The sequence below is a fragment of the Carboxylicivirga sp. M1479 genome, assembly GCF_007097485.1.
Classification (GTDB): Bacteria; Bacteroidota; Bacteroidia; order Bacteroidales; family Marinilabiliaceae; genus Carboxylicivirga.
This window is the reverse complement of sequence record NZ_VKDE01000004.1, coordinates 57,672-115,342: the sequence shown is the minus strand read 5'-3', so window position 1 is coordinate 115,342 and position 57,671 is coordinate 57,672. Positions and strand designations below refer to the sequence as shown.

The following is a 57,671-nucleotide window of genomic DNA, read 5'->3' as shown; positions in this document are numbered from 1 at the left end:
CCATCCCGCAGGGTTAAATATTTCAAAATGAATGGCTGATGAATTAGGTATGTCTTTGTTTGATTCTCCAATAGCCGTCAGTGTTTCTGTTAAAAGCGATGCATCAAAATAATGCATATACCTGTCCTCAGGTTTCTGAGCATATGGAGATATTAAATTACTATTGCTGACCTTAAAATCTGTCACTTCAGCTTGGGTAATTGAAGATGGATTTACAGCATACAACTTACGCGGTTCAAGCGTTGAATAAGTGTCAATGTTTTTAACATGATGCGCTTTCACATCCCACTTTAACAGCCCCTCGCCTGTATTGGTAATATTAAACTGCTGTTGAGAAAGTGTATCAACACTCACATCGACATCAAAGTCCAAAAGCTCTTTGTCTAATTCAATAACAGGGCCTTTGTTCGTTTCTATTTCAAGTATTGATGATAACGGCGATTCATTTCCCCAACGGTCGATTGCAGTAACTGCTGCATAATACCGTGTATTTGCTTGTAAACCTTTTAACTCATAATTGATTAATTCGCCAGCCGACAAATTCGTATTAAATCGTTTGTTGTCAACGCCATCAAGGCTTGTGTTATCGAAAGATTCTTCGGAGTAATATAATTTGAAATAACGCGGTGCATCATCGTCCTCATCAACAGGTACTGTCCATAAAAAAAAGGCAAAGGTACTAGATACTCCTTCGCTTTTGAAATCGTCAATTGGCTCTGGTGCAATACCATTATCCTGTTGTAAAGCCAAATAGGCATCAATACCGCCAAGACCAACTTTACCAACATAACGCTCATTAATCGGCATGGTATCTAGTACATTAACGCCACCCAACAAACGTGTTGCTAACATTTCATTATCGAAATTAGCTCCTTTATACTCTGAAACTATGAGAGCTGCAACACCAGACACATGCGGACAAGCCATTGATGTACCATCGTAAAACCCATAGCTATCGCCTGGCATAGTACTTAATACACCATTATTTTGGCCATTGTCAACATTACCACCTGGCGCGGTAATATCAACCCACTCACCGTAGTTTGAATAGGGTGCTACCTCATTGTCTTTTCCGGTTGATGAAACAGCTATTACTTTATCGTAACAACCTGGCCAGTATTCACCTTCATCGCCATTATTACCCGATGCGAAAAGCACAAGACCACCCTTCATTGGGCTATTCTCATATTGACCAGCCTCCTCAATAAAATAATCAATGGCATCTAAAATCGATTGCTCATAAATACCAGGCTCGTTCCATCCCCAGCTATTCTGCGCTATTACAGCACCGTTATCGGCCGCATATACAAAAGCCGCCTCAGCGCTACCAGCTCCACTATCCGACATTATCATGCACGACATAATGCGCACGCCATCGCCATTACCTGAACCTCCGGCTACACCGGCAACACCAATACCGTTATTGTTTACAGCAGCTACCGTTCCTGCCACATGCGTTCCATGATTTAATGGTTTCACATCGCCATCCATATTCACAAAGTCGAAACCATAAATATCATCGATATAGCCATTTCCATCACTATCTTCGCCCGGCGTTCCGTTTAATTCAGCTTCATTCACCCACATGTTGGCCGCCAAATCTTCGTGTGAATAATCAACACCTTGGTCAATTACTGCCACAATCACATCAGGATGACCTACTTGTTTCTCCCAAGCTTTAAGCAAGTTGATATCAGCACCTGGCGTACCCACATTATCACTAGTGTTATGGTAATGCCACTGCTCATCAAAACGTGGGTCGCTATATGGCGATGTACTTTTTAAGCCTTTGGTATTTGACATATTAGCAGGTGCTTCTACGATGGTATGCGGTACCAAGCTTTTCTCATAAAAGGGTTCTGCCTGTTCAACTTCAATCAAATTACCATAAGCCTTAATTACTTGCTCCAATTCGGCCTCTGACTCAACATTAACTTTATACCATAAGTGAAGCCCATGCTTTTGGTGTTTTAAATAGTGCTTTGGAGAATATGGAAACAGGCGTTCCATTTTCACTGCCTGATATTGAATATTTAATTGATCAAGCTTTTCAATACCAACAGTAGAGTATCCGCTGACATTGCTTGATTCTAAACCTGAGGGAGAAACAACTAATTCGGGCTTCAGCTTAATTTTAAAAGCTCCCTTGAGTTGTCCGTTTTCATACTTTTGAATGCTTTGTGCGTTTACGGTACTTATTAGTAACACGCCAAACAGCATAAAAAACCATTTTATTAACTGAGTAGATCTATTCATTTTGTTGCTTTTAACTAACGTACTTTCTTCTTATGTGTCTTTTTTGATTTTGTCTTGTCTAATTCCTGAAGGAGTTTTTTGAAGACCTTATTCTCTTCTTCTCGTTTTTTTATCAGTCGGTAGATGTCTTTATCACTTATCTCGCTTTTCATCCCTCAGATTGTTATTTTGGGTTATACATTTTAAGGATCAATGCAAATCAGCTAATTTTTGATGCGTACTTCAAAAAATGTGGCATCTCACAACATCTCATACCTGTCACAAAACCTCAGCATAACGTTTTTGAGTTAAGTATTTCATAAAAAATCACCTCTCACAAAAAACTACATCCTGCTGAATAACTGCCCATTAACACCTCTCAAGCTACAATTCAACGATTGAGAGCACAAAAACTCAGATCCTGTTTATTGAAATTAATTGAGTATTTTAGAGCTTTATTACTCGGGATTCAAAGCAGGTGTATGGTGAATAAAAAACGAAATAGGACATCTTTATTAGTAGTATTATGGAGCTTAATCCTGTTAAGTAACACCATATGCGCACAAGCCAATGATGTTGTTCAGGAGGATAGTTTATCTTATCGACTGAAAAACGAACAGGATATAGGTAAGAAGTATACCCTATTAATGCAACTTGTTAAACTAACGCGCAGGTATGATCTTAAAAAATCTATTTTATTTGGAAATCAGGGACAAACATTAGCCAGCGATAATAAGGATAAACGATGGCTGGCGGAATTTCAATTGGAAAATGGGGCTACCCACTATTACTTGGGTGATTATGACGATGCCTTAGAAGATTACCTAAGTGCTATTAATGGCTTTAAGGAACTAAACAACAGTGTTGGACTCGTACGTACCTACAATAATACGGGTATGATCTACGATCGCCTGGAAAATTTCACCAATGCAATTGAATTTTACAAACAGGCAATCGATTACTTTTATCAACTTAACGAAGAGGAAAACGAAAAATTCAAACGCTTTCTGCCGCAAATATATAATAACATAGCCAGTGCTTACGAAAGCATTGGTAAAAGTGAAGATGCCATTATTTATTACCAACGGGCATTACAGGTAGCAAAAGAAATAAATTTCAGACACATAATTGGTTCAATCAACAATAACCTGGGGAAAATTGAAATATCAAATGGTAATTTCGATATAGCTAGGGAGCATCTTATGAAAGCCATTACGATTAGGCAGGAAGATGAAGAATTGGAGGGCTTGGCCAAATCGTACTATTTTTTATCAAATTACTACTCCACAACTAATAAAGTAGACAGCGCTGAGTGGGCCGCAAAAAAATCCTTAGCAATTGCTCAGAGTGTTAATATATTAGAACCACAGAAAATATCGCATATGTTCTTGTATGAGATATACGAATCAAAAGGGTTATATAAGGAAGCACTTGAACAGCACAAGCTATACAAATCACTTAGTGACAGCCTGATTAACGAGCAAAAGGTTAATCAGCTTTCGCAATTACAAATTTCATTTGAGGTTGATAAAATCGAAGAGAGCAACAAGCTAGAAAAAGCCAAAATAAAGTCGTTCTATACTATTTTAATAATTGTATTATTAGCCATACTCTTAATAGCAATTTTGGTACTTTTTCTGCTTCGAATGCAAAAGAAAAAAGTGCAACTTGAAAACTCGAAGCTTGAAGTTGAGGTAGAAACCAAAAATAGAGAATTAACAACCAATGTGATGTATTTAGTTCAGAAGAATGAACTTTTAAATAATGTGGCTAAAAACCTTATAAGTCTAAAAGAAAAACTCAAAGAGGAAAACAAGAAACCATTACAGCGAATTATTTATAACCTGCAGTCGCAATCGGATAATGAAGTATGGCAAGAATTTGAGCTGCGTTTCAATCAGGTACATAAAGACTTTTACGAACAAATAAGGGCTAAGCATTCAGAAATAACCCCTTCGGAAGAAAGGCTGTGCGCACTTTTAAGATTGAATATGACCTCGAAAGAAATTGCAGCTATAACACACCAAACAGTAAGAGGAGTTGAGGTTGCACGCGGACGTCTTCGTAAACGTCTCGAATTGACAGGAAAGGACACGAATTTGATCACCTATCTTGAAGGGTTTTAGCATTTCTTAAACCAAATATTCCATATTGCAAAACACCATTAATATTTACGGGGGGCACGTTCATAAATTTGCTTCCGAATATTAAAAGACGTTAAAGGGTAAGTTAACATCTCGCTTTGGCATAAGCATTGCATAATTGCTTGTACTAACAATCACTTTAAAACTGAAAATTATGCTAATATTTAAGATCTTTTTAATCGCCGTTATAACAACCGTAAGTACAGCCATTATTTTAGCTATTGCTGATACAATTACTCAATTTAAAAAATAAAGAATGCCATTAGGTTGTTTTCCCTATCTATACTCTCTACTAAAGAATGTCATACGCTATGCAGTGCATTTATAATGGAGTGTGGGGATAGTTCAAAATGGCAATGAGCACTTTTAACCTATCCCATTCAGGTTCTATATTACTGCTATTTAGTCGTAGAAAAAATTATTTGCGACTGTATGATAGCATCTGCTATTTCGGGAAATAGCCATTCGTTATTTTTGCGATCAATAATAGCAAACTCGTGAGGATAACCATTGTCCCACCAAATAGGACAGATTCCTCTTTTCAAGCATGCTGCCGAGTAATATTCGGCATGCCTGATACGATCCTGGGTATTTTCATTATTCATGGTCCCCCATTCTCCCATAACAACCGGTATACCCTTGGATAAATATTTTGCTACTAAGCGGTCAAACTCTTTGTCTAGTTCCATCTTATCCTTTTCAGTCCCCCAGTTTTTGCGTGTCTTTTCAAGGCACAACTTCCAAGGGTAATAATTATGGATCGATACAATAAGGTTTTTATCGTCGGGCAAATAAAAATCATTTAGAGCATTTGGTATCGATGATGCAGCATAAGGTGATATCATCAGATAACGTTGCTTATTTCGATTCCCAGTGGCTCTGATAGCATCGACACACACTTGGTGAAACTGATTGAGGCAGTCACGACTTTCAGCACTACCCCCATTCCATTCCTCAGGTGTATCTTTTAATCGCACTTCATTTAAGGTTTCAAATATTAGTTTATCGGGGTAGTTTTTAAAATGTTCAGCAATTTGAGTCCACACCTTGCTCAGTTGTTGCTTCACTCTCTCACACTCCTTATAGGTTGCGATTACCCATTCTTCATCATGATGAATATTAATAATCACGTACATTTTATTGTCCAAACCATAATTTACAACCTCTTCCACTCGATTTAACCAAGCCGACTCTATTTGATAGTGAGGACCAGCTCCAATATGGTATTGCCAGGTCACCGGCACTCTTAGCGTATTAAAACCCTTTTCTTTTATAACATTAACAAGCTCCTTGGTGGCTTTAGGATTGGCCCATGCTGTTTCATCCTTCCCTTTAGAATCAAGTGTATTTCCAAGATTCCAGCCTACGCCCATATCTCGTACAAACCGCAATTGTTTGTTATTCTGAATTTCAAATCCTGCTAAGGTATTTTCCTGAGCATTGGACAATAAAAAACTAAGAACTAAAATTAATGATAAGCTTAATGTTTTCATGGGAAATAGATTCTAAGAATATCGTTAGTAGGTATTTGGTTTAATAAACTCACCTGTTGATGCTTTCCATCGCTCAAGATAGTCCTTCATCTCATTCACTACTTCAGGGTGTTGTTCTGCCACATTATTCATTTCATATGGATCAATATCATGATCGTACAAAAACTCATGGCCTAATTCCGTTGCGATTAAGCGAAAGCGCGATCCACTCACTGCCTGTGCCTGCCATATTTCTGAAATAGCATACTTACGAACCGATTCGATTTTACCTGATAATACAGGCACAATACTTTTGCCATTCTGCGCCGTTTTCTCAGGCTTTTTAATCCCCGCTAATTCAAAGGCTGTCGGCACTAAATCCATCAACTCAACTGGCATGTCCGATACCACATCTTTTTGAAAATATTTTGGATAACTTACAATTAATGATGCCAGCAGAGACTCTTCAAACAAAGAACCTTTACCGTCGATGCCATGGTTGCCAAGAAAAATGGAATGATCAGAAAAGAAAACGATCACGGTATTGTCATACAAGCCACTTTCTTTTAGCTGTTCTACCAGGTTTCCAATCATCTTATCCATAAACATCACATTAGCAACTTCCCCTTCTCGTCTGCGAGCCAGGTTTTCAGCATTCGGTAATTTACCATGCGAGTCCTTGGTTAACAATTCGGGCACTTCATGACCAAAGTTAGCGGTTTTAGCAGCAGGAATATCAATGGCTTTGGCGGCTTGTTGATATTGACTAGGTGCATCATACGGATCGTGTGGCAAACAGAAGTTAAACCACAAAAAGAATGGTTTTTCAGCATCTCTTTGCGTCTCTAGCCAGTTTTTACCTACCATGGTGGTGTAACCATCCAGATAATGCACATCATCATCCATGGTGCTATGACTGTACCACGACCAGGCACCATGTTTATTATCCTCCAGAAACTGCTCATATTTCCCTTCGTCCTTTAGAAACTTAATAAACACATCTTGTTTTCCATATGGTTTTTTGACGTTTAGCTTTTTCCACAGCTGGTAACGTTCACCTGTAGCCTTGGCATAATCAAAACCATAACTCAACAAGGCCTCTTCTTTTGACTGCTTAAAGGATTTTGGGCGCATATGAGTTTTTCCGATATACGCTGTTGTGTAGCCATGTTTTTGCAGTTCTTGTGGAAATGTCCATACATCATTAGGTAGTAACTTGCGATGTCCGTTACGGTAAAAGCCCAATTCGTGCGGATACAGGTTGGTTAATAACCCATTTCGCGACGGTGCACACATGGGTGCCTGACACACCGAGTTTTTAAAATAAACCCCATCTGTGGCCAACTGATCCAGGTTGGGTGTGATGCCAAAACCATCGCCCACTTTATTCATAAATCGCGGCATTAAATCGTCGCATTCGATAAACAATATATTCGGACGTTTCTTGCCCGATGCTTCCCCGACATTTAGCAGTAATACGGTAATTAGCAGGGTCAATAAATAACTATTTCTCATCATTAATCATTTTTTATTTCTTTTCAAGACCTCTATTTCCTATTCAAAACGAAAGGAGTTAGAGAGTACATGCTGAGAGTTACCTCCAACAAAAACATTAAAAACACCAGGTTCCAACACCATTTTATTATCATTATTATAAAATGTGAGCTGCGAAGCGTTAATAATAAATTCAATTTCGCGAGACTCACCGGCTAACAAAGTTACCTTTTGATAATCCTTCAACTCTTTTACCGGACGAGTAATACTGGCTGTTTGATCTTGCAAATACAGTTGCACTATTTCTGTTCCTTTTCGGCTGCCTGTATTGGTTAGGGTAACAATCATCTTTATATTACCCGCATCATTCATTGTCGTATCCGAAAGCTGCAAATTGGAATAATCAAAACTAGTATAGGTCAGTCCATAACCAAAAGGAAAGGCTGGTAAAAATCCAGCATCCAGATAATGGCTTTTATTCCCAAGTGAACTTTGCCAGGCGCCAACCGGGATATCATCCATATGAACGAACGATTCCTTATCGGCCGGACGGCCAGTATTCTTTTGATTATAATAGATAGGCGACTGCCCTGCACTTTTGGGCCAGGTGATAGGTAATCTGCCCCCTGGCTCTCTACTGCCGGTCAATACATCATACAAGGCCGGCCCTCCATTCGTACCTGGATGCCAGGCCATCAAAACAGCATCTACATGTGGCAATACAGCCATAATATTTATTGGTCGTCCCGCCATTATTACCAATACAATTGGCTTACCCGTTTGACTGAGTTCAAGAAGTAATTCTTCTTGAATACCGGGTAAACGGATATCGGCACGACTGTGTGCCTCGCCTGAGAGGATAGCCTCTTCTCCACCAACAAAAACTATCACATCGGCTTTTTGAGCCTTAGCTAGCGTGGCTCTAAACTGTTTCTTTGATGTATCACGACTATAATTCAAACCATTAATAAACTGTGTGGATGAATTACTTTCAAAGGCATCTTTTACCGTTACGGTGTGCGCCTTATCACCATCAAACGACCAGGTACCTAATTGATCATGTGGTGCATCGGACAAAGGCCCGGTTAAAAAAATCTTGTCGCTTGTATTTAATGGCAATACTTTGTTGTTTTTAAGCAACACAAAGCTATTAACTGCAGCATCATATGCCGATGCCAAACTTTCATCTGCGTACATCTGTCCTGGATGATGATCAGGTATGTATGGCGATTCGAAAAGCCCCAGTTGTATTTTTACCCTTAGGATGTTTCGTACCATGTCATCTAGCACATCCATGCTCACTTCCCCCGATTCAATGAGTTGTTTTAAATGCTTCTGGTATGCGGCACTAGTCATTTCCATGTCTAAACCTGCAATGGCGGATAGTTTGCCGGCTTCCTTTTCATCAGCTGCAAAGCCATGTGGTATCATTTCTGTTACCGAATTCCAGTCACTCACTACAAAGCCATTAAAACCCAGCTGGTCGCGTAATATATCGCGCAGAATAAATCGATTGCCTGTGGCAGGAATACCGTTTATATCATTGAATGAAGACATAATGGTGGCCGATCCTGCATCTATAGCTGCCTTAAACGGAGGTAGATATATGTTTTGCATTTCCGCGTTATGGATAACTACCGAATTATAATCACGCCCACCAATGGCCGCTCCATACCCCAAAAAGTGCTTGGCACAAGCTGCCATAGAGCTTGGGTCTGATAAACTATCCCCTTGGAAACCTCTGATGTATGCTTTGGCCAAAATCGATGCTAAATATGGATCTTCCCCCGGCGACTCGGCCACTCTTCCCCAACGGCTATCACGAGCAATATCTAGCATGGGAGCAAAAGTCCAGCGAATACCTTGAGACGAAGCTTCAAGGGCCGAAACACGAGCACAGTCATAAGCTGTTTGCTCATCCCAACTGGCTGCTAAACCAATAGGAATGGGGAAGATGGTTTTAAAACCGTGAATCACATCACGGGCAAAAATAAGTGGAATACCCAATCGACTCTCTTCAACAGCGATACCTTGCAACTCCTTGACATATTCAACATTCATCACATTGAGTACGCTGCCTACCTGTCCATCACGAACGGCTTGTTTAAATTCCTCAGACAATGCCCCTTTTACTCGACTGGAAGTACCTCTTAAAGCGGTTTGTCCAATTTTGTCGTCAATAGACATTTGAGCCAACAGCTCTTCAATCTGCTTCTCTTCTTTGGTAATTTCCTGAGTAGCACAACACACCATTAAAAAGCATGCTGCCACCAATATTAATCTTGTTGCCAATCTGTTCATTTTCGTTATCTGCTTTTTTATGCTTACCTGCCTATTCACTTTCTATTGTCTATCATCTCCCAATGCTTTAAACTCATAGCCCATATCCTTCCACATTGGCAGTAAGCTCTTTAATGCATTTAAGGTATGAGGACGTTCGTGACATAATATCACTACCTTTTCGCCATTCAGATCACTTAAATGGTTAACGACTATTTCTACCTCAACCTTAGGTTTTGCATCCCTGGCATAAGCATTTATTTTATGGTTTGTCATGCCCAAACTATCCACCAAACCATCAATAAAGGCATTGGTTTTTAAGAATGGAGCTCTAAAAGTGGCAGGTTGGTAATTGAGTTGCTGCATATACAAATCCTGAAAAGATATTAATTCTTCCCTCACCTCTGCTTCAGATAATTCCGTTAGCTTCCTATGCGTCCAGCTGTGATTCCCGATTTCATGCCCTTTGCTGATAATCTTTTTGCAAAGTGATATTTGATGTGTAGCCTTCTTACCCATATGATAGAAAGTAGCCTTCACAGCATATTGGTCAAACAAATCCAGAAATTGCTCTGTTAAAGATCCGGACGGTCCGTCATCAAGTGTCAGGTATATGGTCTTTGGCTTATTGATTTGCAATTGCGCCACACCAAGCTGTGCATACATAAATAGTCCTAGTGCTAATATAATTGTTCTATACATAGAATGAAATTCTTCAATTTTCTTTATCCTTCATATTAGTTACCAATAGTTTGATTAGGTTTTTTCAGCATGAAGCCATAAAAATTCTTTACTATCCCTAATCAACTTATCATCAGCGTTTGATCAGCTTTAAAACCTTTCTCTCGTTCCCTTTTATCACCTCTACCAAATATACACCTTGATTTAAATCCTTGCCAAATTCTATTGCACGGTCATTTACGCTTCTGAATTGACTTAACAATTTTCCACCAATGGTGCGGATATTTACATCTGCTCTTACATTATCCCTCCCTATATCAATACGAAAAGAACTCAAAAATGGATTGGGATACACACGTATCTTCTGCAACGATTCATCTTGTTTTATGAATGTAGGAATATCTCCATTATAAGCCTTAGGTGTTCCGCTTTGTTGCGTACCTTTGTCTATCCAATGAAGCGACAAATCGGTCCCATCATTATTATAGCCATTACGAACATAAAGGTGATCATCCCCAAAAGCAGTAGTCGACGTAGTCACATCACTAAATTGATCGAGTGTACCTAAACTACCATGTCGTAAGACCAAACCGATAGTATTAGCATTAAGATGTATACCTCCATGGCTAAAATCGGCTGATATGCCATGTGCATCTTCAAAGTCAGTCAAATCACGGGTGACAATTACATAACCATATGGCTCGATCGTTCCGCTCATTAGCTTGCGTCCATTATAACCAGGATAACTAGCACTTGTATTATAATGCTCCAAATAAATATTTTCAAGACTGATGGTTTTATTGCTTGTATTGTAAATCTCTACAAAAGAGGCATTGGGTGTGGCATGGCTGTTCACTTCATTAATTTTTAAATCACCTAGAACAGGAGCCTCAGGCTCTGCGGAAATATCTGAACGACTATTTAAGCTGCTCAAGATGTAAAACAAAGTACTTGAAATGGGTACAACACTTTCACCCGTCTGGTACTTTTCGAAGCTCTGAATAAAACTTGTTCCGTCATTGGTAAATCCAGGAAGTATGGCTCCGATTCCATCTTCATATGAGCGCTTAAAGAAGTTAACCGATGGGGTGATTTCTTCATCGCCTAAACCAACAATGTATGAAGTCGCATAAGGATTATAACCCGTTAAATGATAAAAAGCTGCAAGTGCCATTTCATAAGCATCTTCATTATTCAAATAATCGGCATAGCCAAGCATGTTATAGGCCAAACGTGCCACTTGAATGGTATTGCCAAAATCAGTTGTTCTGTCAATTGGGTGTTGCGGGAAACCAAACGGACTCATAGGTTTGGCAGACCAGAAATCCAAAAAGGTTTCCATCACCCAGGTCACACGCTCACGCATACCTTGGGTGCGCGCAATGTTGTAATAGCGGCATAATGAAGGGATAGAGCCATTATCCAGCTCTGCATAGGTATTCCCTGTTTCTGAAGGCCATTTTGTGCCGTCTTCTTTTGTAAAAATACCATTCTTAAATTTAGCCGCATTAAACATCTCATCGGCCTTATTAAAGTACTTCGTTTCTCCGGTTGCATAAGCCATCTCAACGGCTGCTCCCAATAAATCAACGGATTGTCCTTTAAAGCTTTTACCGATATTTTCGTCTACCAAAAGTTCATTGTTAATGACAAAACCCCAGGCTAGCTCAGCTGTTGACAAAGCCTCTGCCGCTATGTCGGGTTCAGAATCTTTAAAGATCTGATAGGCCAGCGCCAAAGCCTTAGCAATACGGGCTGAGTTATAGGCATCCACATTGGTAACCCAATAATAATGAATGCGAGGAGGCGTCGTTTCTCGAATCCTTCCGGCAGGCCAACTACCATCATTATTTTTTGTGCGAAAAATATGCTCTAAACCATATTTAATCTCATCCTCAAGTGCCAGTTTATCATCCAAATTAGTTGTATGGAAATGCCCCAGGCACATATCGGCAATGGCCTTGGCGGTTCGACCCATCTTTGAATCCCGTGAATGGGCATCAAACCATCCATATGGAGGTACATCATACGTGCCTGTCACCGTAAATTCCTCAGTGCCATTGTTATCAGAAACAGTTGCTTTCTTGATGGTTTGTATTTCCGGGTAAAAGCGATTGTATTTCCAAAATCCATTAAAAAAATCGCTATAACTCAGCATTCCGCCTTTATTATACTTAATCTCGGAATAAATATCATTCCCTATAAGCATATTGGTGACCAAACCATTGGCCTGAATTTGATAATGACCTTCGGTGCTTAATGTACTTAAATCGGCCACATAGTAGTATTGCCCCCAGGTAGAGGTAGCCGTCCATTTGGTCATGGTACCGGTCAGTACCGATGTTTGAGAAAGTGCATCAACAACATTAAAAGTGGGCACACCCAGTTCTGTATTGGATATAAGCAAAGCTTCTTTTTTGTGATGTGGCTTCCAACCTAACTGAGGTACTACTAATGCCTCCTGATAACTATCTTTGATGGGGGCAATATGGAATTGCTGTGCTTCCTTAGCTACATAACTTTGCTGCACTCCCGCTCCTACTGAACTGTAAAAATTATAATAAGCAACATCAGGATTAGGGTCAATCACCGTTGGTATTTCATCAATTGCCGTTAAAGCTAATTGCGACTTCACATTGACAATGGTGAAAAACCCTTCTGATGTATTCAACAACCATTTTTGATGATCCTGCGAACTCCAAGATTCTGTTAAAACCTTCTCATCTACAAGAAGTGACGCATTTTTAACTGCTAAAACTTCATTGCTTGCAGTATTTAAAATTCGGAATGTATTATCTCCATTATTGATAATTTGCCACTCACTTTTAGCTCTGCTGTAAACAAATTTAGAATTTGCAGAAGCATTGGCATTCAAATACCTTCCGGTGCTTCGGGTTTCAATCGAATAAGGCTGCGTGGATTGAAATTGCCCCAACATTGAAATGGAACAAACTAATCCTAGTACAAAAATGTATATCTTTTTATTCATCTATTTATTTTTCTCTACAGCTTTTTTAAAAAATACTTTTGACTTCTCCACCATCATCCTTCTCACTTCACTATATTCTGCTTTTTCAATCAGGTTTTTCGTTTCCAAAGGATCCTCCTGATAGTCATAAAGCTCTTCATCATCAACCAGCGACGCATCATATGCTTGTCCTGAGCGAAAATCCTTAGACATCCAAACAGTATAGCGATAACGGAAATCCCTGAAGGTATAACCCATTCTATCCGGCCATCTGGTAAATTGACTAACAGCTACAGGTTTTACTTCAGACCTTTTCCCCTTCATGATTGGTCCTAAACTTAATCCATCAATATATTCCGGTGCTTTCACGCGTGTTAAATCACAAATGGTCGGAAACACATCCACAAATTCAGTTGGTGCATTTGTTCTTCCAATGTATTTATCATCTAAAGCTATAACGAGTGGTGAGCGTGTCGCTTGTTCAAAGTTGGTATGTTTGCACCACATATTGTGATCGCCCAGGTGCCAGCCGTGATCACCCCACAAGACAATAAGGGTATTCTCACGTAAACCCAGTTTATCCAATTCGTCAATGACCAAACCAATCTGCTGATCGATAAAAGACACACAGGCATAGTATCCATGAATTAATTCCTTTTGCTTTTCAATGGAAATTGGCACATCAAAGTCCTTTGGCACATCTTCATACTGGCTGCGTACTTCCCAGCCTGGTTGATAAGCATAGTCCGGTGAACCTTCTGCTTTTTCTATAAATGAAGCTGTTTTTATTTTGCTGCGGTCATATAAGTCCCAATATTTTTTAGGTGCAGCAAAAGGCAAATGAGGTTTATGAAAGCCCACAGCCAGAAAAAAAGGTTCATCATCAGAAGCCAGTTGTCGCATTAACTCAATTCCATCCAGTGCCATTCGACCGTCCATAGTTGTGGAATCAGCCACATCAGCACACTCAGTTGATACCCTTCTTGTTTCTTTCATGTATCCCCCTCCAACTACACTTGAGCCTTCCGCTTCCAAATAGGGTATTGACCATGATAAGGAATCATGCTTCTCATCCACCGATCGTTTATCAAACACTTTTCCAATAGCAGCTGTCTGATAGCCTTTGGAATGAAAATACTGTGGTAAAGTCACAATGTCTGGTTGCTTATCGCGAATAAATGTTTTTAAGTCCCAAATCTGGGTATAATCCGGGCGTTTACCAGTTAAAATACTAGCACGCGTTGGCGCACAAACAGCTTGCTGACAATGGTTATTATCGAAAACAAATCCTGTTTGAGCCAGTTTATCAAGATGGGGAGTATAAATTGTATTATCCCCATACAATCCACCGATGGGTTTTAAATCATCTACCGCAATAAATAGGACGTTTCGTTTCTTCGATAATACACCTGCTTGTGATGGCATACTAATGCCAAAAACAAGCAAAAGCAATACTACTTTAATATTTTTCATTCTCATACTTTTACATTTTTTCAATGCCCAATTCCTTTGCTCAATGGATTATAAATATCTACTCTGAAGCAGCCTATAAACATTCATTTCACAGCTAATCCCATTTGCTCTTTTTATTATCTGGCTTGAAATAAGCATCTACGGACACCCGCCAGTCAATAATTTCTTTTTTTAATGAATCGGCAATATATGCGTGCGTCTCAATCAGGTTATTTTCTTCCTTGGGATCGTTTTCCAGGTTATACAATTCCATGTACCCTTTTTTATAAAAGTCGATAAGTTTGTAAGGACCCTTACGCACGGCAGAGCTGTAGTAATCGCCAGTACGTACTGGTCGTGCCATGGCATTATGCCAAAAAATTGAACGATCAGGTGCCGGGTTAGATTGGTTATCAAATAAGCATTTAAAGCTAACTCCATCCAAATGTTGCTGAGGCAGAAGGTCGACGCCAACCATTTCCAACAAAGTCGGGTATAAATCAGCACCGGTAATTACCGCATCACTGCTTGTTCCCCGTTTCTGTTTTTGGGGCCATTTTATCAACAATGGCACACGTACTCCTCCTTCATATAAATGCCCCTTACCTGCTCGTAAGGGATAATTCGATGTGGCCAACAATCGCTCTTCAGTGCCTGTATTGGACAAGCCTCCATTATCCGAAAAGAAAACGATAATGGTATTATCAGCAATATTCATTTCCTCCAATGCAAGCATGACTTGCTGAAGACTCTCATCAACACTCTTGACCATGCCGGCATATGTCGCATTATCCTGACGCATTTTGCTTAAGCCATGGCTTTCCTTTAGGTATTCAGGATGTTCAAATGTATGTTTCTCAATCTTGCGCTGATAGTAGTTCACATCTTCCTCCTTTGCTTCGATTGGCTCATGCACAGCATAATGAGACAGCATGGCAAAAAAAGGCACATCTGGCATAGCATCTACGTGCTTTTCAATACAGTTTATGGTTTCGCGGGTTAAACGATCACTCAAATACTCGCCTTCTTCTCCCTCTTCGAGACCTAAAATAGGTACTTTAAACTGGTGATGCGGCGGTTCATTATAAGGATAAAAATAGGAAATAGGAGCACCTGCTTTACCCCCTCCTATGTTTACATCAAACCCTTGGTTATCGGGCATGCTGGCTCCTCCCATACTTAAATGCCATTTACCGGTAAAGAAAGTAGCATATCCCGTCTCTTTTAGCGCTTCAGCAATGGTGAATTCCTCCAGCTTCATTTTACCCGGCCCTGGCCTTTTAATACGAGCGGGGTACTTGCCTGTTAATATGGAGTAACGCGAAGGCACGCAACGAGGATGAGTAACATAGGCATTGGTAAATTCGATACTCTCAGTCGCCAATTTGTCAATATTCGGTGTTTCGTAGACTGATGAACCATTATAGGCCACATCCATCCAACCCATATCATCCACCAGAAAAAATAATATATTTGGTTGTTTTTCTTGAGACTCAGGAGTGTTCGCTGTTATTTCTGTTATTAATAAGAGGCAGCTTACCAGAAAAAATAAAATGGGCTTGTTCATAGAGTCTTTCATTTACAAAAATGGGGATGAAGCAACCTCCACCCCCACTTCCAACATTATTATCTTAAAATTGCATTGTATCAATGCAGCATGATTTTCATTAATACTGATCTGAATGACGGTAATCGCCATAAGGGTTCTTCACGGTACGTTTTAATGGAATATTCATTCCCTGGGTTTCTTCCAACCAACCATATAAATCAGAGGCCAACTGTTTAGCTACCTCAGCATACTCCGGATTACCCATCAGATTGTATTTCTCCTCAGGATCGTTAATAATATCATATAATTCGTTCTGATCCCAGATGCCCTGGTAACGCATGTACTTATACTGGTCGGTACGAACACCAAATACGGTTGGTGTCATTGGGAAATCATACTCCCAGAAATACTCATAATAAACACGTGTTCTCCAATCGGTTTCATCCCCCTGAAGCAACTGAACAAATGACTTTCCAGGCATATAATCCGGTTTCTTTAATCCGGCTACTTCAAGAATCGTTGGTGCCACGTCCACATTTTGCACCATACGCTCTATGTTTTCTCCCCCTTTAAAAATTTCAGGACAACGCACCAACATTGGCACTTTAACTGATTCCTCGTAGAAGTGACGTTTATCGATCAAGCCATGTTCACCCCAACTAAAGCCATTATCACCCATATAAATCACTAAGGTTGATTCGTCTAATCCATTTTCTCTTAACCAACCCATCACCGAACCAATACTTTCGTCAACACCCAACAGTGTCTCACAATATTTCTGAAGATTGCCATCGAAAGTGCCATTCGTACCATGGTACATATAATCAACTCCGTGCCAGCTATGACGTTGCTGTTTCACCCACTCAGGCCATTTCAGGTCTTTATACTCTTCACCAATGGTCTGTGTATAGGTTGAAGGCTTTTCAATCGTTTTTCCATCATAAACTCCATCGTGTCGTTTGGCTGGCTTAAATAAGGCATGCACCGCCTTATGCGACAAATACATGAAAAATGGTTTTTCTTGATCACGCTCATCCAACCACTCTAAGGCGTGTTCGGTCAATAAGTCAGTGACATAGGTATCCTCATCGTACTGAACTCGTTCACCATTAATATTTAAATTAGGCGCATAGTAATCGCCTTGTCCCTTAAAGCTTTCCCAATGGTCAAATCCCGGACGTGGATCATCATGCTCATCACCCATGTGCCATTTCCCAAAGAAACCTGTCTGGTAACCGGCTTTCTGCAGATATTGTGGAAAATAAATAAGATTTCCAGGATCGGGTGCATGGTTATCAACCAATGTGTGTACATGTGAGTATTGACCGGTAAGGATACTTGCTCTACTAGGAGAACATAAAGAAGTAGTGACGAAGGCATTTTTCATATAAGCCCCTTCACTGGCCAATTTATCCATTTCTGGCGTTTCTAACCAAGGTACTTTACCGGTAAATCCCATATAATCATAACGATGGTCGTCGGTTAGGATAAAAATGACATTCCGCTTTTGCTTGACATCTTTAAGTGTTTCTAATTGAAGATTGGTTTCACTAGTATCTTCTTTCGAACAATTAGGTTTGCAACTACTCAATATGGCAACTGCTAGCAGCAATATGGGATAGAAATATTGTCTCATGCTTATCTTTTTATGCGAGGTTTATATTTATTTAATCTCAGTTCTTAGTCCCCATATGTGATACTCTCCTGTGCCTGTAAATGATAATTTTACTGGATAGGTGCCATCCTTCTCGACTGTAAACCTTATTATTTGCTCCTTTTTGCCGTTGCTGGCAGGTAGTTTTCTTGTGATGCGATAGTTGTCTACGGGACCAAGGTTGATTTTCATCTCCGGCCCTTTACTATACAGCTTCAACACCAATGTGGTGCCTGCCTTTAATTCCAAATCCTTTTTGTACTTCATCTGTAAGTCCCATGAATTTTCTCCCAGCGCCTCAACATTGGCTACTAAAACCTCATTCTTGATGGTGAAATCAGCTTTGGCTCCTTTACGCTCAATCGTTCCCCAGTTATCGTCAAAAGTAGTTCCTATTTCAATAGTGGGTTTATTTTCCACCTTCGGCTTATTTTCTGTTGCTGATGAGGTAGAAGAAGTTTTTAATTCGCTATTTTGCTGTATCACAAAATCAATAAATACCTGTACCAATTGCTTCTTGACTTTTTCATATTTAGCCTTGTTGTATAAATTAGTTGTCTCCAATTCATCCATCTGGTAATCATATAATTCACCGGCAACAATTTCATCACCTATTAATGGTTTAGAGGTATTCCAACCATCCTTCATCCATAGGGTTAATCGAAAACGATCGCTTCGTATGGAATATCCTTTTTTCTTACCTCGGTTGAATTGACTTACCGCTACTGGTTTTACCATTTCATCATTATCCTTAAAGGCAGGAACCAAACTAAGCCCTTGTAATTGACTAGGTGTTTTAAGGCCTGATAATTCGCATAAGGTTGGGAAAACATCAATAAACTCAGCAGGGTGGGCATAAGTACCGGCCTCAAAACCTGGCGCAGTTATAATTAAAGGCACGCGCGTTGCCTGCTCAAAATTAGAGTGCTTGCACCACATTGAATGATCGCCCAAATGCCAGCCATGATCACCCCAAAGCACCACCACTGTATTCTTATCCAGACCTGTTTCTTTTAACTTGGCCATCACTTTACCCACTTGCGCATCAATGTAGGAGATAGCTGCATAGTACCCATGGATTAGTTCCTTCTGCTTATCATCAGGCAACTCCATTGTATTTATATCAGTAAACGAACTCAATGGAGGAATATCGGTATAGCTCTGTAGCTCACCTGAATTGTGATACGCCATATTAACTCCATCCTTAACCGGATATGGATACTTCGCTAATTCTATTTCATCGCGCTTATATAACTCCCAATACTTGGTAGGGGCAGCAAATGGTAAATGAGGTCGTTTAAAACCTACTCCTAAAAAGAAGGGCTTGCTCTTTTCCTTTGAAAACTGATCAATGTATTTAATCGCATTGTTGGCGATCTGCCCATCAATATAGGCCTCATCGGGCACATCAGCCATTTCTACCGATGGTTTAAAACGATCTGATACGTATTTGTGCACGTTAACACCTTTCTTACGAGCCTCGGCTTCCAAAGCGTGTACCTTTTCTTTACGGTCTTTTAAGGCATAATACGACAAGCCAGGTTCGCCATATTCTGCAGGGTAAATATATTTCGAACTTTCTTTATAAGGGATACTCCAGGATGGCTTATCGTATTCCTTATCAACACAACGAGGATCATAGATTTTACCAACCGCTACCGTTTCATAACCGTTATTTTTAAAAAATTCGGGCATGGCCAATATATCAGGATTGACATCGCGCATGCGTGTTTTTAAATCCCATACACCCGTATAGTCAGGTCGCATCCCGGTCATTATGCTGGCTCGTGATGGTCCACACACCGCTTGCTGACAATGTGCATTGGTAAATATTACGCCTGAGTTTGCTAATTCATCCATGTGCGGCGTCACCATAAAATCAGCTCCATAACTACCTGTTAAAGGTTTCATGTCGTCAATAGCGATAAACAATACATTGGGGCGCTCTTGTGCATTTAAATTAAACGCAATCGTTAGAACAATTAAGGAAATCCATTTCTTCATATCGTTGTATATTTCTGTTATTCTATTTTTTTAATCCTCTAAGCCGTCGTGCTCCAATGCTATATTGTATTGAAACTCACTATGCAATATTGCATGTAAACGATCAACAACATGGGTATATGCAGCCTGCTCTGCCACATTCACTTCTTCTTTACTATCCTGCGAATGATCGTATAAAGCTCGGGCAATTACCTCATTGTTATTGACACTCAGAAGTTCGGTATAACTATACTGTAATGTTTTAATTGTAAAGGCATTTCGGTTATTAATCAAAACATAATCCTTCCCTTCCAAACCGTGATCTTTAAGCAAGGGAAGCATACTGGTTCCATCCAATTGCTCAGGTGCATTATCTAATTGGCAGAGTTCTACCAGAGTTGGATACAGATCAACCAACTCAACCAAAGCCTGTGTATTGCCATTGCCGTTAATTGTTGGCGATGCAATAATCAATGGCACTTGTGTTGATGTTAAATGGTAGGTCCATTTCCCCCACTGCCCGTGCTCCTGCAAATTAAAGCCATGGTCGGCTACCAACACAACAATGGTATTTTTATCCAACTCTAACTCCTCGAGTTTAAGTAGTATTTGACCAATTAATGCATCAACATAACTAACAGTGGCATAATACCCATGAATTAGTGAGATAGCCATTTCATCATTCAGTCTCTCATCTAGTGGAGGAATACCTGTATACTGCCTCAGCTCATGTGATGCAAAACGCAAAGCCTCAGGTTCAGAAGCAGCTGCCTTATTATTTAGCGGTTGATTTACCTCTGTCCGCTTATAATTTGCCCAATGACGTGCCGGGGCATTGAAAGGTAAATGGGGACTTATAAATCCTGCAGTTAATAAAAATGGTTGACGAGTATCCTTTAACTTTTCTAAATCCTTAAGTACTTTTTGTGTCATCAAGCCATCAATATATGCTGAATCAGGCACATCAGCTTTTTCAAATGCAGGGCCACGATTGGTAGCTTTATATATTCCGGCATTATCAGCATTGAGGTAATCGCGCCATAATGATTCCCACCAATCAGTAGGCTTTAGTCCTTCAGGGTTTTCATCAAAAGCATAAGGGCGCCACACTTCATCCCAATCACCCATGCGATCATCCAGATGATGATATATTTTACCATTAGAGATGGTTGTATAGCCATTTTGCTTAAATAATTGAGGCAATGTTATTACCCCGGCTGCATCATTCTGAACGAATGTTTTATAATCTCGAAACCGATGTTGAGTTGGCCGCAAACCAGTAAGCATACTAGCACGTGAGGCACCACACACGGCTACATTACAATAGGCATTGTTAAACTGTACACCTTTGGCTGCCAGGGCATCAATATTAGGTGATTGAATATGCTCTTGTCCATAACAAGCCAACTCAGGCCTTAAGTCATCCATGTACAAAAGCAAGACATTTGGTTTTTCAGCCACCTTGTTACAGGATAGCAACATCGTAACTAAAAAACCAAATATGCCCATTCTATATACCACTCTAATCATCTCTTTTAATCTCAATTACAATGTATATCTATTTAAACTCACCAAAACTACCCGGTATGGACTCCATGTGCTTCAAAAGCTCTGCTTTCATCTCTTTTACCACCTCTTGATAATCAGGATGGTTAAATAAATTATTTTGCTCATGCGGGTCATTCTTTAAATCATATAACTGATCGAGCGCTGTATAATCAGGGTAACGTTGTGTTGCAGGAAACTCGGCATCACCACCACCTGGCACTATTTGAACGTGCCCGAATGGCTTGGTAGCATCGGTATTATTTGGCCCTTTTCCTCGTATGGCTAACTTTTTATTATAAGCTTCTAATATCTCTTCACGCTCATCAGCCGATAACTTATCTACCCATTGTGGATAACGAACAGCTAAATATTTATAGTTTCCTTTGCGAACACCACGAGAATGCCCAATCTCAAAATACAAAGACTCGCGTTTCTTTACCTTCTCGCCATTCAAAATGGGTGCAAAACTTCTTCCATCAAACGATTCATCATTGTATGTAGCATTTGCAAGATCTAAAATAGTGGGCGCAAAATCGACGTTTGACACTAAGTTGTTATTGGTGTGGCCCGCTTTAAAACCTTTATGGCTCCACACAACACTAGGATTAGCGGTAGCACCTTGATAAACCGTACCCTTTGCAAACTGACCATGGTCGTTAAAGAAAAAGATAATAGTGTTTTCATACTGACCATTCTCTTTCAAGGACTTGATGAGAGCGCCTAAAGCATCATCCATCCATAACAAATTGGCTTTGCGATCGTTAACTGGCAAACCAGCTTTCTCTAAACGAGTGGGAATCGTTGACTGATGAGGCAATACTTCTGGTGCCTTATCTATCTTACCCAAGGGAGTAATCGTTCTATCGGCATTCCAAGCCCTTTCTGCTTTTAGGGGCCCATGTGGTAAGGTAGTTGCAAAGTATAAGAAGAATGGCTTTTTGTCTGTTCCTTCAATAAAGTTGACTGCAGCTTCAGTCGACCAGTCAAGGTTATGAACTGCCAAAGCACGAGGACCATTAAAATCGGGGTTTTCATAAAATAAACCGTCTGCATAATCGTATCCGCATTGTTTATAAGCGGCTTGAGTAGCATAATAATTAGCTACTTGCTGTTTCATCACCTCGGGATCATTGGCATCAGCGGTTAATGGTATGCCTTCCCATTCCGCTACTTCGTACACGTGGTTTTTACCAACAGCGCCGGTTGTATAACCTGCCTTCTTTAATAGGTTCGCCAGGTTAGGCTCACCAGGCATGATATGTGTGTTCCATTCAACAATGCGTTGGCCTTCGTTCTTCTTTATCTGGTTCAATACCTTGGGATTATTCGCCCTGCTTGCATACTTACCGGTTAACACGTTAAAACGGCTAGGCGTACAAACGGTGGCACTCACATGCTGTCCCATCATTATGGTTCCTTCGTTAGCCAATTTATCAAGATTGGGTGTCAAATTCTTTCCCTTACTTTCAGGTAAAAAATTAAACATATCGCGGGTCATGTCATCCGCTATAAAGAAAATAATATTGGGTTGTTCCTTATCTTTTGCTTGAGTTGTACAGCCTACTGTCATGTAGTTTAACAACACCAAACACCACATTATAAATCTAGTCATACTTAATTTCTTTACAAGTCACCTTTGGGTGCTTAATTCATTCATTTCTTAGCAGCACAGCACCTAAGCTCATCAAATTGTTTACTTTATTTAGATGAGTAAATAGCATCTAAACCAAGGAAAACAAAGACGGCTGGCGCATTCCAGTTAATGGCCACTTCATTGGTCGAGTAACTGCACTCCATATCCACATAGCTCATTGCCGGAATCTTGGTTCCATATGCTGTCTCTCCACAATCTGACTGAACCGAATTCGTTGGTCCACCGGCCAAAAGACCAGGAATAGGAGCTTCTATTCCATCTGCGGCGCACCGTCTGTCATGCACAAACATGGGTGTATTTTTTCCATAGCCTGTCACAAATGCTTTATTCAATGGATTAGCACCCATTACATAAGCAACACAAGCATCTGCTGCTTCTAAATAGCGTTGGTCATTTGAAAGTAAGTAGGCATTAATAAGAAGCATACCATCATTCATTACCTCACCATTACTTCCCCACGGAAATTTATCAATAGAAACACGATAAGCCGACTCGGTATATTGTTTGTATAGCTTGTCAGCCATCTTCAGTACTTTTTTCTTAGAAGCAGTAATGTTTAATCCTTTAGCATTTTTCTCATTGCTAAGAATACTATAAAGGCCTAAGGAGTTAACACGGCGCCACTCAGGTTGCGAAAACTTCTGCTCGTCAAATCGAATATCCTTTTTATATTTTTTATTACCGCTGGCTAAGTACAGTTCAGTTGCCGCCCAAAACCACTCGTCAGAAATCTCTTTATCATCGTACTGCCCAGTGCTTATATCCTTTGGTTGTACATATAGCAAATCAGGATGAGCTTTACACCAAGCCCACGCCTTTTCAGCGGCTGCGAAACACTCTGTACCTAATTGCTGTAAGTGTTTATTTTCGTTTTTAAGGATGCGTGATGCTTTTGCCATGGTTGCGGCAAAATCCAATGTTGCAGCGGTTGTTTTCATCACCACAAAACGATCCTTAATATCTTTATGAGGCATTACCATACCACAAAATTTCTTAGTCGTCAATTTATGGTAAACTCCTCCATCATGCGGATCCTGCATGGTCATCATCCACCTTAGGTTCACCAGTGTTTCGTCTAATAAATCGGCCACTTTGTCGCCTGACTCAGGTATGTTCAATTCCAAACCTTTTAGGTATTGAGGAAATAGCTCATACAAGTGCAATAAAGTAAAAGTGCTAATACTTGAGTTAACAATGTACTTGCCGTAATCGCCAGCATCGTACCAACCTCCAGGCGATGCAATAGTACTACCTGCCGGGCGCTCTTTGCTGGCTGCCGATGGATGTATAACTACTTTATCATCTGGGTGACCAGCCAAGCGAGCGTATTCTCCAGCATGCTTTTCTAGAATTGGCTCAGTAGCACGTGCCATGTAATACGACTTTATCAGCGATGTGCCAGGCTCGCGATAGGCATTATCGGTAATTGAAAAGGTTATGCTAGAATCACTGCCGTCTATAATTACCTCGTAGCTCCCCTCGTCAACTAGTGATGAAAAATCGGCTACGGCAACGCTTGTGTTAGAATATTCCCAAAGTTTAGCTTCAGTAACCATTGCACTCACAAGCTCATTACCTTTTGCATCTAATACTTTAAATGACTGCCCTGCATTAACTTCAGGTAAAAACACTCTTTTAACCGAAGCGGAATGAAAAGCATACTGATTCATATGCTGTGCTGTTGCAACTCCACTTAAAAATGTACAAATAACGATGAATAATATCTGGCTATAATTCGCAATTTTAACTTTCATATCAACTGGTATTACTTAACAAAAAATGAAGCTTTCAACAAATCCTTATCTGCTGATGAACAGCCTACCATGGCTACAAACTCACCTGCATCAATCCTTGGATTGAAATTATGATCAAGGTATTGAAGCATATCGGGTGTAATAGAGAATTCAAGTGTTTTGGTTTCGCCAGCCTTTAACGATATTCGTTGAAAAGCTTTTAATTCCTTAACAGGTCGTGTAAATCTGCAATGTTTATCGTTCAGGTATAATTGCACAATCTCTTCACCATCTCTATTAGATGTATTGCTGACATCAATGCTAATGGATTGAGCTTCGTTTTTGGCAATTGTTTCCTTTGATAAAACAAGGTTTTTATATTCATATGTTGAATAGCTCAAACCATGACCAAAGGGGTACAATGGTGTTGATTCGGCATCGACATATTTATGAAAATGATGCGTTGGCTTGTGGTTGTAAATCGATAACTGATGACCTACACTTCGCGGAATGGTAATTGGTAATTTGGCTGAGGGATTCACTTCGCCATATAAAATTTGTGCCAGGGCATCACCACCAAAACAACCAGGTTCCCATGCTTCGATAACAGCAGGTACATTTTCAGCTATCCACTCAACTCCAAGCGGACGACCGTTAACTAACACAACAATTGTTGGCGTACCAGATTTGACTACTTGCTCTACCAACTGTTGCTGCAAGCCAAATAACTCAATACTCGAACGGCCTGAGTTCTCACCACAGGTTTTATTTTTCCAATCCCATCGAAATGAATTTTCACCCACTACAACGATGGCTAAATCTGCTTTTTTAGCTCGGCCCAAAGCCGCATCAACATCCTTTTGCGACATATTGCGTAAATCGCTACCAACATCCATAAAATCAATTTCGCTTCCTGAATTGGCATTCTTTAACCCCTCAAGAATAGTCACAAAATTATCCTGTGGTTGCTCCCAGGTCCAATCGCCTAATATTGTTTCATTATTGGCATTTGGTCCAGTTACAAATATTTTTTTATGCTTCCCTTTTTTCAAAGGGAGTAAATCATTTTCATTTTTTAGTAGGATAATGGATTTTTGGGCAGCTTCCAAAGCTGTTTGACGGTGTTGCTCGTTAAACACCATTGCTTTCGTTTTTTCAAGATCCACAAATGCATTCTCAAACAAGCCAAGCTTAAACTTGGCCTCCAAAAGGCGACGAACACTTTCATTAATACGTTCCTCACTTAAACGACCAGCACGAACTAATTCCATTACAGGCTCAAGAAAATCTGGTCCATGCATGTGCATATCCATACCTGCATCAATGGTTTGAAAGCAAGCTTCTGTTTGGTCTTCGGCCACAAAATGACGAGTCGCTAAACGCTCAATATCCATCCAATCGCTAACGATAAAGCCATCAAAACCCATTTCATTTCTGAGCACTTCGGTCATCATCCATTTATCAGCATGGCAAGCCACACCATTTAATTCGTTGTGAGCTGTCATTACAGAGAAAACACCAGCATCAACAGCTGCCTGGTAAGATGGTAAATGTATCTCTCGTATCGTTCTTTCAGATAGGTCGGTAGGTGCGCCATTTAATCCATTAATGGATTCACTGCCAGCAATTAAATGCTTGGCGCAGGCAATAACATTAAAACTATCGGGGTAGTTGGTATTTTGCAGGCCTTCGATCATGGCCACGCCCATTTCTGAAACTAAAAATGGATCTTCGCCAAAGGTTTCTCCCACGCGTCCCCAACGGGCATCTCGAGCAACATCAATATTAGGAGTAAAGGTCCAGGCGGCCCCTGTTGCACGCATTTCCAGTGCTGTTTCAACCGACATCTTTTTTACCAATTCGGTATCCCAGGTACTAGCCATACCAATGGGTGTTGGATAAACAGTTGCACCATGTACTAATGCTGTACCGTGTATGGCATCGATGCCAATTAATAAAGGAATTTTTAAACGGCTTTTTTGAGCCAAAGATTGCAGGTAATTAGCCTCTTTTACATCAACAACATGTAAGAAAGAGCCTATTTTCCCTTGTTCAACCAACTTTACAACATCGCTTGAATGCAAGTTGGGATAAAAGCCATGTGCATCACTACTCTCCATCTCCTCTTTGCTGAGGTTTTGTTCGGCTTGCTTCATGTGGTCTAAACCAACATACTGACACATTTGAGCGACCTTTTCCTCTAAAGTCATGCGAGACAACAGATCATCTACCCTAGTATCTATTGGATTAGAAGCATTTAGATAAATAGGTTTATCGTTAATTTCATGCGATGATTGACACCCAAATGTAAGTAGTATTATTCCCAGCAATAGGAAATATCGTGCGTATAACATGGAAATGTTTATTATAGTGTAAAGACGGTAAAAAGGGTCCTCCAATATTCGGAGGACCATTATTATATTTCTGGTTCAGGCTTATAAATAACCTGGATTTTGTTCGTTAACGTTTGGATTACCAATCAATTCATCACTTGGAATTGGTAAAAGCATAACACGATTTGCCTCTGTTGTTCCTGGTGTTGGAAACAGCTTATCGTATTTTTTAGTAAAGTCGTAATGTGGAAAGTTATTATGCTTATCAATTACATTGGCACCAAAAAACTCGATTCCACGGCGACGGTTATAAAAGAAATCATGCCCTTCAGTAAATAACTCAAATTGATATTCTAACATAATAGCCTCACGAAATTGATCTTGTGTCATTCCGGCCCAATCAGCTGGATCTGGTCCTGGAGTGTCGCTAGAGTTACGAGCACGTCCCATTAACTCATTGATATAAGCATAGGCATTAGCAGGACCATTTAATTCATTTTCAATCTCGGCCAGCATTATTAGTAAATGAGCATAACGGTAAACAACCATGTTACGATCAGTATTATACGTACCAGCAGTTGTTTCGTCCCCTTTAGCCCAATATTTATAGGTCCAAGGGAATGCTAATAAGTTACTTGCTCGATTAACATTGGTTTTTGATGTTGAATAGCCCACTTTAGGCTTTCCATTTCTATCAGTCCACTCTGTAATGTAGGTTGCTGCGTACCTTGGGTCTAAACCATTGTATGCTTCAGCATGCTCAGTGTAAACTTCCAGGTTAGCTCTAAAACGGCCCCATGTATTGGCTGCAATGGTTTTGTTTGGTATATGTGTTTGAATTAAACGGAACGTATTTTCGATATTTCCTTGTAATTCGAACACCGCCTCGCTTGTGTAATTACAAGTTTGTGGATGCCATAAGTCTCTAAAATCATTCACCAAGCTATAACGACCATAGGCTTTCATAGCCTCATCGTAGGCTTTCTGCCAGTATTCTGTTTCACCTGCAGTTTTATTGCCTGCCATGTACATATACACATGAGCTAGCACCATGTTAGCCGCAAATTTAACCGGACGGCCTGACATTTGTACGTTTGCTGTTTCATCACCTTTCATCAAAGAAGCTGCCTCTTCCAGATCAATTACAATTTGGGCAACAATTTCTTCTTTGCTTGACTTAGGGAAATTCAGACTCGTACTCGTTGCTGTTTCAAGCACTAGGGGCACCTCTCCCCAAATACGTACAAGATTAAAATATGTAAATGCTCTTAAAAACAAAGCCTGTCCTAATTGATCATTCTGTTCCACAACATTCTCCATGTCAGCAGCACGCATGTTCGTGATAAAATCGTTCGCACGACCTATCATCTTATACATATCAACCCACGTTTTGTTAATGTCATTGTTGGTGGCTTGTGGATTTAAAGCAATGGAACCATCCAAATCTTGTTGGCGAGGACCATTAATCATACCCGATGCATAATTGGTTACATGCATAAATGTAGAGCCATAATAATGATAACCAGCATAACCATTATAAACACCATAAAGAGCCGTTTGTGAGTTATCCGTATTATCAAATAATACATCAGCCCCGATAAATTTCGGATGCTCCTCCACGGTACAGGCTGCCAATAAAAGTAGCATGCCTAGAAATACTCCTATATTTTTAAATGTATTCTTCATCTTTTCTATTTTTATCATAACATTCATAGTAAGCACTTATTAAAATGCTACGTTAATTCCCATCAAATAAGTTTTCACGTTTGGTGTTCCTGACCAATCTACTCCATTGATCATTCCATCGTATAGGAAACTTGTAATCTGAGGATTATAACCACTATAGTTAGTTACAGTAAATAAATTTCGTCCGGTTGCGTAAATATTTACATTGTCGATACCCGCAAAGTCTTTGACTTTAAAGTTGTATGAAAGAGTAATGTTATTCATACGGAAGTAACTACCATCTTCAACCAAATTATCAGGTAAGGTTGTTTGGTTACCTCTATATCCAAGTGCATTGTATGTCGTAGACGGTGCATCTGAACGCCATGCCTGATCATATGCTTCAGTTAGAATATTTTTTGGTTGCCCTTCTGGATAAGCCAATTCCATATTATAACCATTGATAATTTCGTTACCGTAAACACCATCGAAAAGAGCCGATAAGCTGAAGTTCTTATACGATACATTTAAGCTCAAACCATAAGTAAAATCAGGGTTTGGGTTACCAATAACTGTTTTATCAGCATCACTAATCTCACCATCATCATTGTGATCAACAATAATTGTTTCACCGGGCTCAAACATAGTAGCATATTTGTCAGCTACTTCTTGTCCATATAAAGCAGCATAATCAACAATGGATGGAGCATATACTCCTCTAGTTTCATGTCCCCAGAACACACCAATCTCTTCGCCTTCCATAAAAATGTTGGCTGGAAATTTAAAATAAGTACCCGATGACACATTGTTACCTAAATAATAAACGGCTTCAATGGCTTCACCATTCTTATAAATGGTTTCCGGAGCTAAGCCCAAATCTTTAATTTTACCTTTGTTCATTGAGATATGACCTCCAAGATCGATACTCCAACCATTCTTATCGTAAACAGTTCCATCAATTGCGACTTCAAAACCTTTATTCTCTAATCCACCTCTATTCTGCCATATTGATTTAAAACCATTTGATGGCCCGATTGGTGTTTGATTCAACAGGTCTTTAGTATCCTTATAATAAACATCAACGGTAGAACGTAAACGGTTATTAAAAAAGGCCATATCAACCCCAAGGTTATACTGCTCTGTTGTTTCCCATGTTAAATCTGGATTTGGAATACGCTCAGGCACGTAACCATTTACCGTATTACCACCTTGCACATAATAAACATTGGCATAAGTACCTAATGTTTGGTATGGTGGCATTCCCTGGTTACCTGTTAATCCCCACCCTGCACGTAATTTCAAGTTATCAAATACATTCAAGTCTCTAATAAAAGATTCTTCCATGGCTCTCCATGCCACAGACGCCGATGGGAAGTTACCAACCTGATTACCTGGGGCAAATTTGGATGATTTATCAGAACGGAAAGTTGCTGTTACAATATAACGATCTTTGTATGAGTAAATAGCGCGACCTAAAACTGAGAATATCGTTTCATCTTTATATTTGAATGCAAAAGGAACCTCTGCAAAAGCACCATTCTGTGGTACTTCTTCTTCTAAGGTTTTAATAAGGAAGTCTGATACTTCGTATAATTGCGATCGTGTTTGGTTGGTGTCATAAGTCACACCTGCCGTTGCATTAATATTGTGTACCTTATTAAACTTGCGGTTATACATCAACAGGTTGTTGATTGAATAAGAATAACGTTTTAAGAAAGAGTAGTTAGCAACACCATTTTGTTGTGCTCCTTTAAATAACTCAGTACCATACCATCTTGATCGTTCTTTATTACGATAGTCAACACCCAGATCAAGTTTATATTTCAAACCTTTGATGATATCGTAAGTCAAAGAAGTAGCAATATTAGATCTTACCTCTTCTGTTAAATCTTTATAATCTGTCAACCACGAATAAGGATTTGACTGTTCCAAATCATCATCAATATCTTGATCGGGATCATAAGTTCCAACTAACGGACGATATCCTAATACTTGTTTCGTAAAGCTTCTTGTTCCACCTGATTTACTTCCACCATTGGCAAAACTACCATCTTGATACATTAATGAAAGTCGCGTATCCAGCTTTAAGCGATTGCTTATTTGAGTGCTTAAATTCAGACGAAGATCTCCCCTTTTAATATTATTGGTTTCTACAATACCTGTCTGATCAGTATATCCTCCTGAAAAGTAGTATTTTGTTTTACCATTACTACCACTTATCGAAGCTCCAGCATTATAACTTACTCCCATTGAGTATACTTCCTCTTGCCAATCTTTTGACACATAAGGAGCATCATATACAGGCACAAATGAACCAGTACCATCATCTGCCAAAGGATAAACAACACCTTCTTCAACATGATACTTTAATTCATTACCTTGTTGTGCCGAATACTCATTTTGGTAATTCGCATAACCCACACCGTCTAAAAGGTCAATTTTCTTTGTCATTTCAGAGAAATCAACAGAACTGTAGATATTCACGCGTGGCATCTGATCCTTGCCTGATTCACCTTGTTTTGTCGTAATAATAACAACGCCGTTAGCCCCTCTCGAACCGTAAATGGCCGTCGCCGATGCATCCTTTAATACCTCTACATTGGCAATGTCGTTGGCATTCAATCCTGTCAAACCATTTTGTGCAGCAGGTAACTCATTACTATCACCTCCATTATTAATATCAGCATCCTCGGTAGCTGAGTTAATAATAACACCATCAACTACATATAAAGGCTCATTACTGTTATTTAGACTGTTGGCTCCACGAATACGTACACTTAATGCGGCTCCGGGGCCTCCGTCTCCAATAACCTGAACACCTGAAGCACGTCCTTGCAATAACATATCAACAGATGGATACTGCCGTGCAACCTCTTCTCTGGCTTTTACACTTGCAACCGCACCTGTCAAATCACTTTTACGTACTTGACCATAGCCAACTACTACCACTTCATCCAAATCAGTCATATCCTCTCTCAAAATAACTTTTAAGGTTGATTTACCCGCAGTATTAAATTCTTGGCTAGTAAAACCAATAAACGAAAACACTAAGATATCGCTATCTGATTGTGTTTTCATTGTAAATTCACCATTCATATCGGTGATAGTACCTGAGGTTGTTCCTTTTATTGCGACAGTTACTCCTGGCAGACTTGCTCCAGATTCATCTGTAACTTTTCCTGTTATTGTTTTCCCTCCCTGAGCATAACTCAAAGTGGAAATAAACAGGACTAATAATCCTAACAGTGCTTTTTTCATAAAACTTTTAATTAACAATTAAATTTGGTGAGCAATATTACGGCATAAAATGTTAAAATATGTTTTAATAATCGTTCAGTATGGGTGTAATATTGATTCAAATACACAAAAAGCATAATCCCAAACACCTGACCCACTGAACACTAAATAAAATACACATTAAGAACCCTTATTTGTCTACCATTAATTTGTAATGACTTGTTTCTCCTTTACAATTTACCACCCTAATAATGTAAAAGCCATTTTTTATATGTGCTACACGGAATGAATTATTTACTAATTGAATACTCTGCTCTTGTCCTCTAATCGAAAAGCACTGAACAGTACATGGCACGTCATTATCGAAAATATAAACAATATCCCTGGCAGGATTAGGCCCAATTCCTTGCTTCACCATTTCATATTTTGCAATTGAAGTCGGCAAACCATCTGTCCACAACTTATATTTGGTGATATTCAATTGCGACTGACCTGTATAAACCTCATAACCGGCATTGATGGCTTTCATCCAGGTGTCATCCTGAGCAATGTTATTTAAAGCCAAACTTAAATAAGGCTCTGGAATATTAGCATATTGTACAAATTCCTTTGTGGTTGCAATCAGCTCTTTCACCTTCATCCGCAGTGCAGGTGGAGCCCCATTGTCACCATATGGTATCAGCTTTATATGTGCTTTATCATCCTTGTCGCCTTGTCCGTCAAAAAACTTATAACGAACAGCATAGGTATAAACACGACCATTGATACTTATTTCAAATGGCTTTAAACTATGGTCGGCGTTACGGGCAAAAAAATAGAGGATGCCATTCTTCACCTCTGGCTGATCCTCCAGATTATCATTAAAGTTAAAACTTTGTGCCTTTATCACCAGATCATAATCACGCTCTACGCTTACTGGCTTGCTGGTTTCATCGCCATACATGTCGAATATAAAATTGATAGAAGCCATCCATTTGTCATCACTATCAGTGGCATTGGCCTGACTGCAAACCCACTCTATTTCCATAGCTTCAGGAATATCCTTGATTTGAACGGGCATGCCTGTGATGTTATAATCGCCGGGATGCCATTGTCCGCCATATTGAGAACCTCCAATCCTAATGTTGGGGTAGCCATCCATCCCGGTGCCCCCCAGATCAACATACTGCAAATAATAATGTCCGCCATTATCATGATTGTAGTCTGAAGGACAATAAAGCATGGTGCCACCAACACCACTACTCATGCCAAGTGAATAGGATGATATGGGCGCAACATTGCCACTAATTGCCACTAATTCATTTTCACTACAGGTATTCTGAGCATCAATCTGATAAGTCAGTAAAAGCAACAGAAATAACTTTACATTCTTCAACATAGATCTATTATATGGTTTGGTAGTTATCAGTGGTAAAAAAATATCTCAATACAATTTCACACAAAGGACGCCAAGGAAAGCGCAAAGCTCGCCAATTCGAGCAAGCTATTTTTACTTCTTTGCGCTCTTTGTGTTGTAGATTCTTTGCGTACTTTGCGAGAAAATTATTTTTTTGTGTAATCTTCTTTTATTTACTTTTTAATATAGGCATTAACATCTAAACGCCATTGATGTAATTCTTCTAATAAAGCCTTTTTGATCTCCGGCAATTGTTCCGACAAATCATGCTTTTCTTCAATATCCTCTTCTATATTATAGAGTTCCACAACATCCTGATCATAAAACTCAATTAATTTGTACGGCCCCTTTCTGATGGCTGTACTATTTGAATCGCCCGTAGCATGCGGACGGTCAACTGGTGAGTGCCAAAAAACAGCACGTTCCGGATTAGGATTCTGCTGCTCTTTTAATGCCCACACAACACTTTCGCCGTCTAAATGCGCTAGAGGCAATGGCTCTAAACCAACCATCTCAAGGATGGTAGGAAAGAAATCATTACCGGTTACCAATGCATTACTCTGCATCCCTTTCTTAACAATACCAGGCCACTTGACAATTAAAGGCTCTCTTACTCCTCCCTCATACAAATGCCCTTTTCCTGCCCTAAGAGGATAATTGGATGTTGCCACTCTTCTGGGATTAAAACCTCGGTTCGACAATCCACCATTATCCGAGAAAAAGACAATGATCGTATTATCTAATTGTCCCAACTCCGCCAATTTTGCGCTTATACGTCCTAAGCTTTCGTCCATGCTATAAACCATACCAGCATAGGTCGCATTATCCTGATGCATCTTTGTGGTACCTGTTCCCTCTTCAATAAAAGGCTCACCGGTGTAGGTCATGCTCTTCTTCTTGGCCTCGAACTTGTCGACGTGTTCTTGCTTGGCTTCAATGGGCTCATGAACGGCATAATGTGAAACATACGCAAAAAATGGTTTTTCTGGATGTGTTGCCTGATGATTATTCAAAAACTGAATTGTTTCATCCGTAATTCTATCAGTCAGGTATTCGCCATCGGGGGCGTCATCTAGTCCTTCAATGGGTTTCTTTTTCGTACTGCGATGACTCTCATTATAAGGTGCAAAAAATGAGATAGGCGATCCGGCATGCCCGCCAGCCACATTAATATCAAAGCCAACATGCTCAGGCATGGTTCCTGAAAATGCCAAATGCCATTTACCCGCAAAGAAGGTGGTGTAACCACCAGCTCTCATAGCATCGGCAATGGTCACCTCATCGGCTTCTAATCGGGCTTCATCACCAGGATAAACACCTTTCGTAGGATTTAATTTGCCTTCACCCGGACCAGGCATCTGAGCGCGTGCCGGGTAACGCCCAGTTATTAATGAATAGCGTGATGGCACACACCTTGGGTGTGTTGCATAAGCGTTATTAAAACGGACGCCTTCGTTAGCTAATTGATCAATATTGGGAGTTTCATAAAATGGAGAACCATTATAGCCTACGTCCATCCACCCTAAATCATCTACCAGAAAGAATAAGACGTTAGGCTTTTTCGCTTGTTTTGATTTAGTACTATTTGTGCACGACAATAACCCCAATGTTATAACCAATGCTAAAAAAATATTGCGTTTCATTACTATATCAATTTTAAATTAACGTTACAAACTAAATTCAATTTCATGTGGCTCAATGTAGTTTGATATAAGATCAAAGGCATGCTAGGAATTGTTCTATTAAGGTACAAAAATGATTCGCAGGTGTCAGAGTACTATTACAATCAAAGAATATTTAAAGGGTAACATACAACACTTTTTATAAGAAGGCATTGTTAATGCTAAAAAAACTATTGCAATACAGATGAATCAGTGCATAAATCAGTAAAAAACACGTATTTTTAGCTACCTGAAAAAATAATGCTACATGCACAATAACAAACTATTCATTCCGGCAGTTATTCTGTTACTTCTCTTCACCTCTTTTTCTGATCTAATTGGACAAGAAAAATTAAAATTTAAACAACTATCAGTTGAGGAAGGTATTAAAAACAGTCGGGTAGTTGATCTCACACAAGACGGTGATGGGTTTATGTGGTTTGCAACCCATGATGGTCTGGATAAATTTAATGGCACTGACTTTAAACACTACTCACTATCCTATCCAGCAGATCGCACCATTAAAGATGACATTGTTAACTGCCTGGAATTATCACCTGTATATCATATCCTATGCGGCACTAAAAATGGTAATCTTTTTGGATACAATAAGAATAAAGACAAATTCGAGAAACTATTGCCCAATGCCAAACATGAGAAAATATATAACATCAACTCAATTCTTTCAGTGAATAGGAAGGAGATCTGGATTGGCGCCACATCCGGTTTCTTTCATTATAATATTACAACACAAGAACTAACTCCGGTTACTGGTATTTCATCCAGAGTCAATAGTATTAGTTTCATATCTGACAAATCACTTTTAATCGGCACACTATCGGGACTTTATCAAATCAACACAACAACAAAAGCCATTGAAAACATCCATATTCGTTCACAGCTCTTGAGTCAACTCAACCAACAAGACATTATGGTTACTTATAAAAGCGATAAGCACCTTTTGTTGGGAACAAGAAATTCAGAAGCATATAAATTCAAAATTGATTCCGACTCCATCAGATTCATTACCAAAGAAACGCTTGTGGATTCGGACAACCAAAGACCAATATACGATATCAAGCTTAGCCCGGATAAACAGAGCTATACAATTGCCATTGATGGTTACGGCCTGGTCTTTACCGATCTTCTTCTTAAGCAAACCAATACTTACTTTGCCGATAACACGGAAGGAAGTTTAACAACCAATGGCCTTTATCAGGTACATTATAGTTCCGACAATATAATGTGGTTAGCGACCTATGGTGGTGGTATTATTATGTCTGACCCAAATAAGAAGAAATTTAAAGTCGCCAAAAAAGTTCCCTTCAACTCAAATAGCATTCGTAATAATACTGTTAATGCTGTTCTTGAGTACAAAAACAGCATTTGGTTTGGCACAAAAGATGGCATAAGTATTTATTATCCTTCAACTGACAAGTGGAAACATCTACCACCCTTATCTCGTTCGGTTAAAAGGCCATTTCAGGTAATGTCCATGTGTCTTGGCGAAGATGAATCGATTTGGGTAGCGACCTACGGACGAGGTCTTATTAAAATTAACCCCCAAACGTTTCAACGCGAACAAATTTACAAAGCCAGTAAAGGTTGGAAACGCACACAAACAAATCACCTGTATCAGGTGATAAAAGATGCCGAAGGCCGAATATGGTCCGGTGGCATCTGGGGTGGAGTCACCATCATTGATGAAAGTCGACAACGAGTGGATAAAATTGACATCACCAATGTCAGGTCACTTCACGAAGAAAATGAATTGATATATATCGGAACCCTTTTCGGCTTATTCATGGTTGACAAACAGACACTTAAAATAACGCGCCCCACGAACAACACCCTACTTTCCAGTCGAATAATAAGCATATGTAAGCATCCTTCAAAAGAACTCCTATATGTCGGAACCGATGTGCACGGTCTTCACATCTGGGATCTGGAAACAAATAGTTTAGCACCAGTTAAGAGCGCCAATAGCTTACCAACAAACTTTGTACGCAGTATCATATTTGACAATCAAGAACAATTATGGGTGAGTAGTACAGGTGGACTGTCGTTGTACAACGATTCAAGTATGCGTTATGATACGTATAATATTCGTGATGGACTGCCGAACACTGAATTTTCTGAAAACGCAGCCATCAAACACTCTTCCGGCCAATTAATATTTGGCGGTTCACGTGGTGTATCGTTGTTTTATCCAAAGGATATCACCAAGTCAAAACAGATGGTTAAACCTATATTAACAAGTTTTGAAATGTTTGGCCAAACGGTTCAAATCAGCAACGATGGTCCACTCAATGAGCACATAAATTTACAAGAGAAGATTCATCTGGCGCACAACCAAAATTCATTAAGCTTTAAATTTGGTAGTATTTGTTACACCAACCCGCAGAATGTCAGCTACAAATGGAAACTGGAAGGATTTGAGGATAACTGGAATGGTCCGTCCGACACAAGGGAAGCTATCTACTCCAAATTACCTCCTGGTAATTTCACCTTTAAAGTAATGGTGAGCAACGATGATGGTGTTTGGCAGGATGAAGTTAAAACACTGACACTGAAGATCGATAAACCATTCTGGAAAACACCCCTAGCCTATGTTTTATATGGTATCATTCTGATCATATTGATTTTACTGAACATGCATTATTACCATACCATTGTCCAGGATCGACATTATGCCGAAAAGCAACAATTCTTTATTTCCATTGCCCACGACCTGCGCACGCCTCTTTCATTGATTAAGCTACCCATAGAAAAGATGCTTGAGAAAATGAATAGCAATGAACTGGAAGGCTACAACCTTAAATTGGTTAAACGAAATATTGATCGACTAACCAACATGGTTAATCAGTTATTGGATTTTCAAAAGGCTGATCTTCAAAAGATGCAACTGCAAGTGGAGTTAACTACTCTTGAAAGTTTTATTAAAGATCGCATCAGTACTTTTGCCCCTCTATCATCCGAAAAAAACATCAGCATTGATATGAGCTTTCAGGATGATGGATGTGAAGTGTGGATAGACCGAATTAAGGTGGAAAAAATAATGTTTAACCTCTTATCCAATGCCTTTAAATACACAGAACCGGGTGGTTTTATCAAAATTAGAACCAAAGTAGATAATAAATATGCCATCATTGAGGTGGAGGATACAGGAGAAGGCATTCCATCTAACCAACAGAAGAATATATTCCAACGCTATTACCGTGCATCAAACGCCATTAACTCAAGAGAAGTGGGCAGTGGCGTTGGGCTAATGCTGACTAAACAATTGGTTGAACTGCATGGCGGAATAATTTCTTTTGTGAGTGTTGAAGAGGTAGGTTCTATCTTTACTATTAAATTACCGCTTGGCGATTCTCATTTTTCAGAAGAGCACATCAAACAGGAGCGAGGAGAAAGCAGCGAATTAATTCCTATTGTTACTCCAAATACGGCAACTCCAATTGAAGAAACGGAAGGTCCAAAGCTTTTAATCGTCGAAGATCATCCCGAATTATTGGAGAGCCTTCAGCATGAATTAGCAAGCCACTACCAGGTGTATACCGCTGAAGATGGAGCCATGGGTTTATCAATCGCCATGAAAGAACTACCAGACATTATCATATCAGATGTGATGATGCCCAAAATGAATGGTCACCAACTCTGTACCAGACTAAAAAACGAAATTTTAACCTGTCACATTCCAATCATATTACTAACAGCTCTTGATTCGCCTGAGTACAAGCGTGAAGGTTTGGAATACGGTGCCGATGCCTATATGGAAAAGCCATTTGATATTCAACTACTTAAGACCCAAGTAAGCAACCTGCTTAAAAACAGACAACTACTAAAAGGCAAATTCCTGGAGCCAACTTCGCAGGTGGAAGACGTGTCGCCAACCAATACCGATCAGGTATTTTTAAACGACATCAAAGGCATGATTATTAAGAATATTGACAGTGAAAAGTTAACGGTAGAGTTTATGGCCGCTGAATTGGGAATGAGCCGCCCGGTTCTTTACCGAAAAATCAAATCTCTAACCGACCTATCTCCTCAACAGTTTTTGATGACTGTGAAACTAAAAGAGGCAGGACGAATTATGAAAGAAGAAGGGCGTAACATCAGTGAAACAGCGTATATGGTTGGTTTTTCGGATCCTAAGTATTTTAGTCAGACCTTTAAAAAGTACTTTGGTGTAACGCCAAGTCAATATTTAAAAAATTAACCCCAATTATTCACCAAATATGCATTATTCTTGATGACGACTAAGTCTTACCATCAATTTTGTTACTCAAAATTGGGTGGGACTATGTCGGGGTTAACCCGCAAATAAAATTGATTACATTTATTGTGATGAATAATGCGGATTAAAGCAAGTAATTAAAGAGTTTCATCCAGCTATTTAGCCATTCGTTTACATCCTGTGCTACAGCGTATAATTAAGTTTTTTCATATCTACATGGGCATAATCAATGAAATAATACCGATTTAATATCTAAATGAGCCTTTGCATCGCTCACTCCCAAAGACTTTTTCGTTTATTATCGGCATTAACGATTGCAATTTCAACGCTTCACTTAAGGATCAGTTTGAAATGCAATTGGTATAAGTATGTCGTAATCGAGACCACAAGCTACCAAGGCCCTAAGTGCCTCGCTTTAAAATCATACTCAAGATATACCTAAGGCATATTTAACTCACATTAAACTCATATAAAATCGAATTTAATATGAGTTTGGTATGAGTTTAATTTGAGTTTAGTATGAGTTTAGTATGACTTTAAGGGCAAGTTGGTATTGAGCAGGTACGGAGAAGGTATATTGTAAACATACCTTAGAATCCAGGCAACCTTACTGACAAGAGCTTAAAGGACACTTTCAATTTCTCACAATTGGCATTATGAGGATGATATACATCAGGTTCTATTTGATATTTACTGAAAAACTATTTTATAAACCTTCACACGCTTATTAAGCTCAGTTCGATTAAAATTAAACAGCTCAGATTTCATTAAATGACTGATATACAATATAAATTTTTGAAGCATTCCTAGCTATGGTGATAAAATTTAGAAAAGTAGATCTGTTATTTAATCAAAAGCATAGTTTTCCACTTGTAAACAACTGTTTTCTTCGTCATATTGACTTACCATTACTTGTTCCGCGTTAAGCGGAAGCCCGCTCCCGAAAAATCGGGACTAGTTATGCTTTCGCAAAGATTCCTTGAAACCAATTATTTACAAGCGGTCTGAGCTATTAAATTTATGTCGAACTCACGTTATTAATAAATTCCATCAACAATTAGTACCAATTGTTATTCAAATTGAGCTTAAGCGAAATTTGGATTTACAATGGTAAATGCCGTAGAATCAACAACGAAAACTATTGAGATACAGTTGAAAGTAAAGCTCATTTTATTGACTAAACTAAACGGCATAACAGGTGAAATTCATTGGAAAATCTATACCACACAGAACACTTTTGTGTTGTTACCAAAAAGCTTACATTCATCGACCATTCTGAATCATATGTTACCTTTTTTTGAACGATTCCTATTCCATCTCTGACCTATCCAATTTATTATTTTGCTTTCAAATTTTAATTCAATTCAATCGTTTATGAAGATCTATTTTAGTGTTTTGCTCATATCAATACTATTCATCAATTATAATACTGAGGCACAATGCCTTTCCAGTAGCGGAGACGGAACATTTGATAACACCTCCAACTATAATCAATGGGTCAAAATGGCAGGTTCGGGAGGAGTCGATTATGGCATTTTCACTTATGAAACTGAGGAGAAGTACCTGGGAAGCGGTGCTTTAAAAGCCCAGGTCACACAACAAGCCTCATGGCAAATGCGCATGGTGAGTAGTGCCAATTGCCCTCAAACAGTAGAAGCTAACAAAAACTACAAGGTTGTTTTTGCGTTAAAAGGCCCTGAGAGAGGTACTGTGAATGTAACCCTTGACTACCCTAGTGGAGGTACTGACCTGTTAAAGACGGTGGAAGCAAATACTGAATGGACTAAACACTCTGTTGTTTTCACCCCCACTGAAGCAACAACAGAACTTAGAATTAAGATTGCCTTTGTTGATGTTGGCACCTATTACATAGATGAAATTACTTTTGGATCAGCCAATGTGGATTGCCATGGTGATGCTGATGGGACTGCTTTTATTGATGATTGTGGAATATGTGCAGGTGGCAATACTAACATTGTGCCCAATTCATTATGCCCTGTGCAGTTTATTACTCCCGATGATGCTAACATCCAATACCAAGGAGCCTTATTCAAAAATATCAACAACAGCTCTGCCGAACTGTATCGCTTTACCCAGGATTATATAGCAGGTGAGACTTATACAAAACTTGACCAGTTTTATGGACCTCATCAGGCCAAAGGTTCCAGGACGCAATCGGGTATTTCCATTGAATTTACTACCAATAGTGCTTTTGTGTTCATGCATTTTGAAACATTAGAGCACTCATTAGAAAATGGGATTCGTTTTACAGTCTTTAAAAATGACGAAATCTATATGGACAATATCAGCTCACTTGATTTTATCATTACAAACGAGCAAGAAACACTGGCGGATTATAAAGTCTATCTCCCCAGCTTACATGGCGTGAAATTCATCGGGATGGATATTGATGAAACCTCTTCATTGTCGCTATTAGATGAAGATACAAGACCTACATATATGGCCATTGGTAACTCAATTACACATGGCGTAGGACAGGACAATGCCTCACACCTCACTTACCCTGTTTTAGTGGGTCAGCAACTTGATTACAAGGTCTATAATTTAGGAATATCGGGGTCCCGCATTAATGAAGAAGTATTCAGAAACCTGGCAGGTATTGAAGGCGGACCGGACTTGTTAACTGTTTTATGGGGTTACAATAATCTGAAAGATGATATAGCATTAGCCACTCAATTGGAGGAGTATCAGCGATTGATGACTCAAATACTTATTAATTATCCCGATACGGAAGTATATGCTATCATGCAATCCTATACCTCCACCGTTTCTATGAATCATGAAAACAATAGCAATTCAGTAGCGGACTTAAGATCACTTATGCAGAATATTATTGTAGATCTTCAGTCACAGTATTCAAACCTGAAACTTATTGATGCATGGGACTACACAGATGCAGAGGGGCTGAATGATGCTGTTCACTTAAATACGAATGGGGCACAAACACTGGCTGACGGCATTGTTGACGCGATTTTAAAAAATAAAGCTACAAACGTCAATGAAGAAATAGAAACACAAAAAGGATTAAACTGCAAATACAACTCTAACACGAAAACTCTGGATATAAATAAGGAAGGCGACTACCTGATTTACTCGATAAATGGCCAGTTAATCACCTCTGGCTATTCCTTAGGTTCTGTCAATTTATCGTCAATTCCTTTAGGTATTTACATTTTAAAACTCGACAAGCTAATGTGTAAATTTATAGCTCATTAGCAAGTTGCATAATGGTATTTTAGCCATAAAAAAAAATGAATTTTCGAAATAATGCATTCTAATAAACGATAAGTAACTTAATCTATTTAAGAAGTATCGTTAAAAAGAAAAATATATGAGGTTAACTTGTATAGCTTAGCCTCTTATGTTTTCATAATAACCCGAGTTCGATTAAAATTTAAGAGCTCAGATTTCATTAAGTGATTGATATACAATCTAATTTTTTGAGGCATAGTAAACTATGGCGATTAAATTTAGAGCAGTAGATCGATTGTTTAATGAAAAGATTAATGTATCCACTTATAAACATCGATTTTCTGCGTCATATTCATTCGACATAGCCCGCTATGCCTTCACAAATAGTCCTTGAAACTCAATATTTATAAGCGATCTGAGCAATAAATTTTATGTCGAACTCGGGTTAATAATCACTCGAGTCATAAACCAAAATAGTTTAGCACCAATATTCTCATTTCTTTCAACTAAGGTTTTATTACTTTTTGTTGTCCAACAATAGCCTTGCCATCTTTCGCTACCAATAGGTAAACACCTGTAGGGTAAGCTGAAATATTAAGGTCATTAACACGATGAGCGCATGCTTTTTGTGCAACTATCCTACCCGATAAATCTGTTAGTACAAGGTTTGTTATTTTTCTATTGCATTGAATTGTTATTATCCCGGTGCTTGGATTAGGATAAATAAGTAGCTTTTCTTCAGTACTAGGACTTGGGTCAATATCTGTTGTTGTTGTTGTTTCGTTATATATTGCCTCATATGCCTTTGTTGTAGGAACATTATTGGCAACAAACCAGGCATCGGTATAATTTGACGATAGCCAATATTTAAAATCGGCACCTTCAACTTCTGGACTTGGCAGGTCAATATTATTGGTAAATTGATAATACTCAAATATTAATAATACCATTTAAATATTAAAGTGCGCTGGTATAATGCCGATACATATTCATAGTGCCTTTAGGAGTGAAGCGAACGAAAGGCGCATTTTGAATAGTAATCGGTAAAAGATCTCAATCTACTGACAATTATTCGGTAATACATTAATGACGAATCATATCTTCAGTACTTTTTCCGTCATCCACCCTTTTTCTGTTGAATAGCTCACAAATAAATATCCACTGGTCAACTCAGAAATAGTTATATCCATGTTACTTTTATCTGCCATTATAGTTTTTAACTGGTATCCGTTAACATCATGCAAATGGATCAAGCTGCCTACTTTAACATTTCTTAAATGAACTTTTCCTGAGCACGGATTAGGAAATACACTGAGTACCTCCTTCCCACTACTATCTATAGCTGTTGCATCATTATCTATAACTGCTTTCATTTGAAGGAATAATTGTTCTGCAAAATCAGCTGCTCCTTCTATGTTTAAATGCACTGCATCATTCAGTGCTTGTTCTGACGTTATCTTGTCGCCCTCAATCAAATACAATTGAGTATCACCATTTGCATTTCGCTCACTAACGACATTCTTCATAACGTTTCTGAACAGCTCCGGCGTAGCACCTGACTTTTCAGAAACGGTAACGGTAGTGTGCGTCATGGTAATACAAAAGATTCTGGTATCTGTGTGTTTTTCACGTACTGTACTCAAAAAATTAATTAATCGATTTTGATATATTTCAGGGCTTACTCCTTCACCATTAAAATCATTAAAACCAATAAGTACGGTCAACACATCAATTTCTCCAAAATCATCCCGTATCATCTCAGCCATCTTCTGTGATGTCTTTCCGCCCCCCACTGCCAAGTTGTATAAGGTCCAATCAAACTGACGTGATACAATAAAGGGGTAAGTTTCATATGTTCCATTTTGACCTCGCCCATGGGTTATGGAGTTGCCATAAGCCACATAGACAGGCTTATTTTCAACATCTAATTGAACTAATTCATAGTCAGTTTCTAGTTCTAGACCAATAAAGCTCGCATCTGTCCATAAGGGTAAAGAAATCATGTATTCTACCTCCTCATTACTATAATGTGATGTTATCGGAATGATTATTTCGTCGTTTGTATTATAGGGGTAAGTTTGCTCTATACTTAATGCATTATTTTGAAATACACCAAAGGTTGATGATGACACATTGCCTTCGCGAATTCTAAACCTGGCATTGATCTGAGGACTTGATGTTTTAAACTTAACAAGAATACCTGAGGATGAACGTGCCTTCAGAGAGTTGAAAAGATTCTCCTGAGTGGAATTGTTATATATGGCATCGGAGTGACGGTGTAAGATTAATTCACTGTTACTGTTCGATATATAATTTGCTCCTTCTATTATGATTTTTTCATGAGTTGCCGCAATTCTGTCCCATCCCTCTTCATAGCGTAACAAATCAGATACAGTAACAAAACGATAGCCCTCTTGCACCAATGTTGGCATTAAGCTTCTTAAAGCTTCAAGCGTATGGCTCCGTTCATGACATAAAATGATAGCGCCGGGAACAATACCGTCGTGTATTTTTGTTAATACAGCTAAAGCGTTTGCATCTGCACCTGAATCGCCGGAATAAACTTTAGCATTAATGGGTATTAATTGATTACTCTCCAGAACGCCTCCAACACGATAATCCTCTTCTGGGGTGACGGTATCATTATTGCGCAGCTGTCCATAATCTAAAAAAGGAGCCCTGAACAATTTAAAATGATAATCAAATGTTGATGCATATAGATTCTGCATGTCCATAATCTCGTTATAGATAGCTGCATCATCTTCCAAGTCAGGTACGCGTGCATGTGACATTGAATGGTTGCCAATTTCATGACCTTGCTTCAGCAGCTCAGTAACAATCTCTTCATTTCCCATTAATTTGTCTCCAACATTAAAAAAGGTAGCTTTACCATTGTACTGGTTAAATAGTTCGGCAAGCTGAAGTGAAAGTGTTGAGTGAGGGCCATCATCAAAGGTGAATGCTACAATTTTATCAGTGGTGCTAATTTTAGTGATTGGATTGATAGCAGCAGGTACAATCGTGATTTCTTCTTCGGTGGTACCATCATCCAATACAGCATCATCAAAAAAGTAATTACCCTTATATCCGGCGCATTGTAACATGACGCGCACCTGTTTAAAGTCAAAACCCAGACTACTCGCATCTTTTGTGTAAGTAAATTCCTGATATTCCTCTGTTAATTTAAATTCTTGAGAAGCAAAGTATTTTTTATCTCCTCCAGTTATTGTGCCTACTATCTGTATTTTAAACCCTAGATTATTTTGCAGACCTTCGGCATCGGTTTTGACCATCATCTTTGCTGTAAAAACTTTTGATTGTGTAGCGTAATCGTGTGATTTTAAACCAAAGGCACCAAAGTTGGCATTGGACAGTGTACAGGTCAGTTGGCATGCCTGATTTCCATAATTGACATTTTCTCCATTAATAAACGACACATTACCATCCCCTCCCGTTAGGGAGGCCTTTTTCCATTCTGTACTGACCAGAGCTGTTTCAAAGCCTGGGTTGAGCAATAAGTTTTGTGAGTAGGCTAATCGCACCTGAACAAGCAGAATGACAGTTAATATTATGATTGGTTTCATTTTATTGGTATTAGAAAACATCGGCTCCTAATGTTTTATACTTAATTTTTACGTTCAACATTCTTCATTAGAGACAACATCTTCTCCCCATAACGCTTACCAATCATGCGGTAACCTTCGGCATTAAAATGTGCTCTGTCTTTTGCCGGACAAGCTGCTGATGAAATAACATGGGCATTCGGTATCACTTCTGGTAGGGTATGAATAATCGGGTTCATGGTGGCGCAACAGTTATCGGGCTCTGACACCATCTCTCCCACCAGAATCGGCACCTCATCGGCTTCTAACGAAAGATCTTCCAGCATGTCATTATAAATCTTTTGCACATACATTGGCCATTCAGCATTACCGGTATTGGTTTCTCCCTGGTGCAATAATATACCCTTGATTACACCATCCTGCTGTGCTTTTTGGGCCAGTTCAATTAAACAATTATACGGATGACCTCCATAACTCGCTACTTTTCGTTCAAACCAGGCTTTACCGTCCTTCGAGTCATAATCCCGGTATTGGTCTTTATCAAATAAACGGATATCGCAGCCTCCTATTGCCACTGATATAACACCAACTTTAATGCTGTCTGATAAATTCGCCACCATTGTTCGGCCAAAATAGTCAGCTGGCGACAATCCCTTATTACAAAATCCTAAAGGCGGAACAGCCGTATACCATTCGCCTTTTTGTCGATTTAGCTCTTTACAATCCAGTGCTGCCATCACCTGAAAGCGCGCATCCACTATTCTGTCTTTTTCCTCAATCGCTCCCTGCCCTTCCATGTTGGACTGACCAAAGCAGAGGTAAATATGAAAATTTGCATCCTGAGCTAAAATAATGTTTGTTATAAATAGCACTCCTATTGCAAGCATTAGCCTGATGTTCAGTAATCTCAATATCATCATTTCGTTTTCTTAAAGTAAGTCTACCATTTAACATTTTCTTCTATAAAAGCAACTAAGTGCTTCGCCATCACCTCATGCTCATGTACTTTGGGATGTCCTTGGGTATTTTTATAGGGAAATACCAAAGTAAACAGCTTCTGATCATTCATCTCCTCTACGGCTGCTTGAACATATCCCGGCCAGGGAGAGCCTTCTTTGGTGGCATCCATGCTGCCCAGGGCACAAATAATAGAAGCTTTGGGGTATTTTGAACGAATACTACTCACAAATTCTTTATAAGCATTAATAATATAACGCTCGTCAGGGGGAGTGCTCCCAAAAGTTGCTTTAAACTCTTTACGTTCCGGCTTTTTTACCAGCCACGAGTCATTCTGAAACAAGTTGATAACTACTACTTGCGGTTTGTATTGTTTGAAGTTCCATACTCCGGAATCATCGTTTGGAGCAAAACGATCATACAATTGTGGCATTGTAAAGTTAAACCAGCTCAGCATGATGCCAATACCTCCTTTGGCGATGCAGGAATACTCCGCATCGAAATGTCGTGCCGTAATGGCCGCATAACTTTTGTAGTTATTGGTAAAGGTACTATCTGGCCTGTCGGCCTCTAAATCCTCATTACCATAACCCGCTGTTATGGAGTTGCCATAAAACTCAATTTTTCGTTTTTTCTCTTCCGGTGCTCGTAACAATTTGGCATTACCTTCAATCTTAAACTGATAAAAGGATGTTTTTCCGCGCCCCCATTCGGTTCGTTTGAATATTTCAAGTGTATGCCTTCCTTTACTTAAGCCTGAAACAAGCGTGTAGAATTTTTTCTCGGTCCCTGGATTAAAGACTATAATGCTATCATCATCTAAAATCAGATTGTAATAATTCTGGTCTTTATGATCTCTCAATAAGCCAGAGACGGCTTCGCCCTCAAAATTAAACTTAATGGATGATCCTGACCATAGCAAGTCGGCACTGTTACCTGATGAATAGTCTATGCGGCCTGAGTATTTTAGTTTTTTATTTGTATAGTCAATAACTAAGCTTTTTTTCTGACCCGCACTGGTCAGAGACAATGGTAAAAGCAATAGCAGGAATAGAATTTTTTTGTGTAGCATATAGTTGTATTAATTTTATTTCTTGTTGGCTGGTGGTAAAAACCGATCCGTTCTAAATGGACGGGCTGGCAGCCCTGCTCCATTGATTAAATTAACTTCAGGCATGGCTGAAAAAGCATACCTGACATATAATGGTCGTTCTAATTGATGACACCCTAATTCAACTTTTCCCCCTTTTATTTTTGAGTTAGCTTTATACCAGTTACCTGACTGATCAGCTAACCAAAATGCCTTAGGATCAGCGCCATCAATGGTCTGTAGTCCTTTGGCATTATCGAAGTGAAGCACCAGATTATTATTCTTGATGGTCACCCTATTAATAATGGGTCCTTGTGCCACCTGTTTCTTTTTACCTGTTTTTTGTTGGGCCACCAAAGCCAGTCTTTGGCCAATAGGTAACTTGTCTTTGGGATGAATATTTCTGGTTTCCCCCAGGTCTATTGTGGTGATGATATGTGCACTATCCAACTCCAGCACTTGACATTGCGCTTCTCTCATCCAGGCCCATGACGGCAAATCTGGTAGCTCTAACTTATCAGGCTGTTTGTTCTTCCGAATAAGGGGGTTCTCAAAGCCCGGTAACATCACAGCCATCACTTCAAGCTGATTGTTTTGCCATTCTGTTCTGATTCTCTCTATCCACAGCGGCAATGTAGTGCCATACTGTTGCATACCTTCTATTGTTTTACTATTGGCCTCTCCCTGGTACCAGGCGATTCCCCGACATGAATAAGGTGCCAGCGGATGCAACATGGCATTGTAAAGAATATTAGGCTGAGTACGTAAATAGATGTCGTCCTTGGTTGTTCGTTTGCCTTTTTTGGACAAAATACTGTCAATACGGGTATGTTTTGCCTTATCGCTATCAAAGTCATTCATGAGGCGTTTAAAATGCGGCAGTTTTTCTGTCATATCCCTGGGCATCCAGCCTTCAATAGATGAACTACCCCAGGAAGTCAGAATGATGCCAACGGGTACGTCCAAAAACTCCTGAAGGTGATAAGCAAATGCGAAGGCCACAGCACTTGGGGGATTTTTAGTTTCCCAGGTGCCTTCAAGGTATTTTTGTTCTTTGAAAGCTACAGTTTGCTGTACTTTAAAGGTTCGAATGTTACATGCTAATGGTTCTAATGCTTTTATATCTGGTATTTGCTGATAGCCCATTTGCATATTTGATTGCCCGGAACAGATCCATACTTCGCCTATTAAAACATCCCTCATTCGTATTTCCTGATCAACACACTGCACCGAAAATTCAAAGGGACCACCTGCCGGCCTTGCCGATAATACGGCTTGCCAGTATCCATTGGCATCAGCCACCACAGACAGGCTATCTTCACCTAGCGTCACCTTAAGCTGTTGATAGGCTTCTGCTTCGCCCCATATATTAATGGGCCGATCCCTTTGCAGTACCATGTGCTCTGTAAAAGGTGAAGCTAATTTAAGTTTTTGAGCAAATACCCCTGTTGTAAGAAACAAACTCATTAAGAATCCTAAAAACAGCCCTATGGCTAATCGTTTAATCATATCTTGTATACGTTTTAATTGAGCAGTTCAGGAAACACAGCTGTTAAATCCAAAGCATCATCCATCTCCTCTTGCAATTGAAGTAATTGCCCAAACAATTCTTTTATCTTCTTCTGATACTTTTGATTGCTTGCCAGATTTTTAATTTCCAAAGGATCTTTCTTCAGGTTAAACAACTTCACCTTCTGTGCTTTGGGATAAACTATGAGCTTATAGTCATCGGCCCGTACCATCCGCTGCAGTTCTTTGTAGGAACCATATATGGCATCGTAATTCCCTTTTTTACGACGGTTTTTAATCAGTGGCATCAGGCTATTAAACTCCACATAGGCGGGTTTTTCAAGGCCTGCAATTTCAAGCGTCGATGGCATGATATCTTGTAAATACACATCCACCTCATTTCTTTGACCTTCGGGCACATCAGGACCTATCACAATCAGAGGTGAACGCATACTATGATCATACATATTTTGCTTACCCAATAAGCCATGTTCGCCACAGGCCAATCCGTGATCGGCCGTGTAAAAAATGTAAGTATTATCCTTCTGTCCACTTTCCTCTAAGGCATCCAGAATACGGCCTATCTGATGATCCATGTGGGTTATAATAGCATAGTACTCCTGACGATTCACTTTAACCGCATATTCCGTTCTCGGAAATGGCGCCAGTTTCTCATCTCTCAGATTTTTTCCACATCCTATGTCATCTTTTTCAGGATAAAGAGGCTGATAATTGTCGGGTACAGAAATCTTATCCAGGGGATACATATCGACATATTCTTTAGGCGATTGACGAGGGTCATGGGGTGCATTAAAGGCCACATACATAAAGAATGGATGCTCACGACCTTTGGCCTGTTCGATAAAATCAATGAATTCATCACCCACTACCTCGCTCCAGTGTTGGCCGCCTTGCCAATAGCCGCCATGTTTAGTGTCCCAGGGTAACCAGTTTTTATCGTTTTCATCAACCGGCCTGTTATACCCTGCCTTGGTTTGCTTCGGCATCCCGTATCTTTTCGTTCCGATATAGTCAAAACACTTATCGATATCCGCCTGAATGTGCCATTTACCAGTCATATAGGTATCGTAGCCAGCTTGTTTTAACAGATTACCCCAGGTTTGAGTGATGGCTAATGAATCCTCTTTTTGAAATACGGTATTTAATTCTTTGGCCCGCCACACACTGCGTCCCGTATTAAGCATCGTACGTGAAGCAACACAAACTGCTCCTGCCCAGGCCCCCATGTTATAGTTATGCGTGAAAGTGGTACCACTCTCCACCAGCTTATCTAAGTTGGGTGTCTTGATTTCCTTATTACCTAAGGCATTAATGGTATTATAAGCCTGATCATCAGCAAATATAAATATGATATTAGGCTTTTTCTTGTTGTCGATCGCATCAGCATGATGACCATTCAATACTATAATGAGAACAACTAAAATATGTAACAGTATTTTCATCATTCAATCACTTTAAAACTTTCTATTTTCCGTATTCATTGTTTGGGGTAGGCAGTGGTAAGCCAGCCTGCTCTTTGGCTTTTTGTAACTCATCAAGCAACTGTTGTGCATTGTCAGAATCAAGCGAGTAGATATTATTCATTTCCAGCGGGTCTTCTTTGAGGCTATACAACTCATACTGACCTGTTTCTACATCCTCAATGAGCTTATAATCATTCAACTGAATCACATTTACCCATTTCGACTTAAACTGCTTCGTTTTGGAATTAAAACCACTGTAATTGGTATAAAACCAAACCAAAGGCATTTCCCTTTCAGGTGCTTTTTTTCCCATCAATACTTTACTCAAACAGATCCCATCCAATGGGTGGTTTGGGTTCACTTGTACATTTGCCAGATCAGCTAATGTTGGCAGTAAATCAACATGAACTATTGGTGTTGAGCAGCTTGAACCGGGTTTGATATGATCGGGCCAACTAAAAATATAAGGTATGCGTATACCACCCTCCCACACATCGCCTTTATTGCCCCGATATGGTTGGGCAAACATGTTGTTACCCTTGACTTGATAGTGACCGTTATCGGAAGTAAAAACAACGATGGTATTGTCGTCAACTCCCAATTCTTTTAATGTTTGCATCAATTCACCTACACTATCATCCAATGAGCGAATCATGGCCAGTACGTCGATCACTCGTTCATGATCGTATTCAGTACCAAGTAGTTTATTTTTAAAGTGTGTCACATAAGCCGGTTTCGGGTCAAATGGAGCATGCACCAGGTAGTATGGCATATACAAGAAGAAAGGCTGATCATCCTCAACACAACGTTTCATAAACTCATTGCCCTTTTTAGTACAATAGTCGGCATTATACACCAGGTCATCATAATCGTTTTGCTTTGGTACCGTACTAAAACCATAATGATTCTTGGTTTCAATGGCCTCATCAAATCCCATATGACTATTCATTCCTGAGCGTCCAACACCCAAATGCCATTTACCAAATGCTGCGGTACGATAGCCATGCTGCTTAAACACTTTTGCCATGTTTAATTTATCGGGGCTTAAACCATTATCCTTTGAATACAAATGATTACTTGCTGGCGGCAGGTACTTCATATTTTGGCGCATTTCTTCTGCATTCTTAGCCATTAGGTAACGATCTACAACCCTATAGATATTTGTTCGCGGAGCCAGTTGTCCAGTCATTATCGCTGCTCGAGAAGGTGCGCACGTTGGATCGTTGGAATATCCATTGGTGAAATGCATTCCTTCTGAATACAAACGGTCAATATTGGGCGATTCAACAATGTTGTTGCCATAACAGTTCAATGCATTTATTCCCAGGTCGTCGGCCAATATAAACAGTATATTGGGTTTATCCTGAGCATTGAGTATAATTCCACATAATAAAAGAAAGTAGATTAGCGTGTATTTCATGATTCTATTTTTGTTTTATACTACTTGATTTAATTAATGCCGTAAAAAGATGTTGTTTTCTCAGTAGCAATTATCTTCACATAGTCACTGTGGGAATCAGATTCACCAATCCATAACACTTCTCCCTTTTTTAGATTACCTGACAGCACTGTTTTATTATTCTCATGTTGTAGTTCAAAAGAAGAATTCTCTGATGTTTTCCAGTTGATATCCTGCTTAACCGGTAAAACGATTCGAAGTCTTCGTTCCTGCACACTTTCGATACAAGCCCCTTCCAAAGCTTTGTTTGCGTAGCTTGCACTGACAATAAACCCACCCTCTGATCGAAGTCTGGAAAAGGATGCTTCTTCCCACTCTGTTGGTAAAGCCGGGAATAACTTGATTTCATCCTGCTCATAATCCAGCTTATAAGATTGTAAAAGCAACTCAAGTGTAACCGATGCAGAATGCATTGGCGTTTCGATAACAGGACCTGTTTCAATATAGAAGGTATTATAGGTGGCAAAATCATCCAGATATCTGTTCAGAGATTCAAGAGCCTTCTCTGCATCCCCCAATCGGGCGTACATGGCGGTGGCAGCAGTGTAGGTATAGCCTTTAAAACCCCAGTCGCTATGAGGTCTTGTTATCCAGCGTTCCAAGGATTGACGACAAAGTTCATGCTCATTCTTATTAGATACATCCAATACGGCTAAAGGATAAAATGCCAGCAGATGCGAAAAATGGCGATGGCACACATCCATTTTATAATCCTTACCAAGCATAATGCCAGTTTCATCATCTACATAAAGTGGAACCAGATTGTTAAGCACCTTGCTATACTTGGCACGATCTGAAGCATTATCACTGTATTTCTCAGATAGATAGATAACTTCTTTCAAAGCCCAGTTTAACAGTCCGATGTTATAACTGTTATCCTCTATCTCCGGCACTTCACCATTCACCTTGTATTCAGGAGATATATCGGCTGGCACATGATAGATACCATCTTTGTCTTTGATTAAATTTTCAAGCACAAAGTTCACACCCCGTTTTAACAAGGGATAGTACTTTTCAGCTTGTCGGGCTTCATCTGGGAAATATTCCAGGAACTGACTATAATTATATAGCAGCCATAAGAAATTGCCATATTCGCCCCAAAAGCTGGTACCATCATAAGGGGCCCATCCCCTGCCGATGGATGCCCCATTATCTCTGTACTCCTTAGGCACGGCATTAATAAAATGCTGCTGATTGGTATCCATATGATCAAATAGCGTGCTTGCAACCCCCTTCTTATTAGACTGATTCATAGCTGGATAGGTAATCTGAACATTTAAGTTGGTCCAGATACGCGGCCATGGGGTTGCCCTGAACCAGGGGCCCAATAAATCAATTGGTAATTCACCTTCACATGTGGCCGCGCGCATCTTATACAACTGAAACCAATAATTCGCTTCAATGCGCTTGTCGGGAATGGATATAAAAGACTCCTTAAAATAGTTATTCCATTCAGTCTGGTGAGCCACTTTAGCCTCCTCAAAAAGCCTAGATAGCATTGCTTTAAACTCATTAATAGCTGTGACAACATCACCTTCTTTTTCACTTCTGTAATAAACAGTAGAATAGCTAAGTGTTGTTTCCTGTCTGCTTTGCTCAATGCGCCAAAGCAAAATATAGCCTACCTCATCACTAAAGGGTACTTTTCGGAAGCTTATGCCTTCATGCTCACCTATCTCTTCATCAGGCAAGGTCTTTACAAGTTCAGTGTTGTAAATATGCTTATACAAAACAGGATGGGTAAAGTCTACCTTATCTGCAAGTTCTAGTTCACTGATAAATGGACGCAATATCTTGAACAGCTTATTAGACTGAATTCCAGGAAGTGGCACATGCTCAATAACTGGTTGATGAGCCTCACTGTGCTTAAAACGTATGCGAACAATATCTTCATTGATATCTGCAAAAGTTTCAAAAGAATAGTTTTCACTTTTCGTCTTAATTTGCCCTTTCACTTCGGAGAGCCCGGCAAACTGTTGCATTGCAAAAGCCGATATGCTATCATAGGTATGCAAAACAAATTTTCCTACAGGAACCCGACTGCCTTTTTTATAAATTCGGGCGTCACCAATATCGAAGCGTATGCCTTGCTTAGTATCACCCCAAATGGTGGTCCCTACACGTCCGTTGCCTAAAAAAGCGGCTTCATGCCACACTTGTGGCAAGCTGTTCCATTTAAGGTTAAAACGATTAACATAATCTGAATAAGAATCCTTGCTATCGGCACTACATGAAAGCATAATTGCTACAAGGGTACATACGATTGCTTTAGTAATTATCTTCATTTCTAGTTCTTATCATTAATCCAATAGCATAGTTAAATCAACCTTACTCTCTTTATAACTACAAAGCTTTATACAGTATGTAAAGCTTTGTATTCCGCAATAAATTCAAACACCTTTGGTCTACTCGGTATAAACAAGTATTTTATTGATTTCAAGATTCTGCTGCTCTTTGAAGACAAACCTTAGCTTATTGCTTGATAAAGCTTCGTTAAAATAAACACCGCAAAACGAGCCAATATCCTTTCCCTGGTACACCATATCCCATTTATCATTGTTCCAGACCTGAATCTCGAATTCTCGCACATCTGACTTTCTCAAACGCCGCCCTTCTTTTATAAAGATTTGCTGAATTGTTTGAGTCTTATCCCATGAATAGATAAGTTCCGGATTAGCATCAGAAGCATCAGGACGCCACGATTTTTTGATGCGGATACCTTCAGAAAAATCTTCACCTGCTCCCGGCAATAGATTCTGTGCTATAAAACCATCTGATTTATCAGATGAAGAACTGATGGATGCATTATCAATTATCAGCTCACCAATCGTTTTGATTGCTTGAATCTCTGCCACATCACAATCCAATGTTAATTCAACAATTGGGAATATCTCCTTTTCATTGCTTTGATATGAAATCATCAAACCATCCTTATTATTTTTAACCTTCAAACCTTGATGTTGTGTTAGGGCTTTATAGCTCTTCACCTTAGCTGGTAATTGTGGTAATACTATGCTTGGCCCTTCCTGGTGCCCCATTAGATGCAAATACACTTTGTTATCGCGGTAGGTAGCCGAACCCCATGGGCCAGAAATATACGGTCCTCCTTGTGTTGCATAGATGCTTTCTCCATATTTTTTCAGGTAAGCACCTGTTTCTATTAAACGGGTAGCATGTTTATCAACGACACTCCCGTCTGGACGTGGACCCGTTCCCAGTAGGAGATTACCACCATTACCCGCAATTTTAGTTAATACACGTACTACTTCACTTAATGGCGCAGGTTCGGACTCTCCATTGTAAGCCCAGGCTCCTGCCAGCACATCACAGGTTTCCCATGGACGATTCACCTGAAAGCGACCAACACCTCTTTCTGGCCCGTCAAAATCACCCATGTGCCATTGAGGCGTTCCATGACGATGATTCACGATGGCTTTGGGATTCACCTCACGAATCATCTTCAATAATTTGGGTGAATTCCATCGGCTTGGTGGCAGTCCTAAACCATCGAACCAAATACCATCGACACCGGGATAGGACATTAATTCAGCCATCTGCGGATACAGTATTTGTTCGTTATATTCAGTGTGTGGCAAATCTTTTCGATACAGGGGATGTGTCCAGTCGGGCTGTGAGTAATACCACATCAGGCGCATATCATGCTTTTCGCACGCCTCAGCAATATCTTTCATTACATCTTTGCCATAGGGTGTATTCATAATATTAAAATCAGTGGTCTTGGTATCCCACATGCAAAAGCCATAATGGTGCTTGGCTGTAAAAACAAAATACTTTGCACCCGCTTCTTTCCAGTTTAGCACCCATTCATCGGCATTAAAATTGACAGGGTCAAATGTTTTATAGGTATCGTTGTATTCTTTTTCAGGAACACCTTTAGTGACTTTACCATCACTTGAATGGTGCGGTCTTCTTCCATAGCGACCCCAACTAAGAGCGACTTCTGTTACTGCTGAGGGTGCCCAATGCACGAATATGCCAAATTTGGCCTCTTTCCACCATTGCATGTCTTCCTCCGAGGCAAACATGTAAGGCAAATAGTCCGGATCTATAGTCTTCAAATAGTTTTCCAGTTGTTCTGTCAGATAATAGGGCTCAATACCATCGGTATGGGGTTTATGGTGGTGTTGAGCATAATTTATCGTTGTTGCCAACAAAGCCAAGGATAGCAATAATAGTCTTAAATTTATTTTCATGTGATTATATTTTGTTTTTTATTGCCACATGGAACTCGCCAAAATCAATCATACTCCTGTGTATGAAGCTATTCTAATGGCTCGTTTCATATGATTATAATTTATTTTCAAAGGCCATATGGAACTCCCAAATAAATTTTATCATCCTCCTGTGTGAAAATTTGGATAATCAAATTTACATGGTCGTTTCATATTATTTAATATTTTAGTCAATCGTTTTATTTCGATATTCTCTTAAATCCCTGAGTATATTAGGATTTTATTAATTTCGATTTTTTTCTTTTTATCAAATATAATTTTCAATTGGGAAGTCTTAATGACATTTTTAAAGTGGATTCCACAGTAAGGGCCAACTTCGTAACCTTTGTGTATGGTTTCCCAAACACCATTAATCATCGCCTTCATTTCATAACTTTCAATATTAGAAGCTCTTAAGTCACGATTTTCTTTAATATTTATTTGTTTAATCTGCTGTTCTTCTTTCCATTTATAAAGCAATGTTGGTTGCTCATCAGCGTTTGCCGGTTTCCATGATTTTTTAATATGTATTCCTTCAGAAAAATCTTCACCTGCTTGTGGTAAAAGATTATTAGCTGTAAAGCCTGATCCTAAATCAGACGAAGCTGTTATGGTGGCATTGCCTATTAATATTGGCCCTTGTGTTTTTATGGGATAAATTGTTGTGGCATCGGTATCTAAGCAAAGCTCAATAACAGGAAATAAAGACATTTCATTTTTATCGTACCTAATTTTCAAGCCCTTTTTAGTATTGCTAATTTTCAGGTTTTTCTCACCAGTTAAAGCCC

Annotated in this window: 32 protein-coding genes (2 of these 32 cut by a window edge); 3 read left to right on the top strand and 29 right to left on the bottom strand. The window is 39.4% G+C overall.

Annotated elements, in window-relative coordinates; translation table 11 throughout:
- Both FNN09_RS04045 and FNN09_RS21085 read right to left on the bottom strand, forming a co-directional pair.
- On the bottom strand, positions 1-2,256 hold the start of the coding sequence (locus tag FNN09_RS04045) for a S8 family serine peptidase (RefSeq protein WP_143300202.1). It extends 5,379 nt beyond the left edge of the window; 2,256 of the gene's 7,635 nt are visible here — the first part of the coding sequence; the start codon lies at positions 2,254-2,256; its stop codon lies beyond the left edge, outside the window.
- Between the two features lie 14 nt (positions 2,257-2,270).
- Positions 2,271-2,408 carry a hypothetical protein gene (locus tag FNN09_RS21085; protein WP_185968861.1) on the bottom strand — a complete coding sequence of 46 codons (138 nt, stop codon included), beginning with the start codon at positions 2,406-2,408 and terminating at the stop codon, positions 2,271-2,273.
- Positions 2,409-2,717: 309 nt separating this feature from the next.
- Between FNN09_RS21085 and FNN09_RS04040 the strand changes: the two genes are divergently transcribed.
- Positions 2,718-4,361, top strand: a complete 1,644-nt coding sequence (locus tag FNN09_RS04040; RefSeq protein ID WP_143300201.1) for a tetratricopeptide repeat protein — start codon at positions 2,718-2,720, stop codon at positions 4,359-4,361.
- Positions 4,362-4,777: 416 nt separating this feature from the next.
- Here the strand turns inward: FNN09_RS04040 and FNN09_RS04035 are convergent, their stop codons facing one another.
- From FNN09_RS04035 to FNN09_RS03955, 17 genes are all read right to left on the bottom strand, one after another.
- Positions 4,778-5,872 (bottom strand): glycoside hydrolase family 5 protein, encoded by a 1,095-nt coding sequence (locus FNN09_RS04035; RefSeq protein WP_143300200.1) that lies wholly within the window; start codon positions 5,870-5,872, stop codon positions 4,778-4,780.
- Between the two features lie 24 nt (positions 5,873-5,896).
- Entirely contained in the window at positions 5,897-7,369 is a 1,473-nt protein-coding gene (locus FNN09_RS04030; protein WP_143300199.1) for a sulfatase, read from the bottom strand.
- A 36-nt stretch (positions 7,370-7,405) separates the two neighbouring features.
- A complete protein-coding gene (gene bglX / locus FNN09_RS04025) occupies positions 7,406-9,646 on the bottom strand; it encodes a beta-glucosidase BglX (protein WP_143300198.1) in 2,241 nt (746 codons plus the stop codon).
- A 42-nt stretch (positions 9,647-9,688) separates the two neighbouring features.
- Positions 9,689-10,327: a polysaccharide deacetylase family protein gene (locus tag FNN09_RS04020; protein WP_143300197.1), complete on the bottom strand. Its 639-nt coding sequence runs from the start codon at positions 10,325-10,327 to the stop codon at positions 9,689-9,691.
- A 112-nt stretch (positions 10,328-10,439) separates the two neighbouring features.
- Complete coding sequence (locus FNN09_RS04015; RefSeq protein ID WP_143300196.1) at positions 10,440-13,295, bottom strand: glycoside hydrolase family 9 protein; 2,856 nt, start codon at positions 13,293-13,295, stop codon at positions 10,440-10,442.
- The gene (locus FNN09_RS04010) at positions 13,296-14,747 is read right to left on the bottom strand and encodes a sulfatase (protein ID WP_185968860.1); all 1,452 of its coding nucleotides are present in this window, start codon (positions 14,745-14,747) and stop codon (positions 13,296-13,298) included.
- A gap of 94 nt (positions 14,748-14,841) precedes the next feature.
- Positions 14,842-16,293 carry a sulfatase gene (locus tag FNN09_RS04005; protein WP_185968859.1) on the bottom strand — a complete coding sequence of 484 codons (1,452 nt, stop codon included), beginning with the start codon at positions 16,291-16,293 and terminating at the stop codon, positions 14,842-14,844.
- Between the two features lie 100 nt (positions 16,294-16,393).
- Positions 16,394-17,911 (bottom strand): sulfatase, encoded by a 1,518-nt coding sequence (locus FNN09_RS04000; protein WP_143300193.1) that lies wholly within the window; start codon positions 17,909-17,911, stop codon positions 16,394-16,396.
- 27 nt (positions 17,912-17,938) lie between these two features.
- The gene (locus FNN09_RS03995; RefSeq protein WP_143300192.1) at positions 17,939-19,933 is read right to left on the bottom strand and encodes a sulfatase; all 1,995 of its coding nucleotides are present in this window, start codon (positions 19,931-19,933) and stop codon (positions 17,939-17,941) included.
- Positions 19,934-19,963: 30 nt separating this feature from the next.
- Positions 19,964-21,442: a sulfatase gene (locus FNN09_RS03990; RefSeq protein ID WP_143300191.1), complete on the bottom strand. Its 1,479-nt coding sequence runs from the start codon at positions 21,440-21,442 to the stop codon at positions 19,964-19,966.
- A gap of 28 nt (positions 21,443-21,470) precedes the next feature.
- Positions 21,471-23,072 carry a sulfatase-like hydrolase/transferase gene (locus FNN09_RS03985; RefSeq protein ID WP_143300190.1) on the bottom strand — a complete coding sequence of 534 codons (1,602 nt, stop codon included), beginning with the start codon at positions 23,070-23,072 and terminating at the stop codon, positions 21,471-21,473.
- 86 nt (positions 23,073-23,158) lie between these two features.
- Positions 23,159-24,868, bottom strand: a complete 1,710-nt coding sequence (locus FNN09_RS03980; protein WP_143300189.1) for a glycoside hydrolase family 9 protein — start codon at positions 24,866-24,868, stop codon at positions 23,159-23,161.
- 11 nt (positions 24,869-24,879) lie between these two features.
- Positions 24,880-27,201, bottom strand: coding sequence for a glycoside hydrolase family 3 N-terminal domain-containing protein (locus FNN09_RS03975; RefSeq protein WP_143300188.1), 2,322 nt, complete (start codon positions 27,199-27,201; stop codon positions 24,880-24,882).
- Between the two features lie 81 nt (positions 27,202-27,282).
- Positions 27,283-28,866: a RagB/SusD family nutrient uptake outer membrane protein gene (locus FNN09_RS03970; RefSeq protein WP_185968858.1), complete on the bottom strand. Its 1,584-nt coding sequence runs from the start codon at positions 28,864-28,866 to the stop codon at positions 27,283-27,285.
- Between the two features lie 39 nt (positions 28,867-28,905).
- Entirely contained in the window at positions 28,906-32,103 is a 3,198-nt protein-coding gene (locus FNN09_RS03965; protein ID WP_143300186.1) for a TonB-dependent receptor, read from the bottom strand.
- A 169-nt stretch (positions 32,104-32,272) separates the two neighbouring features.
- Entirely contained in the window at positions 32,273-33,460 is a 1,188-nt protein-coding gene (locus FNN09_RS03960; protein ID WP_143300185.1) for a T9SS type A sorting domain-containing protein, read from the bottom strand.
- A 191-nt stretch (positions 33,461-33,651) separates the two neighbouring features.
- Positions 33,652-35,121 (bottom strand): sulfatase, encoded by a 1,470-nt coding sequence (locus tag FNN09_RS03955; protein ID WP_143300184.1) that lies wholly within the window; start codon positions 35,119-35,121, stop codon positions 33,652-33,654.
- A gap of 286 nt (positions 35,122-35,407) precedes the next feature.
- On the opposite strand from FNN09_RS03955, the gene FNN09_RS03950 reads away from it, so the two are divergent.
- Positions 35,408-39,358 carry an ATP-binding protein gene (locus FNN09_RS03950; protein WP_143300183.1) on the top strand — a complete coding sequence of 1,317 codons (3,951 nt, stop codon included), beginning with the start codon at positions 35,408-35,410 and terminating at the stop codon, positions 39,356-39,358.
- 1,392 nt (positions 39,359-40,750) lie between these two features.
- Complete coding sequence (locus FNN09_RS03945; RefSeq protein ID WP_143300182.1) at positions 40,751-42,613, top strand: SGNH/GDSL hydrolase family protein; 1,863 nt, start codon at positions 40,751-40,753, stop codon at positions 42,611-42,613.
- Between the two features lie 482 nt (positions 42,614-43,095).
- Here the strand turns inward: FNN09_RS03945 and FNN09_RS03940 are convergent, their stop codons facing one another.
- The 10 genes from FNN09_RS03940 to FNN09_RS03895 form a co-directional block, all read right to left on the bottom strand.
- On the bottom strand, positions 43,096-43,539 hold the full coding sequence (locus tag FNN09_RS03940) for a T9SS type A sorting domain-containing protein (protein ID WP_143300181.1): 444 nt from the start codon (positions 43,537-43,539) through the stop codon (positions 43,096-43,098).
- 144 nt (positions 43,540-43,683) lie between these two features.
- On the bottom strand, positions 43,684-46,173 hold the full coding sequence (locus tag FNN09_RS03935) for a polysaccharide deacetylase family protein (RefSeq protein ID WP_185968857.1): 2,490 nt from the start codon (positions 46,171-46,173) through the stop codon (positions 43,684-43,686).
- Between the two features lie 41 nt (positions 46,174-46,214).
- A complete protein-coding gene (locus FNN09_RS03930; RefSeq protein WP_255434003.1) occupies positions 46,215-47,039 on the bottom strand; it encodes a sialate O-acetylesterase in 825 nt (274 codons plus the stop codon).
- A 53-nt stretch (positions 47,040-47,092) separates the two neighbouring features.
- Positions 47,093-48,181 carry an SGNH/GDSL hydrolase family protein gene (locus FNN09_RS03925; protein WP_143300179.1) on the bottom strand — a complete coding sequence of 363 codons (1,089 nt, stop codon included), beginning with the start codon at positions 48,179-48,181 and terminating at the stop codon, positions 47,093-47,095.
- A gap of 15 nt (positions 48,182-48,196) precedes the next feature.
- Positions 48,197-49,708 (bottom strand): sialate O-acetylesterase, encoded by a 1,512-nt coding sequence (locus FNN09_RS03920; RefSeq protein ID WP_221932414.1) that lies wholly within the window; start codon positions 49,706-49,708, stop codon positions 48,197-48,199.
- Positions 49,709-49,722: 14 nt separating this feature from the next.
- The gene (locus FNN09_RS03915; protein WP_143300178.1) at positions 49,723-51,174 is read right to left on the bottom strand and encodes a sulfatase-like hydrolase/transferase; all 1,452 of its coding nucleotides are present in this window, start codon (positions 51,172-51,174) and stop codon (positions 49,723-49,725) included.
- Positions 51,175-51,193: 19 nt separating this feature from the next.
- A complete protein-coding gene (locus tag FNN09_RS03910) occupies positions 51,194-52,612 on the bottom strand; it encodes a sulfatase (protein ID WP_143300177.1) in 1,419 nt (472 codons plus the stop codon).
- A gap of 29 nt (positions 52,613-52,641) precedes the next feature.
- Positions 52,642-54,936 carry a glycoside hydrolase family 95-like protein gene (locus tag FNN09_RS03905; protein WP_143300176.1) on the bottom strand — a complete coding sequence of 765 codons (2,295 nt, stop codon included), beginning with the start codon at positions 54,934-54,936 and terminating at the stop codon, positions 52,642-52,644.
- A gap of 120 nt (positions 54,937-55,056) precedes the next feature.
- Positions 55,057-56,865, bottom strand: coding sequence for an alpha-L-fucosidase (locus FNN09_RS03900; RefSeq protein ID WP_143300175.1), 1,809 nt, complete (start codon positions 56,863-56,865; stop codon positions 55,057-55,059).
- A 234-nt stretch (positions 56,866-57,099) separates the two neighbouring features.
- Positions 57,100-57,671: the 3' portion of an alpha-L-fucosidase gene (locus FNN09_RS03895; RefSeq protein WP_143300174.1), read on the bottom strand. 1,237 nt of this gene lie beyond the right edge of the window; 572 of the gene's 1,809 nt are visible here — the last part of the coding sequence; the start codon falls outside the window, past its right edge; its stop codon occupies positions 57,100-57,102.

What these genes read in the sequence shown, in the direction of transcription:
- FNN09_RS21085 (WP_185968861.1), bottom strand. Translation starts at nt 2,408, where the DNA reads ATGAAAAGCGAGATAAGTGATAAAGACATCTACCGACTGATAAAAAAA.
- FNN09_RS04040 (WP_143300201.1), top strand. Translation starts at nt 2,718, where the DNA reads ATGGTGAATAAAAAACGAAATAGGACATCTTTATTAGTAGTATTATGG.
- FNN09_RS04035 (WP_143300200.1), bottom strand. Translation starts at nt 5,872, where the DNA reads ATGAAAACATTAAGCTTATCATTAATTTTAGTTCTTAGTTTTTTATTG.
- FNN09_RS04030 (WP_143300199.1), bottom strand. Translation starts at nt 7,369, where the DNA reads ATGATGAGAAATAGTTATTTATTGACCCTGCTAATTACCGTATTACTG.
- bglX (WP_143300198.1), bottom strand. Translation starts at nt 9,646, where the DNA reads ATGAACAGATTGGCAACAAGATTAATATTGGTGGCAGCATGCTTTTTA.
- FNN09_RS04020 (WP_143300197.1), bottom strand. Translation starts at nt 10,327, where the DNA reads ATGTATAGAACAATTATATTAGCACTAGGACTATTTATGTATGCACAG.
- FNN09_RS04015 (WP_143300196.1), bottom strand. Translation starts at nt 13,295, where the DNA reads ATGAATAAAAAGATATACATTTTTGTACTAGGATTAGTTTGTTCCATT.
- FNN09_RS04010 (WP_185968860.1), bottom strand. Translation starts at nt 14,747, where the DNA reads ATGAAAAATATTAAAGTAGTATTGCTTTTGCTTGTTTTTGGCATTAGT.
- FNN09_RS04005 (WP_185968859.1), bottom strand. Translation starts at nt 16,293, where the DNA reads ATGAACAAGCCCATTTTATTTTTTCTGGTAAGCTGCCTCTTATTAATA.
- FNN09_RS04000 (WP_143300193.1), bottom strand. Translation starts at nt 17,911, where the DNA reads ATGAGACAATATTTCTATCCCATATTGCTGCTAGCAGTTGCCATATTG.
- FNN09_RS03995 (WP_143300192.1), bottom strand. Translation starts at nt 19,933, where the DNA reads ATGAAGAAATGGATTTCCTTAATTGTTCTAACGATTGCGTTTAATTTA.
- FNN09_RS03990 (WP_143300191.1), bottom strand. Translation starts at nt 21,442, where the DNA reads ATGATTAGAGTGGTATATAGAATGGGCATATTTGGTTTTTTAGTTACG.
- FNN09_RS03985 (WP_143300190.1), bottom strand. Translation starts at nt 23,072, where the DNA reads ATGACTAGATTTATAATGTGGTGTTTGGTGTTGTTAAACTACATGACA.
- FNN09_RS03980 (WP_143300189.1), bottom strand. Translation starts at nt 24,868, where the DNA reads ATGAAAGTTAAAATTGCGAATTATAGCCAGATATTATTCATCGTTATT.
- FNN09_RS03975 (WP_143300188.1), bottom strand. Translation starts at nt 27,201, where the DNA reads ATGTTATACGCACGATATTTCCTATTGCTGGGAATAATACTACTTACA.
- FNN09_RS03970 (WP_185968858.1), bottom strand. Translation starts at nt 28,866, where the DNA reads ATGAAGAATACATTTAAAAATATAGGAGTATTTCTAGGCATGCTACTT.
- FNN09_RS03965 (WP_143300186.1), bottom strand. Translation starts at nt 32,103, where the DNA reads ATGAAAAAAGCACTGTTAGGATTATTAGTCCTGTTTATTTCCACTTTG.
- FNN09_RS03960 (WP_143300185.1), bottom strand. Translation starts at nt 33,460, where the DNA reads ATGTTGAAGAATGTAAAGTTATTTCTGTTGCTTTTACTGACTTATCAG.
- FNN09_RS03955 (WP_143300184.1), bottom strand. Translation starts at nt 35,121, where the DNA reads ATGAAACGCAATATTTTTTTAGCATTGGTTATAACATTGGGGTTATTG.
- FNN09_RS03950 (WP_143300183.1), top strand. Translation starts at nt 35,408, where the DNA reads ATGCACAATAACAAACTATTCATTCCGGCAGTTATTCTGTTACTTCTC.
- FNN09_RS03945 (WP_143300182.1), top strand. Translation starts at nt 40,751, where the DNA reads ATGAAGATCTATTTTAGTGTTTTGCTCATATCAATACTATTCATCAAT.
- FNN09_RS03940 (WP_143300181.1), bottom strand. Translation starts at nt 43,539, where the DNA reads ATGGTATTATTAATATTTGAGTATTATCAATTTACCAATAATATTGAC.
- FNN09_RS03935 (WP_185968857.1), bottom strand. Translation starts at nt 46,173, where the DNA reads ATGAAACCAATCATAATATTAACTGTCATTCTGCTTGTTCAGGTGCGA.
- FNN09_RS03930 (WP_255434003.1), bottom strand. Translation starts at nt 47,039, where the DNA reads ATGCTTGCAATAGGAGTGCTATTTATAACAAACATTATTTTAGCTCAG.
- FNN09_RS03925 (WP_143300179.1), bottom strand. Translation starts at nt 48,181, where the DNA reads ATGCTACACAAAAAAATTCTATTCCTGCTATTGCTTTTACCATTGTCT.
- FNN09_RS03920 (WP_221932414.1), bottom strand. Translation starts at nt 49,708, where the DNA reads ATGATTAAACGATTAGCCATAGGGCTGTTTTTAGGATTCTTAATGAGT.
- FNN09_RS03915 (WP_143300178.1), bottom strand. Translation starts at nt 51,174, where the DNA reads ATGATGAAAATACTGTTACATATTTTAGTTGTTCTCATTATAGTATTG.
- FNN09_RS03910 (WP_143300177.1), bottom strand. Translation starts at nt 52,612, where the DNA reads ATGAAATACACGCTAATCTACTTTCTTTTATTATGTGGAATTATACTC.
- FNN09_RS03905 (WP_143300176.1), bottom strand. Translation starts at nt 54,936, where the DNA reads ATGAAGATAATTACTAAAGCAATCGTATGTACCCTTGTAGCAATTATG.
- FNN09_RS03900 (WP_143300175.1), bottom strand. Translation starts at nt 56,865, where the DNA reads ATGAAAATAAATTTAAGACTATTATTGCTATCCTTGGCTTTGTTGGCA.